At 42.7% G+C, this 56,531-nt stretch carries 58 protein-coding genes, 1 tRNA gene and 4 pseudogenes; 34 read left to right on the forward strand and 29 right to left on the reverse strand.

Features of this window, described 5'->3' with window-relative positions; all coding sequences use genetic code 11:
* Positions 1–90: pseudogene (locus ACYTXL_RS34270) on the forward strand (carbon-nitrogen hydrolase family protein); the annotation flags it as partial.
* Positions 91–334: 244 nt separating this feature from the next.
* Here ACYTXL_RS34270 and fba read toward each other — a convergent pair.
* The 6 genes from fba to pdhA all read right to left on the reverse strand — a co-directional run bounded on the left by fba (position 335) and on the right by pdhA (position 4,838).
* Complete coding sequence (fba, locus tag ACYTXL_RS34275) at positions 335–1,414, reverse strand: class II fructose-bisphosphate aldolase (protein WP_461928473.1); 1,080 nt, start codon at positions 1,412–1,414, stop codon at positions 335–337.
* A 266-nt stretch (positions 1,415–1,680) separates the two neighbouring features.
* Positions 1,681–1,836: a hypothetical protein gene (locus ACYTXL_RS34280; RefSeq protein WP_461928474.1), complete on the reverse strand. Its 156-nt coding sequence runs from the start codon at positions 1,834–1,836 to the stop codon at positions 1,681–1,683.
* 227 nt (positions 1,837–2,063) lie between these two features.
* Positions 2,064–2,558 (reverse strand): hypothetical protein, encoded by a 495-nt coding sequence (locus ACYTXL_RS34285; protein WP_461928475.1) that lies wholly within the window; start codon positions 2,556–2,558, stop codon positions 2,064–2,066.
* 167 nt (positions 2,559–2,725) lie between these two features.
* Positions 2,726–2,797 (reverse strand) — tRNA-Lys (locus ACYTXL_RS34290).
* A 62-nt stretch (positions 2,798–2,859) separates the two neighbouring features.
* Positions 2,860–3,729, reverse strand: a complete 870-nt coding sequence (locus ACYTXL_RS34295) for an aldose epimerase family protein (protein WP_461928476.1) — start codon at positions 3,727–3,729, stop codon at positions 2,860–2,862.
* A gap of 74 nt (positions 3,730–3,803) precedes the next feature.
* Positions 3,804–4,838 (reverse strand): pyruvate dehydrogenase (acetyl-transferring) E1 component subunit alpha, encoded by a 1,035-nt coding sequence (pdhA, locus tag ACYTXL_RS34300; protein ID WP_461928477.1) that lies wholly within the window; start codon positions 4,836–4,838, stop codon positions 3,804–3,806.
* A 1,038-nt stretch (positions 4,839–5,876) separates the two neighbouring features.
* Here pdhA and ACYTXL_RS34305 point away from each other — a divergent pair.
* Together ACYTXL_RS34305 and ACYTXL_RS34310 are read left to right on the forward strand one after the other, a co-directional pair.
* Positions 5,877–8,183, forward strand: a complete 2,307-nt coding sequence (locus ACYTXL_RS34305; RefSeq protein WP_461928478.1) for an IMS domain-containing protein — start codon at positions 5,877–5,879, stop codon at positions 8,181–8,183.
* Positions 8,184–8,391: 208 nt separating this feature from the next.
* Positions 8,392–8,997, forward strand: a complete 606-nt coding sequence (locus ACYTXL_RS34310; protein WP_461928479.1) for a hypothetical protein — start codon at positions 8,392–8,394, stop codon at positions 8,995–8,997.
* Positions 8,998–9,282: 285 nt separating this feature from the next.
* Here the strand turns inward: ACYTXL_RS34310 and ACYTXL_RS34315 are convergent, their stop codons facing one another.
* Positions 9,283–10,158: an MBL fold metallo-hydrolase gene (locus ACYTXL_RS34315; protein ID WP_461928480.1), complete on the reverse strand. Its 876-nt coding sequence runs from the start codon at positions 10,156–10,158 to the stop codon at positions 9,283–9,285.
* A 109-nt stretch (positions 10,159–10,267) separates the two neighbouring features.
* On the opposite strand from ACYTXL_RS34315, the pseudogene ACYTXL_RS34320 reads away from it, so the two are divergent.
* Positions 10,268–10,498, forward strand: a pseudogene (locus tag ACYTXL_RS34320) (GUN4 domain-containing protein); the annotation flags it as partial.
* On the opposite strand, the gene ACYTXL_RS34325 reads toward ACYTXL_RS34320, so the two are convergent.
* Genes ACYTXL_RS34325 through ACYTXL_RS34335 form a run of 3 tightly spaced genes read right to left on the reverse strand, consistent with a single transcriptional unit; the run spans position 10,495 to position 11,367 of the window.
* On the reverse strand, positions 10,495–10,959 hold the full coding sequence (locus tag ACYTXL_RS34325) for a hypothetical protein (RefSeq protein WP_461928481.1): 465 nt from the start codon (positions 10,957–10,959) through the stop codon (positions 10,495–10,497). The pseudogene ACYTXL_RS34320 and the gene ACYTXL_RS34325 overlap by 4 nt on opposite strands.
* Positions 10,960–11,002: 43 nt before the next feature.
* Positions 11,003–11,206 carry a hypothetical protein gene (locus tag ACYTXL_RS34330; protein ID WP_461928482.1) on the reverse strand — a complete coding sequence of 68 codons (204 nt, stop codon included), beginning with the start codon at positions 11,204–11,206 and terminating at the stop codon, positions 11,003–11,005.
* Between the two features lie 11 nt (positions 11,207–11,217).
* Positions 11,218–11,367 (reverse strand): hypothetical protein, encoded by a 150-nt coding sequence (locus ACYTXL_RS34335; protein ID WP_461928483.1) that lies wholly within the window; start codon positions 11,365–11,367, stop codon positions 11,218–11,220.
* Positions 11,368–11,374: 7 nt separating this feature from the next.
* On the opposite strand from ACYTXL_RS34335, the gene ACYTXL_RS34340 reads away from it, so the two are divergent.
* The gene (locus tag ACYTXL_RS34340) at positions 11,375–11,569 is read left to right on the forward strand and encodes a hypothetical protein (protein ID WP_461928484.1); all 195 of its coding nucleotides are present in this window, start codon (positions 11,375–11,377) and stop codon (positions 11,567–11,569) included.
* A gap of 183 nt (positions 11,570–11,752) precedes the next feature.
* Here the strand turns inward: ACYTXL_RS34340 and ACYTXL_RS34345 are convergent, their stop codons facing one another.
* Positions 11,753–12,709: a heme o synthase gene (locus ACYTXL_RS34345; protein WP_461928485.1), complete on the reverse strand. Its 957-nt coding sequence runs from the start codon at positions 12,707–12,709 to the stop codon at positions 11,753–11,755.
* Between the two features lie 241 nt (positions 12,710–12,950).
* Positions 12,951–13,865 (reverse strand): COX15/CtaA family protein, encoded by a 915-nt coding sequence (locus tag ACYTXL_RS34350; protein ID WP_461928486.1) that lies wholly within the window; start codon positions 13,863–13,865, stop codon positions 12,951–12,953.
* A gap of 405 nt (positions 13,866–14,270) precedes the next feature.
* Here ACYTXL_RS34350 and ACYTXL_RS34355 point away from each other — a divergent pair, with 405 nt between their 5' ends.
* From ACYTXL_RS34355 to ACYTXL_RS34375, 5 genes are all read left to right on the forward strand, one after another.
* Positions 14,271–15,353 carry a cytochrome c oxidase subunit II gene (locus ACYTXL_RS34355; RefSeq protein ID WP_461928487.1) on the forward strand — a complete coding sequence of 361 codons (1,083 nt, stop codon included), beginning with the start codon at positions 14,271–14,273 and terminating at the stop codon, positions 15,351–15,353.
* 164 nt (positions 15,354–15,517) lie between these two features.
* Positions 15,518–17,254, forward strand: a complete 1,737-nt coding sequence (gene ctaD / locus ACYTXL_RS34360; RefSeq protein ID WP_461928488.1) for a cytochrome c oxidase subunit I — start codon at positions 15,518–15,520, stop codon at positions 17,252–17,254.
* A 135-nt stretch (positions 17,255–17,389) separates the two neighbouring features.
* Positions 17,390–18,016: a cytochrome c oxidase subunit 3 gene (locus ACYTXL_RS34365; protein WP_461928489.1), complete on the forward strand. Its 627-nt coding sequence runs from the start codon at positions 17,390–17,392 to the stop codon at positions 18,014–18,016.
* Between the two features lie 789 nt (positions 18,017–18,805).
* On the forward strand, positions 18,806–20,077 hold the full coding sequence (locus tag ACYTXL_RS34370; RefSeq protein WP_461928490.1) for a protein kinase domain-containing protein: 1,272 nt from the start codon (positions 18,806–18,808) through the stop codon (positions 20,075–20,077).
* Positions 20,078–20,189: 112 nt separating this feature from the next.
* The gene (locus tag ACYTXL_RS34375; protein ID WP_461928491.1) at positions 20,190–21,263 is read left to right on the forward strand and encodes a PstS family phosphate ABC transporter substrate-binding protein; all 1,074 of its coding nucleotides are present in this window, start codon (positions 20,190–20,192) and stop codon (positions 21,261–21,263) included.
* A gap of 354 nt (positions 21,264–21,617) precedes the next feature.
* Here the strand turns inward: ACYTXL_RS34375 and ACYTXL_RS34380 are convergent, their stop codons facing one another.
* From ACYTXL_RS34380 to ACYTXL_RS34390, 3 genes are all read right to left on the reverse strand, one after another.
* Positions 21,618–21,848 (reverse strand): helix-turn-helix domain-containing protein, encoded by a 231-nt coding sequence (locus tag ACYTXL_RS34380; RefSeq protein WP_461928492.1) that lies wholly within the window; start codon positions 21,846–21,848, stop codon positions 21,618–21,620.
* Between the two features lie 209 nt (positions 21,849–22,057).
* The gene (locus ACYTXL_RS34385) at positions 22,058–23,887 is read right to left on the reverse strand and encodes a tetratricopeptide repeat protein (RefSeq protein ID WP_461928493.1); all 1,830 of its coding nucleotides are present in this window, start codon (positions 23,885–23,887) and stop codon (positions 22,058–22,060) included.
* The gene (locus tag ACYTXL_RS34390; protein ID WP_461928494.1) at positions 23,877–25,169 is read right to left on the reverse strand and encodes an ATP-binding protein; all 1,293 of its coding nucleotides are present in this window, start codon (positions 25,167–25,169) and stop codon (positions 23,877–23,879) included. Before ACYTXL_RS34390 ends, ACYTXL_RS34385 begins: the two co-directional genes overlap by 11 nt.
* Before the next feature lie 747 nt (positions 25,170–25,916).
* Between ACYTXL_RS34390 and ACYTXL_RS34395 the strand changes: the two genes are divergently transcribed.
* On the forward strand, positions 25,917–26,174 hold the full coding sequence (locus ACYTXL_RS34395) for a DUF6888 family protein (protein WP_461928495.1): 258 nt from the start codon (positions 25,917–25,919) through the stop codon (positions 26,172–26,174).
* A gap of 37 nt (positions 26,175–26,211) precedes the next feature.
* Complete coding sequence (locus tag ACYTXL_RS34400) at positions 26,212–26,424, forward strand: DUF6887 family protein (protein WP_461928496.1); 213 nt, start codon at positions 26,212–26,214, stop codon at positions 26,422–26,424.
* A 188-nt stretch (positions 26,425–26,612) separates the two neighbouring features.
* Here ACYTXL_RS34400 and ACYTXL_RS34405 read toward each other — a convergent pair whose 3' ends face one another.
* From ACYTXL_RS34405 to ndhC, 5 genes are all read right to left on the reverse strand, one after another.
* Complete coding sequence (locus ACYTXL_RS34405) at positions 26,613–28,415, reverse strand: SUMF1/EgtB/PvdO family nonheme iron enzyme (RefSeq protein WP_461928497.1); 1,803 nt, start codon at positions 28,413–28,415, stop codon at positions 26,613–26,615.
* A gap of 1 nt (position 28,416) precedes the next feature.
* Positions 28,417–28,812 carry a Pepco domain-containing protein gene (locus ACYTXL_RS34410; RefSeq protein WP_461928498.1) on the reverse strand — a complete coding sequence of 132 codons (396 nt, stop codon included), beginning with the start codon at positions 28,810–28,812 and terminating at the stop codon, positions 28,417–28,419.
* A gap of 430 nt (positions 28,813–29,242) precedes the next feature.
* Complete coding sequence (locus tag ACYTXL_RS34415) at positions 29,243–29,773, reverse strand: NAD(P)H-quinone oxidoreductase subunit J (RefSeq protein WP_461928499.1); 531 nt, start codon at positions 29,771–29,773, stop codon at positions 29,243–29,245.
* Entirely contained in the window at positions 29,766–30,503 is a 738-nt protein-coding gene (gene ndhK / locus ACYTXL_RS34420; RefSeq protein ID WP_461928500.1) for a photosynthetic/respiratory NAD(P)H-quinone oxidoreductase subunit K, read from the reverse strand. The genes ACYTXL_RS34415 and ndhK overlap by 8 nt, the downstream gene beginning before the upstream one ends.
* Positions 30,494–30,856, reverse strand: a complete 363-nt coding sequence (ndhC, locus tag ACYTXL_RS34425; protein ID WP_196526961.1) for a photosynthetic/respiratory NAD(P)H-quinone oxidoreductase subunit C — start codon at positions 30,854–30,856, stop codon at positions 30,494–30,496. Before ndhC ends, ndhK begins: the two co-directional genes overlap by 10 nt.
* Before the next feature lie 18 nt (positions 30,857–30,874).
* Here ndhC and ACYTXL_RS34430 point away from each other — a divergent pair, with 18 nt between their 5' ends.
* The 7 genes from ACYTXL_RS34430 (at position 30,875) to ACYTXL_RS34460 (ending at position 33,607) form a co-directional block, all read left to right on the forward strand.
* Positions 30,875–31,021, forward strand: a complete 147-nt coding sequence (locus ACYTXL_RS34430) for a hypothetical protein (RefSeq protein ID WP_461928501.1) — start codon at positions 30,875–30,877, stop codon at positions 31,019–31,021.
* A 130-nt stretch (positions 31,022–31,151) separates the two neighbouring features.
* Positions 31,152–31,487 (forward strand): rubredoxin, encoded by a 336-nt coding sequence (locus ACYTXL_RS34435; RefSeq protein WP_292798433.1) that lies wholly within the window; start codon positions 31,152–31,154, stop codon positions 31,485–31,487.
* 180 nt (positions 31,488–31,667) lie between these two features.
* Positions 31,668–32,687: a photosynthesis system II assembly factor Ycf48 gene (locus ACYTXL_RS34440; protein WP_461928502.1), complete on the forward strand. Its 1,020-nt coding sequence runs from the start codon at positions 31,668–31,670 to the stop codon at positions 32,685–32,687.
* Positions 32,688–32,890: 203 nt separating this feature from the next.
* On the forward strand, positions 32,891–33,139 hold the full coding sequence (gene psbE, locus ACYTXL_RS34445) for a cytochrome b559 subunit alpha (protein ID WP_273762113.1): 249 nt from the start codon (positions 32,891–32,893) through the stop codon (positions 33,137–33,139).
* A 9-nt stretch (positions 33,140–33,148) separates the two neighbouring features.
* Positions 33,149–33,286, forward strand: a complete 138-nt coding sequence (psbF, locus tag ACYTXL_RS34450; RefSeq protein ID WP_012411801.1) for a cytochrome b559 subunit beta — start codon at positions 33,149–33,151, stop codon at positions 33,284–33,286.
* A gap of 8 nt (positions 33,287–33,294) precedes the next feature.
* Entirely contained in the window at positions 33,295–33,417 is a 123-nt protein-coding gene (locus ACYTXL_RS34455) for a photosystem II reaction center protein L (RefSeq protein WP_012411802.1), read from the forward strand.
* Between the two features lie 70 nt (positions 33,418–33,487).
* Positions 33,488–33,607 (forward strand): photosystem II reaction center protein J, encoded by a 120-nt coding sequence (locus tag ACYTXL_RS34460; RefSeq protein ID WP_292798427.1) that lies wholly within the window; start codon positions 33,488–33,490, stop codon positions 33,605–33,607.
* Between the two features lie 502 nt (positions 33,608–34,109).
* On the opposite strand, the gene ACYTXL_RS34465 is transcribed toward ACYTXL_RS34460, so the two are convergent.
* Positions 34,110–34,274: a photosystem I reaction center subunit VIII gene (locus tag ACYTXL_RS34465; protein WP_375452940.1), complete on the reverse strand. Its 165-nt coding sequence runs from the start codon at positions 34,272–34,274 to the stop codon at positions 34,110–34,112.
* A gap of 170 nt (positions 34,275–34,444) precedes the next feature.
* Positions 34,445–37,600, reverse strand: coding sequence for a hypothetical protein (locus ACYTXL_RS34470; protein WP_461928503.1), 3,156 nt, complete (start codon positions 37,598–37,600; stop codon positions 34,445–34,447).
* Positions 37,601–38,196: 596 nt separating this feature from the next.
* On the opposite strand from ACYTXL_RS34470, the gene ACYTXL_RS34475 reads away from it, so the two are divergent.
* Positions 38,197–38,394: a hypothetical protein gene (locus ACYTXL_RS34475; RefSeq protein WP_334909001.1), complete on the forward strand. Its 198-nt coding sequence runs from the start codon at positions 38,197–38,199 to the stop codon at positions 38,392–38,394.
* Positions 38,395–38,475: 81 nt separating this feature from the next.
* Positions 38,476–38,952: a Tic20 family protein gene (locus ACYTXL_RS34480; RefSeq protein ID WP_335238743.1), complete on the forward strand. Its 477-nt coding sequence runs from the start codon at positions 38,476–38,478 to the stop codon at positions 38,950–38,952.
* Positions 38,953–38,955: 3 nt separating this feature from the next.
* Here ACYTXL_RS34480 and ACYTXL_RS34485 read toward each other — a convergent pair whose 3' ends face one another.
* Complete coding sequence (locus tag ACYTXL_RS34485) at positions 38,956–39,729, reverse strand: fumarylacetoacetate hydrolase family protein (RefSeq protein WP_461928504.1); 774 nt, start codon at positions 39,727–39,729, stop codon at positions 38,956–38,958.
* A gap of 415 nt (positions 39,730–40,144) precedes the next feature.
* Between ACYTXL_RS34485 and rpsF the strand changes: the two genes are divergently transcribed.
* From rpsF to ACYTXL_RS34500, 3 genes are all read left to right on the forward strand, one after another.
* On the forward strand, positions 40,145–40,495 hold the full coding sequence (gene rpsF / locus ACYTXL_RS34490) for a 30S ribosomal protein S6 (RefSeq protein ID WP_461928505.1): 351 nt from the start codon (positions 40,145–40,147) through the stop codon (positions 40,493–40,495).
* A 36-nt stretch (positions 40,496–40,531) separates the two neighbouring features.
* Positions 40,532–40,771: a hypothetical protein gene (locus tag ACYTXL_RS34495; RefSeq protein ID WP_461928506.1), complete on the forward strand. Its 240-nt coding sequence runs from the start codon at positions 40,532–40,534 to the stop codon at positions 40,769–40,771.
* A gap of 207 nt (positions 40,772–40,978) precedes the next feature.
* A complete protein-coding gene (locus ACYTXL_RS34500) occupies positions 40,979–41,539 on the forward strand; it encodes an Npun_F5560 family protein (RefSeq protein ID WP_334908897.1) in 561 nt (186 codons plus the stop codon).
* 479 nt (positions 41,540–42,018) lie between these two features.
* On the opposite strand, the gene ACYTXL_RS34505 is transcribed toward ACYTXL_RS34500, so the two are convergent.
* Positions 42,019–42,372 carry an STAS domain-containing protein gene (locus ACYTXL_RS34505; RefSeq protein WP_461928507.1) on the reverse strand — a complete coding sequence of 118 codons (354 nt, stop codon included), beginning with the start codon at positions 42,370–42,372 and terminating at the stop codon, positions 42,019–42,021.
* Between the two features lie 465 nt (positions 42,373–42,837).
* Here ACYTXL_RS34505 and ACYTXL_RS34510 point away from each other — a divergent pair, with 465 nt between their 5' ends.
* A complete protein-coding gene (locus ACYTXL_RS34510; protein WP_461928508.1) occupies positions 42,838–43,470 on the forward strand; it encodes a DedA family protein in 633 nt (210 codons plus the stop codon).
* 161 nt (positions 43,471–43,631) lie between these two features.
* Here the strand turns inward: ACYTXL_RS34510 and ACYTXL_RS34515 are convergent, their stop codons facing one another.
* Positions 43,632–44,834, reverse strand: a complete 1,203-nt coding sequence (locus ACYTXL_RS34515; protein WP_461928509.1) for an argininosuccinate synthase — start codon at positions 44,832–44,834, stop codon at positions 43,632–43,634.
* Positions 44,835–45,191: 357 nt separating this feature from the next.
* Between ACYTXL_RS34515 and ACYTXL_RS34520 the strand changes: the two are divergent.
* Positions 45,192–45,302, forward strand: a pseudogene (locus tag ACYTXL_RS34520) (hypothetical protein); the annotation flags it as partial.
* A gap of 48 nt (positions 45,303–45,350) precedes the next feature.
* On the opposite strand, the gene ACYTXL_RS34525 reads toward ACYTXL_RS34520, so the two are convergent.
* Entirely contained in the window at positions 45,351–45,821 is a 471-nt protein-coding gene (locus ACYTXL_RS34525; RefSeq protein ID WP_461928517.1) for a cation diffusion facilitator family transporter, read from the reverse strand.
* A 419-nt stretch (positions 45,822–46,240) separates the two neighbouring features.
* Positions 46,241–46,897, reverse strand: a complete 657-nt coding sequence (locus ACYTXL_RS34530) for a DsbA family protein (protein ID WP_461928510.1) — start codon at positions 46,895–46,897, stop codon at positions 46,241–46,243.
* Positions 46,898–47,143: 246 nt separating this feature from the next.
* Here ACYTXL_RS34530 and ffh point away from each other — a divergent pair, with 246 nt between their 5' ends.
* The 8 genes and pseudogenes from ffh to ACYTXL_RS34570 all read left to right on the forward strand — a co-directional run bounded on the left by ffh (position 47,144) and on the right by ACYTXL_RS34570 (position 54,856).
* Positions 47,144–48,607 carry a signal recognition particle protein gene (gene ffh / locus ACYTXL_RS34535; RefSeq protein ID WP_461928511.1) on the forward strand — a complete coding sequence of 488 codons (1,464 nt, stop codon included), beginning with the start codon at positions 47,144–47,146 and terminating at the stop codon, positions 48,605–48,607.
* A gap of 216 nt (positions 48,608–48,823) precedes the next feature.
* On the forward strand, positions 48,824–49,084 hold the full coding sequence (gene rpsP / locus ACYTXL_RS34540) for a 30S ribosomal protein S16 (protein ID WP_012409382.1): 261 nt from the start codon (positions 48,824–48,826) through the stop codon (positions 49,082–49,084).
* Entirely contained in the window at positions 49,047–49,481 is a 435-nt protein-coding gene (locus ACYTXL_RS34545; protein ID WP_461928512.1) for a KH domain-containing protein, read from the forward strand. The genes rpsP and ACYTXL_RS34545 overlap by 38 nt, the downstream gene beginning before the upstream one ends.
* 461 nt (positions 49,482–49,942) lie before the next feature.
* Positions 49,943–50,896, forward strand: a complete 954-nt coding sequence (locus ACYTXL_RS34550) for a PhoH family protein (protein WP_461928513.1) — start codon at positions 49,943–49,945, stop codon at positions 50,894–50,896.
* Positions 50,897–50,961: 65 nt separating this feature from the next.
* The gene (locus tag ACYTXL_RS34555; RefSeq protein WP_461928514.1) at positions 50,962–51,366 is read left to right on the forward strand and encodes a ChuX/HutX family heme-like substrate-binding protein; all 405 of its coding nucleotides are present in this window, start codon (positions 50,962–50,964) and stop codon (positions 51,364–51,366) included.
* A gap of 239 nt (positions 51,367–51,605) precedes the next feature.
* A pseudogene (locus ACYTXL_RS34560) lies at positions 51,606–52,124 on the forward strand (DUF6816 family protein); the annotation flags it as partial.
* A gap of 91 nt (positions 52,125–52,215) precedes the next feature.
* Entirely contained in the window at positions 52,216–54,024 is a 1,809-nt protein-coding gene (locus ACYTXL_RS34565) for an ABC transporter ATP-binding protein (protein ID WP_461928515.1), read from the forward strand.
* Positions 54,025–54,673: 649 nt separating this feature from the next.
* Positions 54,674–54,856, forward strand: coding sequence for a hypothetical protein (locus ACYTXL_RS34570; protein WP_292796802.1), 183 nt, complete (start codon positions 54,674–54,676; stop codon positions 54,854–54,856).
* A 320-nt stretch (positions 54,857–55,176) separates the two neighbouring features.
* On the opposite strand, the gene ACYTXL_RS34575 is transcribed toward ACYTXL_RS34570, so the two are convergent.
* Together ACYTXL_RS34575 and ACYTXL_RS34580 are read right to left on the reverse strand one after the other, a co-directional pair.
* A complete protein-coding gene (locus ACYTXL_RS34575) occupies positions 55,177–56,133 on the reverse strand; it encodes a hypothetical protein (protein WP_461922042.1) in 957 nt (318 codons plus the stop codon).
* Between the two features lie 162 nt (positions 56,134–56,295).
* On the reverse strand, positions 56,296–56,531 hold a 236-nt coding region (locus ACYTXL_RS34580), incomplete at its 5' end, for a hypothetical protein (RefSeq protein ID WP_461928516.1).

Here is a 56,531-nt window from a genome sequence, read left to right on the forward strand (position 1 = left end):
AAACCGGGAATTGCGATCGCCCAAATCAACCCCACTAGGCTCGAACAAGTCCGCCGTCAAATGCCTTCTTTACAACATCGGGTATTTTAGGCGCTCGGGATGAGGGAGATGAGGGAGTAAGAATTTTAGATTTTAGATTTTGGATTTTAGATTGAAATTTAATCCAAAAGACGCTCGGCTATCGTCAATCCAAAATCCAAAATTGAATTGCCCCATGCCTATTACCTGGGAATAAAACAAAAAACCGGGTAACCGCCCGGTTTATGCCAATATAAGAATCCTCAGTCTTTTAGAAGTATAGTAGCACAGTGCTACTATTTATTTGCTGTCAAAATTAAACTTTAGCAGCTGTCTTGGTAACAACGTTGAGTTCACCTTTCGCATACTTAGCAGCAAAATCTTCCAAAGAAACTTGCTTAATCTTGCTTGCATTGCCAGCCGTGCCAAATTGCTGATAGCGTTCAGCACAAACCCTCTGCATATATGTAATAGAAGGCTTGAGGAAGTGACGGGGGTCAAACTCCTCTGGTTTTTTAGCCAAAGCTTCACGTACAGCAGCCGTAATAGCTAAACGGTTATCGGTGTCAATATTTACCTTACGTACACCGCTCTTAATGCCTTTTTGGATTTCTTCTACAGGTACGCCGTAGGTTTCAGGAATTGCACCACCATACTGGTTAATCAGTGCCAGCAAATCTTCAGGTACAGAAGAAGAACCGTGCATTACCAAGTGGGTGTTGGGCAAACGGCGGTGAATTTCTTCAATGCGGCTGATGGCTAAAATTTCGCCAGTCGGTTTGCGGGTAAACTTGTAAGCACCGTGGCTTGTGCCAATGGCAACAGCCAAGGCATCTACTTGGGTTGCTTCTACGAAGTCAACAGCTTCATCAGGGTCAGTTAATAGTTGAGAGTGGTCAAGTGTACCTTCAAAGCCGTGACCATCTTCAGCTTCACCAGCACCAGTTTCTAGAGAACCCAAACAACCGAGTTCACCTTCAACGCTGACACCCAAAGCATGAGCTACATTTACAACTTCGCGGGTAACATTAACGTTGTACTCGAAGCTAGCGGGGGTTTTAGCATCAGCTTCTAAAGAACCATCCATCATCACGCTGGTGAAGTTGTTCTTAATTGCTGAGTAGCAAGTAGCAGGAGCATTCCCATGATCTTGGTGCATGACAATGGGAATGTGAGGATAGGTTTCTACGGCTGCCAAAATCAGGTGGCGGAGAAAGTTTTCTCCAGCATAAGCACGAGCGCCGCGTGAAGCTTGCAAAATTACGGGGCTATCTGTCTCGACAGCAGCTTTCAAGATCGCCTGAATCTGCTCCAAATTGTTAACGTTGAAAGCTGGGATGCCGTAACCGTTTTCAGCTGCGTGATCCAACAGCAGCCGCAGTGGTACAAGCGCCATAGATAGTCCTCCTAATGTGGTTGTTAGCTAGTTGGTATGAGAGAAGCGTTATAATCACGCTAAATCTTAAGAGTTTTTTCAACTTATAGGAAATTATAACTAGTGTCGTGTGTCTATGTTGAAAAACTTTACACCATAGTTACTATAAATATGACCTATACTCGCTCTCAACTGTTGTACTATGCCCCATACTTGCTCTGTATTGCTGTACATTTAGCTACCCTACAACTACTAGTTTTGGTAGCGCACTATCCAAAATGGTGATCTCAAAGCGATCGCTTCAACCTTAAGGCATTAAGTTTTGACAAATCCTCTGAATATTTTACCATCAAGTCGCGATGCCGATAGCGAAGCGTTCGCCCTTGGCGTCTCCCCTTGGGAGACGCCAAGGGCGAACGAGCGTCATAGCCCGTCGTAGACATCGCACTGACTGCAATTATAGCGTTTCTCAGGCTACTGAAGTACACACGAACCTTTTATATCAAAACAAGTAGCTTTAAAAACGTACCTCACTAGATTGAGAAACGCTATAAAAAGAGCATAGGCGTAGCCCATTGTAAACATTGCATAGATACTTAAGAAGGTGCGTTAGCTTTCTTCCTAACGCACTCTAAGAGATCAGCCGATTGTACTGATATTAATCAGTCCTCTAGGAACGGGTAATACGATAGGTAAGTGTGTAGTCCCAGGTAGACCAGCCTATACCGTCTTTTTTGGATATTACCCAGGCTCGCTCTTCACGGGAGGGTCCTGTGGAGGAAATTTCTAATTCGGTAGAACCGAGTAAGTCATCTTTATCAATAGTATGGAGAATGCCTACCCCGGTTGTAGCTGCTTTTAGTACCGTTCCCGCAATAGCTCCTTGTGGGCCTGTTGCTGCTATAGCACCTGAAATAGCCGTACTAATTTTTTGAACTGTGTTACCGTACTTAGCCCAGTCTTTTCCAGCATCTTCGTCGTAAGCTTTTAGTCCGCCTTTGACGCTTTGTCCTTGTGGGATTTCGCCCTCAAATAAAACGGCTTGGTCTGGTTTGAAAGATTTCTTTTGCTTATCATTGATTTTAATCGGAGTTGTCAGAATTGGCTTAGTGATTCCTCCTCCTACCAAACCACCGACGAGATAAAAATCGTCAGCACCGGTCACATCTTCGGTATCTCCGCAATAAACGTCAACTAATTCGACTTTTAGCTTCGCTCATCCGAAAATTTTTTATTCCCCAGAGCGATCGCATTCACAAATTTTCTTGATAGCAATATAGCTAGCCTCGCCTTTTATCCTCAAAGACTTTGCAAGAATTTTTTCCTTTTATATGGGTCGCCCGGGATTCGAACCCGGAACTAATCGGTTAAAAGCCGAGTACTCTACCGTTGAGTTAGCGACCCTTTCGCTGCATTTCGCAACTTTGCCATCATAGCATAAACATCTGTAGATTATGTAAAGCGATTTAGAAAAAATCTGCCGTCAACCCCACAGATGACGTGTAGCTGGCTCCTCGTTCTAACACAGTCAGGTTTTCACCAGTATTGAGAGAGTTACGGGTGGCACTCCACGGTTCTAGACAGTAGAATTCTTTGCCTTTGACTGTCCAAAATACCAGCCAGGTAGAGAAATGATCATAATCCAAAGTGAGTTTTAACTGACGGCTGCGATCGATCGCAGTAGCCGATTGACTCGTTAGCTGTCCAAAGGCAAAATCAATTTCATCACGGTTAAAGTCGAAATTGCCGTCAAAAGAGTGAATTTCCTTAGTTTGATTGTCTTGATACTGCTTAGAGGGAATTTCAAGCTCTAGCTGAGTTTTATCACCACACAGAAAGTAGGGATGGAAACCAGCCGAAAAGGGCATTGGTGTGGATGACAAGTTTTTATACTGCTGGCGGACTTTTAAGGTATTACCTTGAAGTTCGTAGGTGAAAGCCAGCTGAAAATCAAAAGGATAAACTGCCTTAGTTTGCTCGTTGCTATTAAGAACAACAGTCAGACTAGCTTTATCTCCAGTCTTTTGTTCTGTTACTGACCACGGTAATTCACGGGCAAAACCGTGTTGTTTGAGAGTATACTGTTGCCCATTATGAGTATAGGTATTATCTGGCAGATTGCCACAAATAGGAAACAAAATTGGATTCCCACCTCTGACGCTCAAATCAGGATGAGTAAAGCGTTCAGTGTCCAGGTAGAAAATTTCTTGCCCTTGAATGCGCCAACGGGTGATGATACCACCGCGTTCTGGTACGACTTCCAATTGAGAACCAGCGGCTTCGTCAGAAAGAATGTAGGTCTTGTATTGTTGCTGTTGAACTGCAATGCTAAACACAAATTTAGTCCTGGGTATAGGGATAGTTAGGAGTTAGGAGTTATGAATTGTTAACTCCTAACTCCTAACTTTAGTTATTCGTCTTCTGCAAACACGAAACGATATAATTCGCTGGGGTCTGGTTCTGGGCTGCTTTCGGCGAACTTAACGGCCTCATCGATTACATCCTGAATTTTACGGTCAATAGCTTTAATCTCTCCCTCATCCGCCAGATTTTGCTCCAGCAAATAAGCTGCTAACTTCTTAATTGGGTCACGGGCGAACCAAAATTCTTTCTCCGCCTTGCTTCGCATTTCATCAGGATCTGCCAAGGAGTGACCCCGGAAGCGGTAGGTAAGTGCTTCAATTAATGTTGGCCCTTCACCTGCACGGGCACGGGCTACAGCTTCTTGAGCCACGGCTCGTACTGCTAGAACATCCATGCCATCTACTTCCACGCCCACCATGTTAAATACACTGGCTTTTTTATAAATCTCTGGTTGGGAAGTCGCTCGCTCGTGAGACATACCAATGGCCCACTTATTATTTTCGACTACAAACAGAATTGGCAGTTTCCATAGGGCTGCCATATTTAGTGTCTCAAAAAACTGACCATTATTAGCTGCACCGTCGCCAAAAAAGCAAGCTGTCACTTGGTCAGCATTTTTATCTCCTAGCACTTCCCGGCGGTATTTGCTTTGAAAAGCCGCTCCAGCCGCCACAGGAATTCCCTCAGCCACAAAAGCATAGCCACCCAGCAAGCGATGTTTGGCAGAAAACATATGCATGGAACCACCACGCCCTTTGCTGCAACCTGTGGCTTTGCCAAATAATTCTGCCATTACCTCCTTTGCTGGTACACCCGCACTCAGAGCATGAACGTGGTCGCGGTAGGTACTACAAACGAAATCTTCACCCGGTCGCATTGACTGCACAACACCACTGCAAACGGCTTCTTGACCGTTGTACAAATGGACAAAACCAAACATTTTTCCCCTATAGTACATTTCAGCGCACTTGTCTTCAAACAAGCGCCCTAAAACCATGTCCTCATACAACCGTAAGGCTTCTTCCTTAGTAATGTGCGTAGTAGCAGGATTAAATGTGGGTAAAGTACGCTCTTGAACCATTATTTTTGAGTATTCGTGTTGTACAACTTAAAGTTATCGTCATCAAGTACCTACACTTTATACTTCGTATTAGTGTAGGCTTCTGTTTTAAAGACGCTACGCGTAGCGTCTGATTGGCCGTTGCTCTGCCCTTGTGTATTCATTGCTGAATACCCGGAACCAAATCCGGTCTGAGTCTTACACAGCGTCTCTGGTCTTGCGATCTTTATCTTCTCAAGGAAGAACCCGCGCAGCCGTCCACCTTCGGTAGGCAGTTTGATTTTATTCCTACAACACCGCTTGGATTTATTGCTTTTGTCTACCAGCGATCGCCTGTTCCTTAAATAAGTTGGTCTGATAACAACTCAGCTTTTAACAGGCTAGCGTTTGTAAGACTCAACAATCAAACTTTATTTATGCACCAAAAAAGGTCTTAGGGAATACCTAAATTTTTAATTTTTGATTTTTAACTTTTCAGCCCATGCCCCGTGAGAATTTGACGCAAAGAAGGCAATATCTGCCGCTTTGGGTTTTCTCTCTCACTATTCCCTTTCATAGACTAGCAATCAAGATAGACTACTTTCTGCATATCCATTAACAATTTAAAAAAAAGACCCAAATATCTATACCCAAATAGGTAATTGTAATTAAATGTTAATTATGATATGATTCTTTTCTCATGTTATCAGAGTCAACCCCCAATAGTGGTATTTTAGTGACTGCCTACTGGGAAAGTCCCGAAAAAATCAATCATCAATAGATTCTTGCAGCCACAACATTTATGCCGTCACTAAAAGCGGTGGTTGTGGTTTGTGCTATCGAAGGCTGATAATAGTTGTGTTAAACAAAAATACTAAGAATTAAGACAAAAGAGTGAGGCTTTCTAGGCGAAAGTAAAAAATTTGTACTAGAACATGACTCAAAATTTCGTAAAGGTACAAAACAAGTTGTTGCAATATACACTTAGAGAGTAAATTTTACACGGCATTATGGCACGGTTTTACAGTCCTGGAACGCTCTAGGTGAATTATGTTGATCACGGTGCAGGGGAAGTAGGCTGTGCGAATTCCGCTAGATTACTACCGAATTTTAGGACTACCGTTAGCGGCAAGTGATGAACAATTGCTACAGGCATATAGCGATCGCATTGTCCAATTGCCACGACGTGAGTATTCTCAGGCTGCAATTTCTTCTCGTAAACAACTAATAGAAGAAGCTTACGTGGTTTTATCAGATCCAAAACAACGCAGTACTTACGATCAGCTTTATCTTGCCCACGCCTATGATCCTGATAACCTTGCTGCTGCCGCAGTAGCACTGGAAAATCGCACAGAAAGTACCAAAAGGGGTACTGACACCCAGAGTCTGGGCATCGAAATTACCCAAGAGGAATTAGTTGGCGCTTTATTAATTTTGCAAGAGTTGGGTGAATACGAACTTGTACTCAAACTAGGTCGTCCCTATCTGGTAAATAAAAATAGTGCTACAAGTGCAAGAAAAGGCCATAATTTAGCAGACGAAGAAATACATCAAAGTGCTGAACATCCCGATGTTGTTCTCACTGTTGCCTTTGCCTGTCTAGAATTAGGTCGGGAACAGTGGCAGCAAGGCCACTATGAAAATGCTGCCATCTCCCTAGAAACTGGTCAAGAACTGCTAGCCCGCGAAGGGTTGTTCTCTAGTGTACAGGCGGAAATTCAGGCGGATCTTTACAAATTGCGACCATACCGAATTTTGGAGTTGCTGGCACTACCTCAAGAGAAGACTGCCGAACGACGCCAAGGCTTGGAATTATTGCAAAACCTCTTAGAAGATCGTGGTGGGATTGATGGCACGAACAATGATGACTCTGGTTTAAATATAGATGACTTTCTGCGATTTATCCAGCAGTTACGCAACCACTTAACAGTCGCAGAGCAGCATAAGTTATTTGAAGCCCAAAGCAAACGTCCTTCTGCTGTTGCCACTTACTTAGCTGTTTATGCCTTGATAGCACGGGGATTTGCTCAACGTCAACCTGCTTTAATTCGTCAAGCAAGGCAAATGCTCATGCGTCTGGGCAAGCGCCAAGATGTACATTTAGAACAGTCGCTATGTGCGTTACTCTTGGGACAGACTGAAGAAGCAACTCGTGTTTTAGAACTTAGTCAGGAGTACGAAGCTTTAGCTTTTATTCGGGAAAAATCTCAGGACTCTCCAGATTTGTTACCAGGGCTGTGTCTATATACAGAACAGTGGTTGCAACACGAAGTATTTCCACATTTTCGAGATTTAGCAAACCAGCAAGCTTTCCTAAAAGATTACTTTGCTAACCAACAGGTGCAAGCTTATTTAGAAGCACTGCCAACGGATGCAGAAACAACTAATGAATGGGCTATAATTAACCCCCAGTATTTTCCCCAGCCCCAGAGAAATAATCCCCCTTTCCCCAACAATTCAACTAGGAGTTCAGGGAAATTTAATCACAGCAGAACACCTGACTTAGATTTGCCAGAAACACCAACAAGAGAAACACCTGAATATTCAAACTTATCACCACTGAGATGGAATTCATCTGAGAGTGTAAAATCCGAGGTTCCTACTGCCGAACGCATGAGTAGAAGCACTAATCAGCATTTAAACGGTTCAGGTAAGACTGCTCCACCCGGTAATAATCAAAAGCGTAGGCGGAGAAAACCTACTCAATCTGCTAGCCGAGAGCGTGTACCAGATAATCGTCCTCGTCGTCCTCGGCGGCGGCGAACCTTTGCTAACACCATAGAAGGTAAAACACGGCTGGTATGGAGAGTGTTTATTTCTTTGGTGAGTATATTAGTTTTCTGCGTGTTAGCCACAACAACTTTTGGATGGTTAAAAAATCTGTTTTTCCCGACACCATCTATACGTGGTTCAGAGTTATTTATACAAATAAATCAACCACCAATATCTATTCCTGATCCAAACAGTAAACTACAATCACTAGAAGGTCCTTTAACAGATGCAATGGCAGAGGAAGTCATTCGGACTTGGCTATCTACCAAAGCCGAAGCTTTAGGGACGAATCATCAGATTAATAATTTAGATCAGATTTTAACTGGTTCAGCTTTGTCTCAATGGCGGCTGATTGCTCAACAGGATAGGTCAGACAACCGTTACCGCAAGTACGACCATAGCTTGAAGGTGGAATCTGTAGAGAAAATTGATTTATTTGCAGATCGTGGTGCAGTAGAAGCTACGGTGAAGGAAACGATGCAGTTATATGAAAATGGTCAATTTAAAAACTCTTCTAAAGAGAATTTGCGAGTTCGGTATGATTTGATTCGACAACTAGGTAAATGGCGTATTCAGAGTATATCTGTTGTCAACCAGATAAGTTTTAATTTTTAGGCAATGTTTACGACTTCCTCCTGCGCTGAACCGTTACCTTGGAAGGCTTTAACAATTCAGGAATTTGACAAGTCAACAATATAACAAGATAAATCTTGTATAGGTTTGGAAAGCCAACTTCAAAAAATCGTCGTCCGAACGTGATAATTCCAGCTAATTATACGGGAATACTTATAAATGGAAACCTAAATATTTCTCGCAGAGCATTATGTTTGGAAAAATTACAGCAACGTTTCAGAAGTCTAGAGAATTTCTAAAAAAAAGTCTAGAAGAATACATTATGTTTAGTTCAGGAGCTAAACAGTTGACTTTGACAAAAAAAATGGTTTTATTTCTCTGTCAACAAGCCGAATCTAGAGTTGAGCAATTAAAAAGCTTAGAACCACACTCTGAGGAAGGACTTCTTGCGACAATAGAGTACAATAAAATTCAAGTCAAATTACATTTTACTCCTGAGAAAATAACTCTTCATGAAGATTACCTTGAAGGAGAACTTCGCTTATTGAAACCCCCTCAGTTTGAGACTGAATCGATAGTTTACCGTTACCTGATTGCAGGTTGGACAACATTTTTGGGAGGTAAACTTCCCAATGGAACTTTACCAAAAGAGGTTAGAATTGAAAATAATCAGGTTTACTATACTCTTCCTCGAAATCAATTGCAGCTTTTAGATGACCTTTTCTATAGTCTTGAAAATGGTTCTGCTTTGATTACTAACCTTAAACAAGGAGATTTAACTATTGAAACTTCAGTAGTTTTGAGTTGGAATAATTTCAAACTTCAAAATCTGCTTCAACTTCTGAATCTCAAATAGGCTTATAGCAGTTATCGGTTGAGTGAGGTACAAGAACCCCACCCCCAACCCCCTAAGAGCAAGCGAGGAGGGGGCTATGATGTACCTTATGTAATTAGGAAACGCTATACCATTTCTTCAACTTTAAAATAACGCGATGTGCAAAGACAGTTTCAGAAGTGGAGAAGCGGCTAGAGACTGTTTTCAAACTCGAAGATCCCCCCTAACCCGACTTAAAAAAGGGGGGAAGCGGAATCAAAGTCCCCTTTTTAAGGAGGGTTGGGCGATCTTCAAAGACTAGGGTTGTCAATTCAAAGATTCCATGAACTCAATACATTTGTGCATCTGCTGGCGCATGGTTTCCCGATCAGCATGAAACCTTCGCCCATGACCTGGTAGTACCCACTCGAAAGAGTAGTTAGCCAAGTTACGCATTGATTTAGTCTGTTCTGACCAAGAATACCAGCAGGCACCGTGGAATGCAACCAGTTGGTGCAAGCTTTCTGACCAAGCGAGATGGTCGCCAGTGAACAGAAACTTATTTTTATAAACTAGAACAGTTTGTCCTTTGGTGTGACCAGGAACTGGGATAATTAATAAATCTGGAGTCAAAGGAAATGGTTCGGAACCAGTTGGCTGTATTTCCACATTGCGAGTATCGGCAGAAATATCATCAACGTGGAGGATGCGATCGCACTGAAAATGCTCGGCAAACTTTTGATGATCTGCTACATCATCCTTATGAGTTAGATACATATAACGAATTGACCCCAGTTCTTCTAAACGCTTGACTAAAGGCGGCGTATAGCGGGGAGAATCCACCAAAATGTTACCTTCTGGAAGTTGAATTAAATAGCTAGCAGCGCCGTAAGATTTTTCCGAATGATAGCCGCAATGATAAACATTTTCTGCTACTAATATTGGAAACTGTTGTTGAGCAACTTTGATATCTTTTGGTTTCTCAACTGTGCCAATAGAACTAGTAGGACAAGCTAAAAGTGCTTCAAGCGCTGCTAATCTTTGGGCCTGACTCGTTGGTTGATGATAAACCACCGATTGTTCATCAACACGAGAAAACACTTCAGGAGTCATCCAGCGACAGGTATCACAATCAATACAGGTACTATCTACATAAAAATCGCCGTTGACATTTTGCGATCGACGCTGATTTAAATGAGCCATATTAATCCTTTTGCTTCCAGGCGCTTACTGGGGAGCGATAAACTCTATATCACTACGCTAGCAAAAGTAATTTGAGACTGTACACTCCTGAAGGTTAGTAAAGTATAGCAACGGGCGTTTTGGCTTTAGTGTCCAAAGACAAATTTGGTTAAAATTAGGCTGTGATTGAATTAAAGTAGGCGATCGCATCGGTTGGCGTATCAACAATCACTGGAAACAATATTCTGAACTACTGTTTAGTATAAATGCTCCTTGTGGGGCATTTCCTACTTTTTGGGGTGGAGAGGCAAGAAAATTGATGTTTGGTTCTGGGGATATTGAACCGTTGTTTCGCCCTTAGAGTGAATCCACTCCAAATTCCTGCGGACGATGGCGAACCGCCGTGTACGCTTTCATTGGCGGCAATTCTGGTCGTCTTAAAAACCAGTATTCTGAAGCATCAGAACCGTAATTAAACCCCACAATTACCACATACTCTTCCTTGGGCTTATAGGTGTCAATCACATTAAAGAGTTGGACATATTCGATCGATTGTTCTTTCGCCGCTTGCGAGAGGGTCATCATCTTCCAGGGTTCACTTCTTTGCGCCACATAATGAACCTTGCTCCCAATCGCTGATGGACTTTCTGTGATTGAAAAGTCGTTGCCACCAGAATGCTGGATATTCACGACTTTGTGGAGATACAGGTAGCCCCGACCAGAGCGCTGATAGAACTTCCACGCCTGGGCGCTAAACAGGACTTCACATTCATCAATGATGTTTCTTGCGATTTCGACTCTCAGTTCGCGTTCAGGTGTCATGTCAGTTCACCCGTTCAATAGTCAGGCTTCTTGCTCTCATTTATCATGGTAACAGAAGACAAACTGTAAAAATTTGAGAACCATTTACGACACTTTGTTCTGGCAGATTAGCTTCTCCTAGTTCAGCCCATTGTCCGAAGCTTTCCATCCAGAAAGGGCCACCAATCATGCCGAACAGGTTAATAATGTCCTCTATCAGGGATTTTGATGGCTCAAGTTTTGGTGGATACCTCTGCTTTAGTGGCATTTTTTGTTCAATCAGAAAAACATCACCTTGCAGTCAATTTTCAGAGTGTCTGCGATCGCGGGAATTGAAACTCGCTCGACCCCTGGGATGATGTGACCAAACCTTTGTGCCAGCACAATGTGATCAATTTGGTGCCAGAAAACCAGCACACTGCCTGTCAATCCAGCGATGCAGAGTAGAGCGCCACCAATTAAACCGAGCCATGAACTAGGTTTTACGAGCGATCACCCGTTCGATAAAGACCCCGTATGCTTTAAGGTTTTACCAGGAGTTAAGGACAAACTAAAAGCCGTTCCTGATTGGCAAGAACGCCTTAGAGAGTTTGTTGATGAGCTAATTAAAGGTGTAGATGGTTGTCAATAGAAGTCTAGGTTTGTCTACGTTATTGGCGGCTTAGGACAAGCTCAATATGCTGTATTTATCAGTATAAAACTTTAGAAGTAGCAAAACAAGAACGATACCTAGGTTGGGTTACGCCTACGCATCTTTGAGAAACCGGGTTTTTCCCAAACCCGATTTCTTTTGGCTTAAATCCCCAGCTAAGAATTAGCCGATTATGAGATGCAGCTGATTGATCACCGCATTAATTAGATTATGGGTAACGGGAAGACTATCAACTACCATCCCCACACACAACAGCATCATGTAGGAGATGGAATAGAGAAACAACTCTTTAGCGACAGTGCGATCCTCTGGATTTTGCAACAATCGCCAAGATTTGTAGATAAATAATCCTCCCAAAATTAGGGCGATCGCAGCATAAAGAATTCCACTCGCGCCCAAGGGATAAACCAATAACCCGGTTGCAACTACGGTAAGCAGCGTATAGTACCAAATCTGCTTCACGGTTGCCGTATCACCTTCAACCACAGGTAGCATTGGTATCCCAACCTTTGCGTAATCATCCCGAATCATCAGAGCTAAAGCCCAGAAATGGGGTGGTGTCCACAAAAAGACGATAGCAAAAATTAACCACGCTGACCAGCTTAATGTACCTGTGACAGCAGCCCAACCCACTAACGCCGGAATTGCCCCAGCCGCCCCACCAACAACGATATTTTGGGTAGTGTGGCGTTTCAGCCAGTGGGTGTAGACCAAAATGTAAAAGACAATGCCAGAGAAGGCTAATAGGGCGGCTAACAGGTTGGCAAATACTGCTAGGAGTGTAAAAGAAATTGTTGCCAGTGCGATCGCAAAAATTAAAGCATCGCGTGGCTGCACCTTACCCGAAGGTATCGGTCGATGACGCGTCCGCTCCATGTCATAATCAATATCCCGGTCATAGACACAGTTAATCGTCTGGGCGCTTGCAGCCGCCAAGGTGCCACCAGTGAGAGTTACTAGCAACAGCAAGAGGTCTACTTCTCCTTTAGCCGCAATCCACATACTCCCAGCCGTAGTAATCAAAAGTAACGGAATAATCCGCGGCTTTGTTAGCTGGTAGTAACTTTGAATTACCTGTAAAAATGTTTCGTGGTGGCGAGAGACATTAGTCTCAATCATTTTGACTTTGGTTCCTTATTTTTCAACAACTTATATGCAGCCCCCGCTCAAGCTGGCTCTTTCAGTCGAACGAAAACACAGATTTTCTGCACCTGCGTGGCTCGCAATACTCGCCGTTGCGGCTTTCATTATTTAGTGGGGAGTGGGGAAGGTGGGGCCCCCCTCTGGGGATAAGGGGTAATGGGGAAGCAGGGGAAGATTAGGGAGAAGAACCAATGCCCAATGCCCAATGCCCCACTCCCTACTCAGCACTCACTGAGTCACGCAGTGCTAGAACTGTGAAAGCCACCAAAGTACCCAGCAAAGTAGCTCCTATAGCTTGGTGAGAGACGGTGAGAGGCTCGACTTGAAGATGTAATTTGTAAGTGGCGACTCCCAACAAGATTTGTAAGATCAACAACGCACCAGCCATATTTGCCAGTCGTCGCAAAGCTGCATGTAGTGCTGGTGTCCGCCAACAGATAAATACCATCGCCAAGGTTGCCATTGTTGGCGGCACTAAACCAGCAATATGGCTGTACATTACACTACAAAGTTGAGAACCGCCGAGGCATTGGTGTAGCGCCCAACGAGAGCCTACCAAAGCACCGAGCAGACTTTGCAAATAAACCAGAACAGCCGCAGTTAAACCTACCCAAGGTAACTTCCCAACGGTTCCAGTCCCCTTGTAGGGTGTGAGTGCCGTGCCGATAATCAGCAGGGTGGAAAAAAACAACAGTGCCGTTCCTAAGTGGGCGGTAACGATATCAAACCGCAACAGTTGGGTGACGGTGAGTCCCCCCAAAATGCCTTGGAAGACGATTAAAAATAGGGCGAATGTGGATGTCCAAGGTAGCCAAGAGGGTAAGAAACGACGATGCCACCAGGATAAACCGAAGAGTGCGATCGCGCTTACACCAATTAAAGCTGCATCCAATCTGTGAAACCATTCCAAAAACACTTGGAAATTCATTTGCTTGGCTGGCACGAGTTCGCCATAGCATAATGGCCAGTCTGGGCAAGCAAGTCCAGCATTCATGACGCGGGTGGCACTGCCTATTGCCATCAAAATTAAGGTGGCTATGCACATTTTCCACACCAAGCGCCGAATCATTTCCTTGGGCTTTTGCTGCTGAAGCGCCGCTTCATTTTGTTGTTGTAGGACAAATTCGCTCATCAACGATACCTTCTGCCCGCTCTTGGTGGATCTGTTAAAATTTTCAATTTTCTTTTAGCGTTCCATCTTCACCCTAGCGTATAGGCTAAAGGTTTATAGATTGGCACTCACTTATACTTTCAATCACTCCAGCTACGTTTTGCCTGAAGCTTTAAGTATTTTTCAAGATGTCAGAAATCGATTTATGAGAATTAATTTAAGCATCATAAATTTTTTCCTGAAATTTTTTCCCTGATTTACATCTATTTTTGGCGTTATATGATAGTAAACTCATACTCAAGATTAGGAAAATAGCCAAAAAAATTAATAAAAATTTCAGACCTTTCTCCCCCATGCCTTACAGCCTAGACTACCTTAGTAAGTGAGTAGCTTCGAGATAACATAGTAAATTAATTTAAGTAAGCCGTGAAGATTCCAAGTTCAATCTGGACATTACTCATTGGCATCGTGCTAACGCTAGTAAGCTTTTGGTACGGTCAAAATCACGGTCTGTTGCCAGCAGCCGCCACAGATGAAGCCGTCTTGGTGGATGGTCTGTTCAATACGATGATGGTCGTTTCTACAGGTATATTCCTGCTGGTTGAAGGTATTTTAATTTACTCTGCATTTAAATACCGTCGGCGTGCAGGTGACAATGAAGACGGGCCACCAGTTGAGGGCAATATACCTCTAGAAATTCTCTGGACGGCAATCCCAGCAATTATCGTTTTCGGCATTTCAGTTTACAGCTTTGATGTGTACAACGAAATCGGTGGCTTTGATCCCCATGCGATCCATGAAGCACCGATGAGTCAGGAATCGATGAAAATGCCAGGGGCAGCACTCGCAGCAACTTTAAGCGATACTCCTGGCAGCAGCGAACCGAACCTCAATCAAGAAAAATCTGATCAGGCAATGCAAGATCCAGCTACCGCAAAAGTCCGCAATGCTGACCAAATTCCCCAACTGCGGAATGCCCCAGGTGTAGGTAGTGTTGCTCCGACAATTGGGGGCAGCCCTGATCGAACAGGCAATCCAGCAGAATTACGGGTTAACGTCACTGGTCTACAATATGCCTGGATTTTCACTTATCCTGAAACTGGTATAACTACAGGTGAAATGCACGTCCCCATCGGGCGAGAAGTAAAAATCAATATGACAGCCAACGATGTCATTCACGCCTTCTGGGTGCCAGAGTTCCGCTTGAAACAAGATGCGATCCCCGGTAGACAAAGCGAGATTCGCTTCACACCCAAAAAAGCAGGCGATTATGTCCTAATCTGTGCTGAACTTTGTGGCCCCTATCACGGAGCGATGAGAGCGCCAGTAGTCGTTGAGACAGAAGAAGCCTTTGGCAAATGGCAGCAAGAACAGCTAGTTGCCAGCAAAGAAACCCTAAATCAAGCCATTGCTGTTAACCCTGCCGATCTATCCCCAAATGAATTTCTCGCTCATTACACCAAAGAGATGGGAATTCAGCCAGAAATCCTCGATCAAGTTCACCATTAATCAATTGTTATTTAGTCAAAATCCCATGACTAATAACTAATACTTCGGCTTCCCTACTTCGACCCTTCGGCAAAGCTCAGGGCAACGCGTCGCTCAGTACAAGTCAGTACAAGTGACTAATGACTAATACTTCGGTAACGCTCAGTACAAGTGACTAATGACTAATGACACAAACCCAGTTGCAAGAAACTGCCAATATCCCCGCCCTTGTTGATGAACCAGGGAGCAGAAAATGGCAAGATTACTTTGGTTTTCAAACTGACCATAAGGTGATTGGGATTCAATACCTAGTCACTTCGTTTATTTTCTACTGCATTGGTGGCGTAATGGCTGAATTGGTTCGCACAGAACTGCGAACCCCAGAGGTAGATTTTGTCACCCCAGAAGTCTACAATAGTCTGTTCACGCTGCACGCCACGATCATGATTTTCCTTTGGATCGTGCCAACAGGGGCAGGGTTTGCTAACTATCTAATTCCCCTAATGATTGGGGCAAAAGATATGGCATTTCCTCGGCTGAATGCTGTTGCCTTTTGGATGATTCCCCCTGCGGGTGTGTTGCTGATCGCCAGTTTAGCCGTGGGCGATGCACCGGATGCCGGTTGGACTTCCTACCCTCCCCTGAGTTTGGTAACAGGACAAGTGGGCGAAGGCATTTGGATTATGAGTGTCCTGCTGCTGGGTACATCCTCTATTTTGGGGGCGATAAATTTCCTGGTAACATTGATCAAGATGCGTATCCCCAGCATGGACATCCACAAAATGCCCTTGTTCTGTTGGGCGATGTTCGCCACTTCCTCACTGGTTTTGGTATCAACCCCAGTCTTAGCAGCAGGTCTGATTCTACTTTCCTTTGACTTAATTGCCGGGACAACATTTTTTAACCCAACTGGCGGTGGCGACCCAGTAGTATACCAGCACATGTTCTGGTTTTACTCCCATCCAGCCGTTTACATTATGATTTTGCCCTTCTTTGGGGGAATTTCAGAAATTATCCCCATTCATTCCCGCAAGCCGATTTTTGGCTATAAAGCGATCGCTTATTCCTCTCTCGCCATCAGCTTTTTAGGGCTAATTGTCTGGGCGCACCACATGTTTACCAGTGGTGTCCCCGGTTGGTTGCGGATGTTCTTTATGATCACCACCATGATCATTGCCGTACCCACGGGGATTAAAATTTTCAGTTGGTTAGCAACCATGTGGGGTGGAAAAATCCAGCTTAACAGCGCCATGCTATTTGCCATCGGCTTTGTCGGCACCTTTGTGATTGGCGGGATTAGTGGCGTGATGTTGGCAGCAGTGCCTTTTGATATTCACGTTCACGACACTTATTTTGTAGTTGCACACTTGCACTACGTCCTATTTGGCGGTAGCGTTTTAGGGATTTTTGCGGCGATTTACCACTGGTTCCCGAAAATGACGGGACGGATGCTGAACGAATTTTTGGGTAAGGTTCACTTTGCTTTGACTATTGTGGGTTTAAACATGACCTTCTTACCTATGCACAAACTAGGTTTAATGGGCATGAATCGCCGTATCGCTCAATATGACCCTAAATTCACCACATTGAACGAAATCTGCACGTATGGTTCTTATATACTGGCAGTCTCGACATTACCCTTCATTATCAATGCAATTTGGAGTTGGTTGTATGGCGAGAAAGCTGGTAATAATCCTTGGAGGGCGCTTACCTTAGAGTGGATGACAACCTCACCGCCTGCGATCGAGAATTTTGATCAAACCCCAGTACTGGCTACTGGTCCCTACGACTACGGTTTGGAAAGGGCTAAAGAAGGTGTACCTTTGTATGATCCCAATCCACTCTTATCTGGTGGTCCAAACTCAGTCTTAAGAGCAGAACCCGACCCAGAGGTTGCCGCCAATCCCGAAGACCGGAAATAGACAGGGTATGGGACATGGGGCATGGGGCATTGCTCAATAATTAATAGTTCTTCTTCCTAATCTCCCTCATCTCCCCCACTCCCTCACTCCCTTATCTCCCCACTCCCCACTCCCCAATTTATCCTTTAAAAATTCATGCAAAGTCAAACTATTGACCCAGCTAAAACCGAACTGAATCATCACCACGCAGAGTCAGCAGCAGTTGGTAATCATGAAGAACATCCAGACCATCGCCTGTTTGGGCTGTTTGTCTTTCTGATTGCTGAAGGGATGATTTTTATGGGACTGTTCGGAGCCTACTTAGCTTTCCGTGCTACCTTACCCGTATGGCCGCCAGCCGGTACTCCAGAATTAGAATTATTGCTACCGGGAATCAACACCATCAATCTAATTTCTAGTAGTTTTGTCATGCATAATGCTGACGCTGCGATTAAGAAGAACGATACGCGGGGTGCGCGAATCTGGTTAGCAATTACTGCTGCAATGGGTGCTACTTTCTTGATCGGTCAAGTATATGAATATACCCATTTAGAATTTGGTTTAACTACCAATTTATTTGCTAGTTCATTTTACGTTTTGACTGGTTTCCACGGATTGCACGTTACCATCGGCGTTTTGGCGATTGTTGCCGTGTTATGGCGATCGCGCGTCCCGGGTCATTACAGTAGCGAAAAGCACTTTGGCATTGAAGCAGCCGAAATCTACTGGCACTTCGTTGACGTGATTTGGATTATTTTATTCGGATTACTGTATCTACTGTAAGTATTAATTATTAGTTGTTGACTCCACGCAAACAACTTAATCGGCCCCCACTAGGGGGCTTTTTTAATTAAAATCCTGTCGTTGCAGCTCACTGCCCTGATGTCACATTATTTCATCTATCGGCTGGCAGCAAAACCTAAATTAACGTGAGTTCGACGGCTCATCTGCTCGTTAAATATCTGGGAAGCCATTGACAATTAACACCTATTTGCCTCAAGAACTTAACTGTTCTTTTTTAGTTTTGTCGAACTTACGTTGATAAGCTGAAAAACATCTAATTTGCATAACCGAATTAAACATAACTCTTGTAGGGTGGGCATCTTGCCCGCCCTAATTATGCAAGTTGAATATGGAACAACTTATTACTAATCGCGATCGCAGTTAGTCATGATTAAAATCTGGTAACAAAATTGTGGCGCACACTGGAAGCATATTTGTGCCTTTAAATTCCCCTGTTTAAGGTTTTGTCAGTAATCAGACTCAACACTGAAAAGAAATAAACCTCCTGACTCCTAAATGTTGTCTTCTGCCCACAGTTGTAAACAGTGGGGAATAGTGGTACATTTACTGAAGTGATCAAACTACAGAACTATTGCAGAAATAAATTTTAGATTAAAATACCTATAAAAGTATTAAATAAACGACTGAAGCGGTTAACGATAAAACTACTTTAACGCTAGGTTGCCTGAAAAGGTGACTGCCTCAAATACCAAGAACTCTAGCAGCAGGTGTTTAATAACCTCACCTTAGCTGTGAACGGTCAGCAAATTAACAAGTAGTAGATACCAGATGAGCCAAAACCCTCTAGTCAGAAAAACATTCCGAGGTCGCTTTGAGACTGTCAAACTGGTGAAAAGCGGAGGATATGGTAATACTTACTTGTTAGCAAATGCTAGAAGTAAAAAATATCAATCCTCGATCGCCATAAAAATACTTCGGAATCGCTTTGAAATTATCAAACACTTAGGAAGCGGAGGATCTGGTGATACCTACTTAGCCGTAGACCGGGATTTACCAGGACAACCCCATTGTGTCGTCAAACATTTGCAGCCAAAAGATCCCAATCCTGCGGTTGTAGCGATCGCTAAAAGGCTATTTGATCGAGAAGCGGAAGTTTTATATCAGCTAGGCAACGAGCACGATCAAATCCCTAGACTCTTTGCCCATTTTAATGAAGATGGGGATTTCTATTTAGTCCAGCAATTTATTGACGGTCATGCCTTGACTCAAGAAATTGTACCAGGTCAGCGTCTTAGCGAGAATGCAGTTTTAAATTTATTAAGAGAGATCCTGGAAGTGCTGGCCTTCGTCCACCAACATAATATTATTCACCGAGATATTAAGCCCCAAAATTTAATGCGGCGGCACACGGATCAGAAGATTGTGCTAATTGACTTTGGGAGTATTAAGAAAATTAGTGCTTTGGGAGCAGGCTTAACAATTGCTGTTGGGACTCCTGGCTATATGCCAAGCGAACAGGCTAAGGGAAAGCCAAAACTTTGCAGCGATATTTATGCAGTCGGGATGATTGGTATTCAAGCTTTGACAGGTTTAATACCTGAGGAACTACAAGAAGATCCCAATACTGGAGAAGTTATCTGGCGCGATAAAGCACAGGTAAGTGGCGCTCTTGCAAATGTTTTAGACACAATGGTTTGCGATCGCTATAACCAGCGTTATCAATCTGCCACAGAAGCTTTGCAAGCGCTTAATTCTGATCTGGTGTTGTCACAGTCCTCACAATCTGCTGACATCAACCAAAATAGTGATGATAGCTATTTGCTAACTTATAAAAACTTTCTTTTGCTGCTGGGAATAGGGCTTGGTGGGATCACTAGTTTGATAGTAATAGTTTTAATCTATATATTTATTAATACAAATACATCGCATCCAAACCAACCTACTCAATTAAATAATTTTATAGAAAAATTGATGGGTAGACAGTTGACTAATGTTAATCTGAATAGCCTAGTAGCCAAATCAGCAGCTAACAGAGGAGTCTATAAAAGTAATTCCCCCATTACAAAAACTACCAAAAAGCAAATTGAATCTCAACATTAGAAACAATTAATCATCTACCAGCAATCATCTAACTGGCCTATTCCAGATTTGCTTTCAACCTAAATATTTAGAGATTCCTGTAGTATAAACACAATAAACAAGATTTCAGGATATGGACAATACAAATCCCAAAAAATCTTTAGTTAATACGGAAATCGGCCTCTTTCTCAGAGGTTTGATTATTGGTAAAGTGCTGACACTTATGGTTATTGGCGGACTGCTTTGGTGGTTACTGAAGCCCAATTTATTGTCCCGTAGCAGCGTTAATTCTTCCGCTAATCAAAGTTCCAACATCGGTACTAGTACATCAACTTTTCAGACAGTTGCTGATGTCCCCACTGACTCATTCAACTACGGAGGCAGTACAGCTTGGGCATCTATCCGGCAATTGGTAGATTCTCAAATCCAGAGCGATCGCCCTGAACTACAATTACATTACCTAGACCCGGTGAATCGTAGCCCTGGTTCTAGCTCAGGCATTCGGATGTTGCTTGATGGCAAATTAGACTTTGCCCAGTCCTCGCGTTCCCTCACAGATCAAGAACAAGCGATCGCCAAAGAGCGAGGCTTCACGCTTGAGCAACGTCAGGTGGGCATGGATGGAATAGCAGTGGTAGTCAACCCATCGCTCAATGTGTCAGGTTTAACCGTTGAACAATTGCAGCAAATTTATTTGGGGCAAATTACTAACTGGAATCAGGTAGGTGGGCCAAACCTACCCATCACACCTTTATCTCAACGACCAGAGGACGCAGATACAGTTATATTTCCGAGCAACAGCGACTTCAAGGGGCAAGCATTTGGCTCTAGTGTGCAGTATGTCTACTCTACTACAGACGCAGTGCGCCAACTCACTAAAACCCCTGGTGGTGTGTATTACGCTTCTGCCCGTTCAGTAGTATTTCAATGTAGTGTGAAGGCTTTGCCATTGGGTCGCACTTCTGGTCAGCTAATTCCCCCCTATCGGGAACCGATGGTATCGCCTGAGCAATGCCCACGTCAGCGCAACCAGCTAAATACTCAGGCGCTCAAAAATGGCAGCTATCCGATGATTGCTAATTTATTTGTGGTTATTAAGCAAAATAAAGGTCGCGAACAGCAGATTGGCGATGCCTACGCCAAACTTTTATTAACTGATCAGGGGCAAAAAGCAATTCAACAAGCTGGTTTTGTTGGGGTTCGCTAGTAGATTTAGAGGACAATTAAGGAACGTAGATTAAAAAAAATAGAAAACTTCATTCTGTCTGTCTCTAGCTTCCCTCTCCTTTATAAGGAGAGGGATTGAGGGTGAGGTAAGCCAGGGACATAAATTTTCTGTTATTTAATTCTTATTAGGACTTACGCAAACAATAGCCGAAAAGAGTGATTTTCTTCTTAGGGGCAATACCCTGCGGTCAGCTAAAGCTACATGAATTGCCCCTACCGTGTGTAGCATTGCGTAAGTCCTACTTATTCCTAAGCCCCCTTCCTACAGTTCCCCGACTTCTTTCTTTAATAAGTTGGGGAGCTAGGGTAAGCCGCCCTCTCGGTCATAAGTGATTCAAATTGCTACTTCCTCTGATTCTTCGATTTCGGAAATACCTACTAGGGTAATGGGTGGAAGATTGGGAAATTCAACAATAAGCCGTAACTCGCCTCCCATCGCAGCAATGTACTTCCGTAAAGTTGAGAGCATCAAATCAGTATGCTGTTCCAGACGAGAAACATTCCCTTGGTCAATTTGGAGAAGTTGCGCCATCTGTTCCTGAGTAAGTTTGAGTGCGAGTCTCAATTGCTATCGCGTCATTTCCTGGGCGATCAGCAAGTTAGATTCTTCTTGAATCTTTTTGCGTCGTTCAGGTGACAACTGTTCTAGTTTTTCCTTTAAAGTTTTCCCCATCGATTACCCTCACTTTTCCTCTTGCTGAATCTTGAGTTGAGCTAAGTGTGCGTCAAATCTATCTAAACTAGAGTCAGCTTAACCCCAAATCATATTTTGCTCTATGTAATGCGTTCCCCGAAGGGGTTGTCGTTCGCGCAGGGTGTCGTAGACAAGACATCGCACTCTCCATTATTCTGCATTGCTGCGGCAAGTTTTTCTAAATTTTGACGAACATTAACACTACGGAGATGATTTATCCCCCAGACTCGTTCACAAATATCTAAAGCTTGCAAATAAAGGGGTTTTGCTTCGCTGTAACGTTCTGTTGCCCGATAGATTTCTGCCAAATTGTTGAGACTTTCAGCAACATTGGGATGATTTTCTCCCAACAGGTGCTTATCAAGTTCTAAGGCTTTTATACATAAGGGTTCTGCTTCATTGTAACGCCCCTGCTCCCTGTACATATAACCAAGAGCGTAGATAGTATCTGCTAAAAGCGGATGGGCCTTTTGTAATAGACGCTGCTTGAGTTCCAATGATTGCAAAAACAAAGACTCGGCTTGATCGTAACGTCCTTGAGCGCGGTATATTAAACCTAAATTGTGCAAATCTGTTGCAACATCGGGATTGTCTTCTCCCAAAAATCGCTTATCTAATTCTATTGCTTGTTGCGACAACGGTTCAGCTTCACTGTAACGTCCTTGATGATAATAAAGTAGCGCTAAATTATTCAGTATAAGAGCGAAAGAAGGATGATTTTCGCCAAGCAAATGTTTTTCGAGTTCTAACGATTGCAGATACAAAGGTTCTGCTTGGTCATAATGTCCTTGTTCATCATATAGTAATGCCAAATTGTTCAGGCTGGCGGCAACATCGGCATGGTTTTCTCCCCACAGGCGTTTCCTGAGTTCCAAAGCTTGTTGATATAGGAGTTCCGCTTTACTATATTGTCCAGTAGATTTGTAGAGTCCCGCCAAATTATTCAGGCTAGTCCCAAAAGAAGGATGATTGTCTCCCAAAAGACGTTTCCTCAGTTCTAAAGCTTGTTTATATAAGGGTTCGGCTTCACTGTAGTTTCCGATTGCACGATATATTCCTGCTAAATTGTTGAGGCTAGTAGCTAAATCTATCTGCAAACCTAATTCATTTTGTAGCTCACTAGCCTGACGCCAATATTTGATTGCTAATTCCTGTTCTTCTTGATAATTTTGAGATTCACCCCGATCTAATCTGCTGCGGTAAATATCGCCTAAGCTTGAATATAAGGTAGCCAAGGTAGGATCTTTCGTTCCCTGTTCCTGTTCTACTTTCTCGATTAGCCTTTGTAAATCTTGAATGGGCAAGAAAAAGTGATTACTTTCATTAGTGTCTGTGCTGGCTAATTCTGTATCTCTAAAAACAAAGCGGATATTTTCTAGTTCTTTACCAGGAATAGCATTTGTCTTTTTAGATTCAAACCGGAATACGCCGTTGCGCCAACTCCAAAAGTCAGGAGCTTTTTTAATCAGGTTGACTAAAATTTGGTTAGTTACCCAAAGCACGATCGCAAAAGGAAACTCACGCAATCCTTCCCTAGTCCACTGTAAGTAACCAAAAAATTTCTCCTGTTCCGATTGCTCATTTCCAAGTCTGAGAAAATAAAGTTGTTCAGCACCCGTCACAGTGATTACCGCCCGGCTTTGCTGAACAAGATATTCTTCTTGTTGTACCAATTGGTTAAGAGCAGCTTTTAGGCTTGGTTCTTGACGTGCTAAAGTTACCTGATATGAATGAAACTTAGGTTGTAGTTCGGCTTCATATTGGGCAATAATCTCATCCCGAAAGCTCGCATCATCGCCAACCGCAATCAGTATATTTAATCCCCGCTTTTGAGCTTCAATAGAAACAATTAAATCATCATACGCATCTTGATTTTCTCGCTGATCATTTAAGAATTCTTCATTTAACATTAATAGCTCCCTTTATTTTCAATGTTTCTATAATAATTGGATGAAGATCGTACCAAGTTTCATCAGTGCGATATTCTAGAATATACAGCCCGTGTAGCAAATCCAAAAACTCTGTTTGTTTCGGATCATTGGGCATAAATTGTTCATAAACACTCTGCAAAATATCTATATCAAGTTTTCCTAAACGTATGGAAAAATCATTGCGGATTTTATTAATTGCTTCCAGGAGAATTTTATCATCAATAATAACTTCTGCCGAGGGATTTCGGCGGATAATCCGCAAACAAATACGGCAACATTCCTTAGAAATCCGAATTAACTCTCGCAATACGCCACCACTGTAAATCACAATCTTTTCAGCAGTTTCATCCGCGATTAATTTACTGGGTATCCGCTTTTGTAAAACTTCACCGAGAATTTTTGTTGCTTCCGGGCGAGGTTGGGCGTTAGGGAAACGATTTTTACCTTTCTCAAAGATTTTTAAAACAGGCATTGCCACAACCTGATCGTTGGTTTCAGTGGCAATTATTGTGCTAATAAATGTTTCCCGAAGTACTGAGATCGGGATAGTGTAGATAATTTGAAAGTTAGGTTGACAAAGAGCTTTAATGTTATCTCTATAAATTTCGTTAACTCTTCCTAAGTCAAGCTTATCTAAATCATCAATAATTACTAAAACGTTTTGTTTAGTTGCAACTTGAATTAAAGCAGCAATTTCATTAATTCTGGCAACTAAATCTGATAACTTGCGTTCAAATTCTTGTTTAATTTCATCCCGAACGCTCGCATCAACTTTTAATTTAGAGCTAATCAATTTTAGGAGGTCAAAACCTATGCTAGCTTCTGCTTGCGAATTTAATTCTTCAGTGCGAGTGCGGGTAGCAAACCACTTATAAAGAGCTTCTTTAGTAGATTGAGGAATATCAACTTGGCGTGCTTCTGCCTCTGCCATTAAATTAACTGCGATCGCAAACAATATATTAATATGATTAACCGCCGACATTTCAATTTTTTCAGCAATAGAGAATAGAACTACAAAATATTTATTTTGAATTTGTCTGCTAAATTCAGCTAACAAAGTAGACTTACCACATCCCCGATGTCCTGTAAAGACAATTTTGCCATCTCGATTGGGACTATCTTCCACTAATTGGTTAAGGTCTGCAATCAAATCATCACCATATTCGACTTTAAATCTTTCCATTTCGTTCTGTTCCATCAACGGAAATAGTTCGAGATTACTGTATGCTTCTTGAAAGGAGTTTAATAAATCTTCAGACATTGGATAGTGCCATAAACATGGGGACTATTCATATAATGGCTCATGATTTTTGAAGTAGAAGTTCAGCTAATGTCTAGGATAGAGTATGCCTACAGAACTTCTCAAATTCCGTCAATAAATAACTACTAGGTGAGTGGTATGTTATGTCTTAAAAAGAGATGCTTTAATCCCCAATTTTCAACCTATCAATAAGTAACAGAGGTCAATAATCAATAAGATTGAATGATAGATTATACATTCGATAAATCAGACTGAATGATAGATTATACAGATAACATAGTGAAAGCTACTTAACATATAAATAAAATAAAATTTTCAGTTATAAAAATAAATTTTTAGTGTGCTTCGTCTCATCCCTCTCTAGGCGAAACAGCTACGGTGTACACACAAGTCGGAAATAGCTGATTAACCAGGGTTTTACCCCACCCTAACCCGGACCTTATAAACTACCGTGTACACATAAGTCGGAAAACCTGATCGAAATTGACTCTATAACCCACAGATTAAAACCTCACCCTTGCTTTACCCAAGGATAAATCTTTCCCTCTCCTTAGTAAGGAGAGGGACAGGTTTTGCGTAGCATAACCAGGGTGAGGTTTTTCAAGATTTTTGGGTAGTTCGATGACTTGTGTGTACACCGTAGCCCTTATAAAGGGGAGAGGGAACAGATTGAAAAACACTGCCTTATCAATTTACAACATAGATGGTTTGATATTTTCCCCTTACCTGCTATTCTGATTCCAAGCTATGCGGTTATCAGGTATACAAATCTTGCCAACTGCTGAACAAGGCATCAGGTGTGTCATACTATGTCAATCTTTAACCAATACATTCACTCCTATTTACATTGTCCGCCTCGATGAACAAACAGGTAATGTATTTATTTTGGCAGGAGATATAGCAGTAGACAGACAGCTTAGGACATTCGCAAACCCTAAGAGAGCGGCTGTCAGAGCTATCCATAGCAGACTTGTCCTAACCATTATGGCAGCCGCCATAACATAGAGGTAGAAATCTATCGCAATGGTTTTTGGAGGTTCTTGTGATTGAGCCAGAATTTAGCAGCATAAGCAAAACCAAGTTAAGAGCCTTCGTCATTGCTCACCCCCACAACAAAGCAGCGTTTCGTGCTTTTGTTGACCGCTTTACATCTGAAGCGTCTCCAGAGACTTTTGACATCCCAAAATCGAATGCTGAGATTGAAGAAGTTGAAATTTTGATTAAACAAAAATTAGAACAATTAAAAATGAGCTAAAATTTTAGAAGTTTCTTTTAAATATCGCAAAACTAATTGAGTCGAACAACTGTTCGGTTTTGCAACCTACCAAGCTATCCGACTCGGTTTTATATTCGGAGGTTGTCGTCTTCCTCGCTGGTTCAGGTTTGGACTCCCTGATGTACGCTCGATAAATTCCACTTATCAACTCTGACTTTGGGGAGTACTCACGTCACAGCCACCGCCACCACGCGAAAACCAACATCGTTGTAACGACCCTCGCGCGCGTACCAACAGCGATTGGCAGAACGGGAATTCCCGGCAAGGTGGATACAACATCCGCCACGCAGTAGCATTATGTTATTATTACTACCAATTAACCACGGTCTACTATCTATTGGTGCGTCTATGTAATTACCGTTATACACATCTTTACACCATTCCCATACATTACCATGCATATCGTATAAACCGAAAGAGTTAGGCGGAAATTTTCCTACATCTATTGTTTGTTTACGATATTCGCCCTTTGGTGCAAAACCGTAAGGATAGTTACCGTTGTAGTTAACTAAATCTGTGGTAATCGTTTCACCAAAATAAAACGGTGTAGTTGTTCCTGCACGACAAGCATATTCCCATTCGGCTTCACTGGGTAGCCTGTAGGTGTGTTCTGTTTTCTGACTCAACTTTTCACAAAACTCTACCGCCTCATCCCAACTAACTGTTTCTACAGGCCGTTTCTCACCTTTGAAGCTAGAAGGATTACTGCCCATAATTGCTTGATACTGTGCCTGGGTAACTGCATATTTCCCCATAAAGAAATTAGGAACTGTTACTTGATGCAGTGGACTCTCATCTTCATATCTCTGTGCTTCTCTTTCGGGTGAACCCATCATAAAGGTTCCCCCTGGTATCTGCACCATTTCCAAGGTGACACCATTCCCTAAATTTTCTTCAAAATATTTAGCTTCCTCATTACGGCGGTTGGTAATATTTCCTTGTGCATTTACCGTAACCACTTCAAATTGAAAGGTTTTTAAAGGATTTTTTTCAACTGTAAATATTCCCTTAGTGGAATTTTCAGCACTAGGATGAGGTTGTGGTGAAGATGGTTCTTGACGTTCCCACGGCAACTGAGCAATTCTTTGTAAACTTCTCACCGCTTGCATATCTTGTCCTGAAGCCGCAGCTAATACCCGAATCCATAATTTCTCTGCTAAATCTAAATTCCTGTTTACTTCTGCTTGGTAAGCATCATTTCTCAATGTGTCGATATCCCCTAGAGTTGCGTATCGTGGAACAAGTATTAGGTGGGATTTATTCAGAGGTTCAGCAATCACATAAGGCGTTTGCCTTGTATTCTTATGCTGGCGAACCAATTCAGGCACACGAAACTTGAGATATTGCTCCAATCGTTCAACAGTAGCGCATCGACCTTGAATTCCTAACCCTTCCAGTAACGCAGTGGTAAAAGCACCTTGTTGTAAAGCCTCAATTTCATAAGAATACTCCTGGGGAATACAAGAAAAAATGCTGATAACTCCTTGTTGACGTGCTTCTTCTGCGGTTTGTCGCCCAATTCCTTCACCTGTTTTTTTGCCTTCATTGCGACAAGCATCCAGAATCAAGACAACATTATCAGCACCGCAGCGACGCAGACGTTCACTCACAAAGTTAATCGCAATTGCCGTGTTTTCAATATCCTCTGGATCGCCATCACAGGGCATGAGATAATCACGGTCAGCGTATCTTATCCCATGACCACTCAAGAAAAACCAGAAATTATCCCCTGCTCCCATAAAGGGATTTTCAAATAACTGTCGCAAGACTCGCAGCAAGTTAGTGCGAGTTGGGCGAGTAGATTTTCCGTCAACAGGAGGAGAGTCATCAGAGAAAAAGAATATCCGCTCAAATCCGGCTTCATTGGCCAGAAACTCTTGCATTAATAGTGCATCCCGCTTGGCATAGTTTAGCGGTTGCAGATAATCATACTGGTTAATTCCGATCGCGATCGCCCAATTTTTTGCCATCTCACTCTGATTCTTGGCGCTTGAACTTCAGCTTAATCGCTCCTTTAGTCCCAGCTTTGGCACCATTGCCAATTAATTTAACTTCTCCTTCCCCACTAATTTCTACCGATAGCTCAATTTCATCTAGCTGCATCCGGGAGTTGACTTTTGCTTGCTGTTCGGCTTGACTAAACAAACTTCCCACGACTTTGAGAAAGTGAGTCATATTTTGCTCTAATGTTTGAGCGCTAACCTTAACAGCATCTACTACCCCTTTGCTACCAATACCTTCCCTGAGAGTTTCCTCTCCCCAACCGCGTGTATTACTATTCCCCCCTTTAGCACCGTCAGGAATCGATATTTGCGGCATTTCATCCGTCACAATCCAAATGCCGTCATCTTGGGGTATTTCTGACATATTACATTAAATATTTACATTAAATCTTCCCACATTATAGATACAACGGTAGAGATAGCGATTGCGATTACCAGGAAATCTCACTGAACATCTTAGCGATCGCATAGTCTCAAATTATCTCAGATTAGGTGCGATCGCCTTCTCTAAGTAGTCCAATGAAAAATCTGAATATTTGTAATCCAGTCTTAGAGGATGATTGAAAAGTCATGATTGCCGATAATCTCTCGAATTACCGACTTGCAGAAATTAAAAGCAATTCAGCAGGCAATTAAAACTGTAAATACAGTCAATAAATTACAGCAAATTTTGTCAACAAACTTGACATGAAACACCAAAAATATAACCCCTCTCCGCCACCGGAAAGGGGTTAATCACTATCGAAACTCAGCACTTGTACAGACGCGATGAATCGCGTCTCATTCAGCACTATCTAATAAGCGTCTTGCAACTCATAGAAATCAGGCGAGATATAATCCTTCCGCAAAGGCCAACCTACCCAATCTTCCGGCATCAAAATCCGCTTGAGATTTGGGTGTCCTTCGTAGACAATGCCTAACATATCGTAAGACTCGCGCTCTTGCCAATCTGCCGTCTTCCAAATCCAGTACACAGAAGGGACTACAGGGTTTTCCCGTGGTAAGAACACCTTTAAGCGTACTTCTTCCGGGCGATCGCTATTATCATCGACTTTAATCAAATGATACACACTCACTAATTCCTGTCCTGGCCCAAGGTCAACACCACCTTGAAACTGGAGATAATTAAACCCATAGGCATAAAGGGCTGTAGCGGTGGGAAGCAAGAAATCTGGCTCCACCTTAATTATCTCTACACCATTCTTGTCTGGCGCTAAAAACTCATGGTCAAAGCCATTTTCCGTCAACCACTGGGAAACTTTACCGGCTTGTACCAATGACTCTTCTTTGGCTGCTGCAACTGGTTGAGATTCTTCTTCAGCCACGGCTTTGTTCCTCCTTTTGCGCCTTTGCTGTTAGCAGTGCAGGTGGTACTGATAAACCGATCGCTTCTGTCAATTCCTTCGGTGGTACAGAGCGAGTTTCTGACTGCAAATACTTACCAGTTAAGATTTCCTCCACTGGCTTCAAATTATGAGTAGTGCTGTAGTAGCGGTGAGTTTGCTTAATTTTATCCCGCTCTTGCATCGATTCATTGGCGATTTTCTTCCGCAGCTTAATAATCGCGTCAATAATTGCTTCTGGACGCGGAGGACAACCAGGCAAATAGACATCCACAGGAATCAGTTTATCGACTCCGCGCACTGCCGTAGGGGAATCAACGCTGAACATCCCGCCCGTAATTGTGCAAGCTCCCATTGCAATTACATACTTCGGCTCTGGCATTTGTTCATAAAGACGCACCAGTTGGGGAGCCATCTTCATCGTAATCGTCCCTGCGGTAATAATTAAATCGGCTTGGCGGGGGCTAGAACGGGGAATTAGTCCAAAACGGTCAAAATCAAATCGGGAACCAATTAAAGCTGCAAACTCAATAAAACAGCAAGCAGTACCAAACAGCAACGGCCACAGACTAGAAAGCCGCGCCCAATCGTAGAGATCATCAACCGTAGTCAAAATGATGTTTTCTGAAAGGTCTTGAGTGATTGTGGAACGCTCAATAGGGTTGATGATTCGCTCTTTGCCCTGAGTTGTTAAGTTAGAATTCAAGACCATTCCAAAGCTCCTTTACGCCATGCGTAAACTAAGGCGACTACAAGAATTGCAATAAAGACTAGCGCTTCAATAAATGCTAATAGCCCCAAACGGTGGAAAGCTACCGCCCAAGGATACAAGAATACAGTCTCCACATCAAAGACGACGAAGACCAGAGCAAACATGTAGTAGCGGATGTTGAACTGAATCCAGGCTCCCCCGATGGGTTCCATGCCAGATTCATAGGTGGTGTGCCGTTCTGGGCTGTAACCACTGGGTCGTAAGAGCTTGGATGCTGAGAGCGCTAAGGCAGGCACTAGGCTACAGATTATAAAGAAGCCTAGAAGGTACTCGTAACCGCTGAGGACAAACACAATGAGTATCTACCGCTTATGGAATATTTTAAGTGGGGAGTCGGGAGTGGGGAGTGGGGGGATGAGGGGGATGAGGGAGAAGAATTAATGCCCAATGCCCAATGCCCAATGCCCAATGCCCAATCCCTTAACCGCATAACTTTCTTTTACATTATATCTGTTTGATTTTTCTGAAATCTGGGAAACAGACGCACTTCACGTATTTGATTAGTTTTTGGTAGTAATAGAAAAGTCTAACAGTTATGTCATAATTTTTAACGTATATTTAAGATTTCTCCTCTGCGAGTCCTTAGCCATGAGCGAACCAGCTGTTGAGACTACGGTATTAGATCGCTACGAGTGTCGCGCCTGCGGTTATGTTTACGAACCTGAGAAGGGAGACGACAAGGATGATATTCCTTCCGGGACGCCTTTTGCAGAACTGCCCATAACTTGGCGTTGTCCAGTTTGTACTGCTAAGAAGACTGCTTTTGCTAATATCGGACCTGCGGGTACTGCATCCGGCTTCAAAGAAAATCTCGGTTACGGTTTTGGTGTCAACAACCTAACGCCAGGACAAAAGAATATCCTAATTTTTGGCGCTTTGGCTCTTGGCTTCTTGTTTTTTATCAGTCTCTACGGCTTACAGTGACATCCGTTAAGCAATTCAAAATTCAACAGGACTTATGCAAACAATAGCTGAAATGCTGATTCTTAGGTAGGGGCAATACCCTGCGGTCAGCTAAAGCTACATGAATTGCCCCGGAGGGCGTGTAATTTTGTGTAAGTCCTATTCAAAATGAAAAACTTTAGAAACAAATAAGAGATACTGATGCATTCAATTGTAAAAAGTTGGCAACGAATAGCTGCCTTGTTGATAGTAGTCCTGATGTGCATAAGTTGTAGCACAATTCCCTCTGTTAGCTACAACCCCTGGAAAATCATTTCTGTGCCAACAGACTCGAACCTATTGGATATTGCTTTTACTGATAACCCTGAACATGGCTACTTAGTCGGTAGCAATGCCACCTTGTTGGAAACCAATGACAGTGGTAATACCTGGAAACAAATAACACTGCAACTGGATGAGCAAAAGTATCGCTTTGACTCAGTAAGTTTTGCAGGTAAAGAAGGCTGGATTGCTGGAGAGCCTGGACTGTTGCTGCACACTACCGATGAAGGTGGTTCTTGGTCGCGTATTCCTCTCAGCGAAAAGCTACCAGGTAGCCCGATCGCAATTAAGGCACTGGCAGACAAGACAGCTGAAATGGCTACTAATGTCGGAGCCATCTATAAGACCACAGACGGCGGCAAAAACTGGAAAGCCCAGGTAGAATCAGCAGTCGGTGTAGTGCGTAACTTGGAACGTTCTACTGATGGTAAATATATTGCCGTTTCCGCTAAGGGTAGTTTCTACTCGACTTGGGAACCAGGGCAAGATACTTGGGTACCCCATAACCGCAATAGTTCTCGGCGAGTAGAAAACATGGGCTTTGCTGAGAATGGGCAATTGTGGTTGCTAGCCAGGGGCGGTCAAATTCAGTTTAGTGACCCAACTAAACCTGAAGAGTGGCAAGAAACAAAATATCCAGAGTTATCCACCAGTTGGGGTTTACTGGATTTGGCATATCGCACACCCAATGAAATTTGGATAGGTGGCGGTAGCGGTAATTTGCTACGGAGTGGCGACGGTGGCAAAACCTGGGAAAAAGATCGTGCAGTGGAAGAAGTTGCTGCTAATTTGTATAAGATTGTGTTTTTAGAGCCAGATCGGGGATTTATAATTGGCGATCGCGGCGTTTTGCTTAAATATCTACCAAACCCGGAAACAACTTCTCCAGAAGCCGCTTAGTGGGGGAGTGGGGGGATGAGGGAGAGTGAGAATTTTAGATTTTGGATTTTAGATTGAAATTTAATCCAAAATCTAAAATCCAAAATCCAAAATTGAATTGCCCAATGCCCTATTTCTGAGAAGAACGTTGCAACTTGTAACTCTTTCTTAACTTTGTAGGATAATAAACTCTATAACACTCTATGTAATAGGTAGGGATCTAAATGTCAGGTACCACTGGAGAACGTCCGTTTTCGGACATCATTACTAGCGTTCGTTACTGGGTAATTCACAGCATCACCATCCCAGCATTGTTTATTGCGGGTTGGTTATTTGTACAAACTGGTTTGGCTTATGATGCCTTTGGTACACCTCGTCCCAATGAGTATTTCACACCAACGCGCCAAGAAGTGCCAATTGTGAAGAACCGTTTTGAAGCTAAAAAACAAGTTGAACAATTTATTGGAAAGTAGTTTGAGATCATGACTAGCGGCAATAACATCAATCAACCAGTTACCTATCCAATTTTTACCGTTAGATGGCTGGCAGTTCACACTTTAGGTGTACCAACTGTATTCTTTTTAGGCGCGATCGCCGCAATGCAATTTATTCACCGTTAGGAGCAATTATGGTAGAAAGATCGCCTAACCCCAATAATCAACCGGTTGAACTAAACCGGACTTCGTTATACCTGGGACTACTACTAGTTTTCGTTCTGGGGATTTTGTTTTCCAGTTACTTCTTTAACTAACTGGAACTACGGTTGTTAATCTTTGTTTATTGAATATGTGTTGAGTTGTTGTTAACAGAGGAGAAAAGCTGTGTCTGAAAGTGGGAGAATTCCCCTGTGGGTCGTTGCTACGATCGTAGGATTAGGTGTAATCACAGTCCTGGGCATTTTCTTTTATGGTGCCTACGCCGGACTTGGTTCTTCGATTTAACATGAGTTTGAACCTGAACCGAACACTATAAGTTAGAATTTTCTAGCATTTGTTGAGAAATCAACGTTAAAAAAACCGCCTGTCTCTATGAGACGGGCGGTATTAATTTTGGTCATTAGTCTAAAAAACGTATGTAACGAAATTGATAACTTTCCCTTGTCCAAAAAGTTGACTAATGAACGCCACTCGCTTCAACTCTGAGAAAATACGAAGTTCTGCTGCGGTCTGCACCAACGAATAGCGCAACGTTAGCGAGTCAGATGCTACGCACAATCTTTAAGGAACTTCCAAATAATAAAAACATCCCAAATTTTCTTGTGGGATGGGTGTCCGCACCCGTCCCATATTCAGGGCGGGCTTTCCTGCCCACCCCACAAGATGGATAATTTATTTCTTGTCAGTCCCTAACGCTTCTCTACCAGACGCGCAAGGGACGCTCTATAGCGTCGGAAGCCTGGGCTCAGAGAACTCTGGGCAAACGCAGTGGCTTCTAATGACTAGATCACTTAATATCGCTGATATCGTCGCTCTCAATGTATAGAAGTAGAAACGCGAAGGTTGCAGCTGGCAAAATCCAACCAATTATGTAAATGAAGATAGGAGACAAGAACGAAGTAGTAGCCAACATAGAAGGCAAAAAAGAAGCTGCCATAGTAAAAGTTCCCATTAAATCACACTACAATTCAAAATGAGCTTACTGCAAATTCTGCCAGATTTTTTAAATTCTAAAGATTTTTAACACAGAGTGGGGAGAGACGCGATTAACCGCGTCTGTACTAGGGAGTGATTTGTTGAATAATTCTTCCTTGTCCCCTCTTTTTCATTCGCTACTCAAAATCACATACTGAGGAGTTCATCTAGCTGCAAGCTTGGCAAGTCTGGAGGAATCACAGTTCGGAGTATTGTGACTTTGTGACTCTCTTGCTGGGTTGTCAGATCAAGTGCGATCGCTTCTAAGCGAATTTCCAAACAGCCAAAGGGAATGTTTAATTGCGTCATCACTTCCAACCCTCCTAAACCATTAGGTAGTAAATTTGTCAATAAATGAGGCCCATCTACCAACCAGCGAGTTTGATAATCTTCAAGCCATAACTTGACAACAACTTGCGGAGATACTTCAGGCAGTACTACGCGCACTATAATAAACTTGCCAGCGATTAGTTCACCTTCTGGCATATGCAATTGTGGAATTGGTAAAGGCTCAGTGGATGCCGCAATTATAGGGAAGGAAGGGGATAAATCTAACAGTGGTTGCTCCTCTTCTTCAAAGGGGTAACTCCTGGTTGCCTCGGCTTCTAGTTCACTATATGTATCATCTACAACGATTTCTTGCGCTAACCAAGCTGACGCTATATTTATATTTATTGGAGGAGGGGGGGGCGGTAGTTGCGTTAACAGACCTGATGAGAGCGTTGGTTCTAATACTTTTTCTAGTTCCGTATTTTCTCCTATCCCCAGATCCGCTTCCTTGGCTGTGTCTACATCTTTCTCAAAGTTCCCCAGTTCGGAAGCCAACCCTTGGACTTCTTCCCATGTCCCCTGTCCCTTGCGCGTCTCTGTCAGAACAAGTTCTGAGTGATCCAAATGTTCGCTCAGATTCTTCTCCGTCTTGGCATCTAGGTTTAACGGCAAGTTGACATCAACATTCGTATTTTCTGCACTTAGAGAAAGCGGCGTCTGCTGCACTAGAACATACTTATCGTAGTCTTGAGGTTGCAGATCATTGATCGATTCAGGCAAAGAGTATCCTTGGCTCTGCATCCACTTCCTGAGTAAAGGAGATGAGTCAAAGTTGCCTGTTGTAATGACTTGTCTCTTTGGTTGGACTTCTAGTTCAGCAACAGATTCCTCCTGGAATTGTGCATTTGTTTGGGCTTCTAGTTCAGCAACAGATTTCTCCTGGAATTGTACATTTGTTTGGACTTCTAGTTCAGCAACAGATTCTTCCTGGAATTGTCCATCACCTACTAATTCTGGTGTATTTGCATTTTCAGCTAGAGTTACGTCCAACTGCGGGAAGTCTTCAGGATCTAAAACTTGTAATGCATCTGGGGGGACATTGCTTTTTACTTCCTCTGCATCATCTGGCAAAGCTTGTAACCGTCTCAAGTATGGAAAAGTAGCGTCGAGTCTTGGCATTCGACGTTGCCTGATCACCAACTGCTCTAAGTTGATAGTAGATATAGTAGTATCCTTTTCTAGAAGTTCCTCCTGTATAGAGGATTCTGCAACAACATCTGTCAGAGTGTTGGCATCGGTTGGAACCCGGGGAAGTTTCGGCAATTGAGGCGAAGTGCCTGAATTGTTGAACTTAGATATCCGCAGGCTACCTTCTCGCAGAACTTGCAGGTTAATTTGCGGTGGTAGGGGTGTGTTTGGGGATATATTGAATATCTGAAACTGGCCTGTTTTTGGAATCTTAACCAGATTGAATAGTTTCAAATCGAGCCTTACAGCTGCCTCTGTTTCTGTGAAAGTAGCAGATGAGTCCGATGCTGCTATGAGGCCATTTCCATTTAAGGATTTACTAAGCTTTCCTACGGCTGTGATTGCCAGTAATTCTTTTACATCTGCTGTAATGGTGAATGACTGGCTGGCTAACTGGATGATTTCATTGACATCGGCGAATCTACCATACAAACTGATATCTGCCAAAATTAACTTGGATTCACAGTCAGCAGGAATATCAATTGAGGTATTGATGGTGAACGGCAACTCCTGATCTGGTAAGGGTTGCCGTAGCTGGGTCAAGATTTTCGAGTTCTTGGGCGATCGCAGTTCAATTCCTAGTTCAAGCGCCCGCAAGCTTTTTGGGGATAATGTTTCAGCCTGATCTAGATTTGTCTTTTCTTTGAGTTCTATGTGTCCATTGATTTTCAGAGCTTCTCCCCAACGAGCAATGTAAGAACCCTGATCTAAAGTTAACAGTAATGGTGGTGGTTGTGTTGCTGGAGAATCTGTAACCTTTTCATCTTCTGACAGAGGTTCAGAATCGGGTAAAGCTAAATCTATTAAATTTTGTAAAATCTGCTCTGCCGTCTCACCTTTGAGCCATACAGGACTCACCGGCTGATCGATAACTATATTTTCTTCGGTTTCATCTGGTACAACAATGCTAGCGGGGTTGCTGTCTGTAGCAATTGCCAATTCTGGAGACAGAGCGATCGCTTGATCTAACTTAACTGCCGATTCTGCTAGGGCAGTAGATTCCAAGTTCCCTTCATCTGGCACAACAATGCTAGCGGGGTTGCTGTTTGTAGTAATTGCCAGTTCTGGAGACAGAGCGATCGCTTGATCTAACTTAATTGCCGATTCTGCTAGAGCAGTAGATTCCAAGTTCCCTTCATCTGGCACAACAATGCTAGCGGGGTTGCTGTCTGTAGTAATTGCCAGTTCTGGAGACAGAGCAATCGCTTTATCTAAGGTAATTGCCGATTCTGCTGGGGCAGTAAATTCTAACTTCCCTTCATCACGCACAACAATGCTAGCGGGGTTACTGTCTGTAGCAATTGCCAGTTCTGCAAAGACAGCGATCGCTTTATCTAAGGTAATTGTCGATTCTGCTGGGGCAGTAGATTCCAAGTTTTCAGAAAAAGTATCTGAGTGATCAGGTGAATTTGATTCTAGATTCTCCCCCTCTCTTTTTTGGGGCAATACTTGAAGTTGGACACTGTACTGCCAAGATTTCCCGAACAGATCCGACATTAAATCGCCGCAACAGCGCAACTCCCAAAGTCCCGACTGCAAGTAGGTAAAAGGAATTACCGCCATTAAGCCTTCTGAGTTAGTGCGACGCGATCGCTTTAAAATTCGCCGCATTGGTTGAACTTCCTGGGTTGAAGAGTGAGTTACCCGCACTTCCACGTCTGTATTCGGAAGTTGAGAAAGAGCCAAAACTCTATACTCCCCTTCCAAAATTTCCAAATTTGGCGATTCTAGGATATGCCACGAGCGAGCGCCTTGTTTCTGTATCAGAAATTGCCAGTGTTCCATTATGAGTGATGCCCAGACCGACGAGCCGCCCAGTAATAGTGTCTATTACCTTGCTTGCCAGTTTACCTCAGTATTTTATAAATGCATCACTTAAATGGCTATCAAGTTAACTCAGTTTTACTTACTTGAATTCTCACACTTTAACTAGTCGCGTCAAGGAAATTTTAATCGGTCGCCGTGTTGCTTGTGGATAAAGCTTTTGTTGTTTCCCAAATATGAAGTTTGACCTCTCCAATCCTAAATTAACGGGGATGCAATGAATACCGTTGACTGTCTCTGCTAAACTTAGTGCGAATAATTTTCTATTATTTTTTAGTAAAATTACAATTTGTAATAGAGACAACATACAATAAATTCAGATTCACTTGACAATTTTTATTGAATTGTGATTGCCCACATTTTCGCTACAAAGAGTTAGGATTTGGCTCTTAAGTGTCCTCTGCGATCGCCCACGCTGGGCGCAAAGCGCGATCGCAAATCATCACAAACTACTTTGCAAAACGCGCCCAACCTACGTGAAGCAGTTCAAAGAGCCTCTGCGTGTCCTCACCTAAGTGAAATATAGATGACAATGAAGATTTAACAGGAGGGATTCGATGCTAGTCATTTTAATGGACGAGCAAATCCTTGCCCCTGAGCAAGTTTGCCAGTCTTGTTTACTCGCCGACGGTCGCGGTCAACCCCGTTGGCGTGGGGGTCAACTGCGCTGTGGTCAAGCAATTCGCAAACTTACTCAACAGCAGCCAGACCAGTATGAATGTATGATGGGCTTTCGCATCGCCCATATAGAATAGTTGAATTTGTCAGCAAGACCAAGCAACTGCGTTATCCTAAGCTCAAGTAACTATATAAATTTCACCACAGGAGAACGCATAATGTCTTGGCGTGGGTCTACAACGGTTTCAGATCGAATTTTTGCTTCCTTGCCTTATTTGCTTCCGATGGTTGAGGTTTTTGTCTTTGGTAGATATTTGCTCTCAGAGTTTCCACCACTACAACTGCTATTTCTGCCGCTTCTGCCATTGTTGAATATTTATTACGGTGTGCGTTATGCGGGAATGATTATTTTCTTTGCTTTATTTTTGCTGGTAGTGAAAAACGAAAAAATTAGCCACTTTATTCGTTTTAATACCATGCAAGCAATCCTTTTGGACATCATTATCTTTTTGTTTGGCATCCTGACTGATGTTGTCAGACTAATTCCCTCTAGTGGTTTTGCAATCCAAACCCTATCCACAACCATTTTTATCGGCATAGTAGGAGCAGTTGCATATTCAGTCATCCAGTCTGTGAGCGGACGTTATGCGGAAATTCCGGCGATTTCCGATGCAGTGTATATGCAAGTGCGTTAGAAATTAACGGGCTACTATGGTGTTTTCCAGGCGACCAATACCTTCAATTTCTACACGGACGCGATCGCCTGGATGTAATGCACTTACACCCTCTGGCGTACCTGTAAGCACCAAATCACCGGGTAATAGCGTCATCACCTGACTGATATAGGAAACTAAAACATCGGGCGAAAACACCATCTGATCGATACAAGCAGATTGGACTGGATTGGTATCGTCATTCAAAAAAGTCTGCAATCTCGCTCCGGGATTTAATTCTCGCACAATCCAAGGTCCCAAGGGACAGAAAGTATCAAAACCTTTGGCACGCGTCCATTGACCATCTAGTTTTTGTAAATCCCGCGCGGTTACGTCATTGGCGATAGTGTAGCCCCAAATTTTTGTTTGGGCTACCTTTGGTGTACATTCAAAGGCGTAATCGCCAATCACTAATGCTAACTCTCCTTCGTAGTCAACTCTTTGTGACTGGGGAGGATATTTAATTTCCCTCTCAGACGGAATTATAGACGTGGGTGGCTTGAGAAAAATTAGTGGTTCAGAAGGTACTGGAGTTCCCATTTCGGCTGCATGCTCTGCATAATTTTTCCCTACCGCCACAATTTTTGAGGGAGCGCAGGGAGCCAGAATTTGGTAATTTCCTGGTGTCAAAGTTAAATCAGTGGGTTGTCCTTCTAACCAGGGCGGAGCATCTAGCACCTGGACATTGAGGGATAGTTGGAGTAACCCATAAAAAATCTGTCCTTCTGGATTTTGAATTCGCACATAGCGCTGTGCCATAACTTTAATGAATATCCTTTTATCTACGATTAGAACTTGTAAGCGGGTAGCAATCCTCAGTTAGCTTTTTAGTGAACCGATTCAGCCTTGAGCAAAAAAGCGATCGCTATAGATGAGATGCCCTTAGGCAAAGATACCCCTTAGCGAAGCTAATAGCTTGATCAATTTGCTGACCAGCACCAAAAACTGGATTCTTACTTGCTAAAGAAATATCGGGGTAAGCTCCCGACCTAGTTTTGATTAGGGACATCGAAAAAATCCAAACTTCGGCGATTTGGCTAATGATTCAAATAGAAAACTGGTAAGATTATAGTTCCTTGTTGCTTCAGATGTTGATTAATACTGAAATTTAAATTTTAAATTAAGTGTAAATTAATACTAGCAGCCACTTTTGTCCATGAGGAGACTGAAAAATATGACTACAAGTTACGAAACAATGTACATCCTGCGTCCTGACCTCGGAGACGAACAGGCAGAGCAAGCAATTGCTAAATATCAGAATTTGCTTCGCGATCAAGGGGCTGAGGATATGCAAATTCAAAATCGTGGTAAGCGTCGTCTGGCTTATGAAATCAAAAAACACCGCGATGGAATCTACATCCAATTAAACTACACTGCGCCTGCAACTGCGATCGCCCCCTTTGAACGCGCCATGCGTTTGAGTGAAGAAGTGATTCGCTATTTGACAATTAAGCAGGAACTCGAAGAGGAAAAACCCCCTAAAGAGGAAAAAGAAAAACCCGCTAAAGTAGCTGCAACGATCTAAGGGATAGGGAGTAGGGGGATGAGGGAGTAAAGAATAATGAATAAATTCTTCCCAATGCCCAATACTTCTCTTCTTAGGCTGCGCCAACGACTTCTCTACGAGACGCTACGCGAAGGCTACTTCGACCCTTCTCTACAAGACCCTTCTCTACGAGACGCTACGCGTAGCTTGCTTCCACGAAGTGGTAGGGCAAAGCTCAGGGCAACGCGCCGCTCAGTACCCTTCTCTACGAGACGCTACGCGAACGGCAAGCTCAGGGCATCGTGCTACGCGTAGCTTGCTTCCACGAAGTGGTACGGCAAGCTCAGGGCAGGTAAAGTCAGTACAAGTGCCCAATTCCCAATTTCATTCAATAAAATTTTGTCTCTTTCTTTTTTCGTGACTTGCCTGGGAATGCTAAATTAACAAATACTTGCCAAAGGTAGTACTCCCGCAGTTATACCTAAGAGTGGACAAGATTCTGAATGGGAGCTGTAAGCTACTGTGATCCAATCTGATACACCCAACATTCAAGTTCTCTCTACGGAAGTATCGCAACTACGCCAAGAGTTGCAACTCCGCGATCAATTAGTGCAACAACTATCTCAAGAACTCTTCCGGCTGGTAAAGGGTAATACTAGTTTTATGCCCCAGCAGCCGGATCTTGAGCGTGATCTGACTCAGTTACAGGCTTTGCAAGAACAACTCCAAGCTGTAGAGCAGCAGGTGGGGTTCTACCAAGAGCAAATTACAACTCGTGACTCCGAAATTTACCAATTGCGACAGTCAGTTCAAGAACTCACTGATCGCAGTCGAATGTTGGAGCAAGTAGTACAAGAGTTACCTCAAATTTATCGTCGGAAGTTTGAGGAGCGGATGACACCAGTCAGAGAAAAGGTAGCAATGCTACAACGGGAAAACCGCCAAATACAAGCAGAACTGCAAAGTGTGAGTTATCGTTTAGCACTCAAAACTCGCAATGCTAGTCACAGCGGCATTGATTTGCCAAATTTTCCCCATCCAGCATCCGAACAAAGTAACATTTCAACTCCCCAGAATGCCTAAAGTTACTATTATGGTGGAATCAAAGAGGTAAGGAATTAGTCCAGCAAAGCATCTTGGAGACTCCAAGTAGTATATCAAGGCAAAAATAACTTATAGAGTTATAAATAATCCCAAAGCTGAGATTCTAACCTTTCTTACCTCCTGCTTCCTTGCACTAGTTGCGTCGCACATAGAACAAGTAGCTTAGAGTAATTTGAAAAGCCCTCTCTTTAAGAGGTTGGGGAGTGTCACAAACAATTGCATTGCTTTGACCAATTTTTGGTCATTCCCTACTTTACTGGTTTAGGTAGATTGGCTTTCAACAAGCAGATAGACTCATCTGCAATTTATACCTAGCTGAAAGCCATGAGTTTTATTCAACATACTTCTCCAGATATCAAAGAAAATCAGCCTGCTAGCATCAGACTGTAATCTTTAAGAATGTGAAAAAATGCAAATATTGCTTGACTCCACCATCCTTCTATAGGTAGATTTATTAGTTAGCCTACTAGCATCAGACTCTTATCTTTGACGGCAGTAAAAATATCATCGTAAGTGGGAAAAATTTCAAAGACTGTATCTAATTGGGTAAGTTCCAAAATTAACCGTACAGGAGCTTGCACGTTGCATAAAACTAAGCGGCAACCACTCTGACGTGCAGCTTTCAATCCTTTTACTAAAGGGACTAACCCCGAACTGTCCATGAAATTAACTTTTGTTAGGTCGATAACCCAGAGTTGATGAGCTTGGGGGACTACTGCGAACATCTGTTCACTCAAAGCCTTACCGCCTTGCAAATCTATGCTTCCTTGGGGTTTAAACAAAATCACTTGAAGTTCTTGTGTGAGAGTCATGAGTTTAATAGGGTAGTTGGAACACTTGACAAAAAATTGAAAAAAGATATCAATACTTCTTCTCTTTCAACGGCAAAACGACTGTTTTACCCCGATATTTGGGTAATTGCAGTCGTGCAATTGAGAGCGATTATTTCAGTATTCATACCGTATAATTTGTGATAACTTTCATCAATATAGGCATAAGGGCCTAACAATTTCGGTATCAACCGTATCTTTTACAAGATTTTCATAATTATAGTGGATATTTATAAATTTCTTATAAATTTTTTAACTTTTAAAAAAAACGTATTAAATTGTGGTAGGAATTTCTAAAAATTTACATAGTTAATAGTGAAAAATTAATAGTTACCATAGACTATAAGTTATGAATTAAGGACTGAAAGTAGTAGTTTGATTGACACACCACCCAAAAACAAGCAAAAATATAATAAAAGTAAAAATTTGTAAAGGCGGCGGTGCGGGATGTCTTTAGAGTTGATTTCACTAGAAAATATCCAGAAAGTCGCCCATAATTACGGGTATTGGGCAATTTTTTTGGGAATTTTGCTAGAAAATTTAGGCATTCCCCTTCCTGGTGAAACCGTGACCTTAGTGGGCGGGTTTTTAGCTGGCAGCGATGAACTAAATTTCTGGCTGGTTCTCGGTGATGCAATTATGGGTGCTGTAATTGGTGGCACTTGTGGCTATTGGATTGGTAGAGTTAGCGGTTGGGCTTTTTTAGTAAAAGTTGGTAGCATATTTCGGATTTCGGAAGTGCGGCTGCTGAATATTAAAGATAAATTTAGTCAAAATGCTGCTAAAGCGGTATTTTTTGGACGTTTTCTGGCGTTGTTACGAGTTTTTGCGGCACCACTAGCTGGTATAGCCGAAATGCCCTTTGGAAAATTCTTTTTATACAACTTGTTAGGAGCAGTTTCTTGGGCTAGTTTGATGGTGACATTGGCTTTCTTTGCTGGCAAAATTATCTCTTTAGAACAATTGGTTGCTTGGGTGGGTCAATTTGCGTTCGCAGCTTTACTGATCCTTGCTGCCTTAATTGTTGTCCCTCTGTGGCTAGAGTCTCGTGAGGTCAAGGAAGTGAGTAATGAGGAGTGAATAGTGAAGAGTGAGGAGTGAGGAGTGAAGTAAAAAGTTATTTTTTTAACTTTCACTTCTTGTTATTTTGCATTTTTAACTCCAAACTCCTGTACAGAGGCGATTAATGGTGTCTCTCCAAACTCCTGTACAGACGCGATTAATGGCGTCTCTCCAAACTCCTAACTTTTAGTTAGCCGCGACCAAATGCGAGTTGGTAGTCCCCAAACGTAGATAAAGCCTTCAGCAGCTTTGTGGTCAAATTGGTCTTTGGCTCCGTAGGTTGCCAAATCGGGAGTATAAAGGGAATTATCGCTCGAACGCCCAACTATCGTAGAGTTGCCCTTGAATAACTTCACTCGCACAGTTCCAGAGACTCGCTCTTGTGTCTTTTGAATAAAAGCATCAAGTGCAACTTTGAGTGGACTGTACCATAAACCGTTGTAAACGATTTGGCTGTAAGTTTCTTCAATCCCACGCTTGTAATGGGTAACATCTGCGGTTAAAGTCAAGCTTTCCAAATCTCTATGTGCCTGAATTAAGACTAACATCGCGGGTGATTCGTAGATTTCCCGTGATTTGATACCCACGAGACGGTTTTCGATCATGTCTATCCGCCCAATGCCGTGATTTCCTACCACCTGATTGAGTTCTTCAAGTAGCTCAACGGGCTTTTTGGCTATACCGTTCAAGGTTGTGGGAATACCACCAAAGAAACCAATTTCGATGTACTCTGGCTGATTGGGAGTGTCAGCGATCGCTTTGGTCATCTCATAGATTTCTTCTGGTGGCTCAAAGGAGGGATCTTCGAGTAAACCAGCTTCAATACTACGACCCAGCAAATTCTTGTCAATGCTGTAGGGAGACGATTTTTTGACTGGTGAGGGGATACCAAAGTTTTCACCATAGGCGATCGTTTCTTCACGACTCATCCCCCATTCTCTGGCTGGTGCGAGGATCTTTAGGCTGGGGTTTAGGGCGGTTACAGAGACATCAAAGCGAACCTGATCGTTACCTTTACCGGTGCAACCGTGAGCGATCGCATCAGCACCATATTTTTCAGCCGTTTCTACTAATATCTTAGCAATCAGTGGACGCGCAAGGGCAGTTCCTAGAGGATAACGATTTTCATAGAGGGCGTTAGCTTGAATCGCTCCAAAGGCGTAATCTTTAACGAAACTATCTTTGACATCCGCCACTAGGGATTCACTTGCACCCGATTTCAGAGCTTTTTCTCGAATTGACTCTAATTCATCTCCCTGACCTAAATCTGCTGCTAGAGTAATCACCTCTTCCACACCCCACTCCTGTTTAAGATAGGGGATGCAAACTGAGGTATCCACTCCGCCAGAATATGCCAGGACAACCTTTTTGGCGCGACCCATTAATTTCTCCAGTTAGGAAAACAAAGAATGAGTCATTATTATATCTAAACTAATCCATGTATATCTTCTTCATGCAACAACCTATAGGTAGATTGTCAGCAAACTCAGATAGGATAATCTATATAATCTACAATACCTTTGCCACAATAAGAGCCTAAGTATTAAGTATTAACACCGAACAATCATTGGTTATTTATGGTTAATATTTAACCACCATTGGCGAAATGTTGGAAATCTTCGTGTATTACAAGATGAAGTGCAGAATGTGGGTTGAAAGCATCATCAACTCACCCTCGTAAATTGGCGAAGGTATTGAAGAAAAGGACGTAATTTATGCTGGAATGGTTTCAAGAACAGATGCAATGGAATTGTATTCAAACATTTACAGGACATCAAGGGGCATTTGCAGGTGTTAATTCTGTAGCATTTAGTCCCGACGAGAAAATACTTGCTAGTGGTGGATGGGATAAAGATTTAAATATAGTGAAAAGTGGAGTGAAATATTTAACGATTATTTTAGATAATAACTCGACACACAAACAAAACAGCAGTGGAATCATTCAGATAGATAAAACTATTACGGTAGACATTAAAAGTGCTAGGTGTAAAATTCAAGCCCAACCCCACTTGGTTCAAAATTGTTCCCGAAAAGTCGGTTAAAATAGTTGCTGGATGTTGCCAGCGCCCAATAGCTTCCCATGAGATAAAAGTTGCGATCGCTACTAAACCTAATCCATTCAATAAAGCTGCGAAAACTTCGATACGCTGATGTCCGAATGTTGCCTGACTCTTAACTGGTTGCTGTGCTAAGAAACTTGCAAATAGTGATATTAGCAAGGCTGTAATATCAGATAAGATATGTCCTGCATCTGCTTGTAGAGATAAACTTTGACTCCACAAACCCACACTCCACTCAGCAACAAAAAAACAAGCAAGTAAACCTAATGTTATCCACAATATTTTGGCTTTCTGCCGACTTTTAAGCACTTTTATCGAAGTATTTTCGCACTTACATTTGTCCCCTTGAAGTGAAAGCATTACCCAAAAAAACCTTTAAATCTAAAGTATTGTCCTGAAAAATTTCCACCTCAATATTTGTGATGGGTCTGTTCTAAATTTAGAATGCTACGTTATCAAAGATTATCCTTAGATAGGAACTATATATTTATGGAAATTACTCATTAACTTTTTATTCTAGAGATACATAATTTTAAATGCACTAATTTACTAAGACTAAGAATATATAAAAATTATCTTGGTTAATTTAAGGGATGATAATGGTTACGTTAAAAATGATAATTTAAGTAGGTAGGCGTAATTAAACATAAGATCAAACCTCACCCTCAATCCCTCTCCGTGAGTTCGGAGAGGGAAGCCGGAGGCAGAGTTTTTCCAAAAAGAATTCGCTACGAATTACGAATTACTAATTGTTTTACCTTTTCTGTTACCCAATCGACACGATCCTTTCCCCAGAATCTTTCGCCTTCCACTATCCAGGTTGGGACTCCAGGACAGCCAAACTGCTCGTATTCTGCCAAAGCTGCCACTGCTGCTTGTTGAGCTGCTTCGCCGTATACTAATTCCAGAATGCGATCGCCATTCAGCCCAACATCATTTGCAACTTTCTTAATCACAGACTCATCGTTGACATCAAGCTGGTCAATGTAAGTTGCTCGAAAGAAAGCGGCATCAAGCAGATGCTCCTTTCCAGTTCCACAAGCAGCGTAATACGCTCTGGCGGTCAGTTCTTCTCGACCAAATTTCATTTTCTCCCAGCGCTTAACCCACCTACCAAATTCTTCATACTCCTTGAGCCGAATTTCAATGCCGTACTTTTTCGCCCACCGCAGACAATCTTCTTTGTGATACGAAGATAATAGGGCGTTTTCAGTTCGTCCTTGCAGGTCAGCTACCTTTATACCTCGCTCCTTCGGTATGTAGATTGGTCGTCGTTCAATATCAACTGGCAATCCCTGCAAAGATTTTTCGGCAAGAGCAATACCAATATATGAATTTGACGAGTGGTATATCGAGTAGGAGTAAACTTTGATTCGCTGCGACATCTTGGCTCGCGTAGACACCTAACTCATAATATTACAAATTAGCGATCGCGGCGATCGCGTTGCATTAGCGAGTATTCAAGCATCGGAGTCCCCATGCCGCATACCCCATACTCAGTATCTGGTTGCTACAGTCACGGTGAAAAATATTAAGCTGGTAGATAGCACGTTAAAACTTTAGCGGAAATTCGGAATCGCATTCATCGGCGGTTTAGAATTCCCCATTGGCGAATTACCTGTAATTACATTATGTTTGATGCATTATCTGACCGTTTAGAATCCGCCTGGAAGAAACTGCGGGGACAGGACAAAATTTCTCAATCCAACATCCAAGATGCTTTGCGCGAAGTCCGCCGCGCCTTGTTGGAGGCAGATGTCAATCTCCAGGTAGTCAAAGATTTTATTAGCGAAGTCGAAGCCAAAGCACAGGGAGCCGAGGTGATTACCGGCGTGCGACCTGACCAACAGTTTATCAAAATTGTTCACGATGAACTGGTGCAGGTGATGGGAGAGGAAAATGTTCCCATAGTAGAAGCCCAGGAAAAGCCGACTATTGTGCTAATGGCTGGGTTGCAAGGTACTGGTAAAACCACAGCTACCGCTAAGTTAGCCTTACATCTGCGAAAATTAGATCGTAGCTGTTTATTGGTGGCGACAGACGTATATCGCCCAGCCGCGATCGACCAGTTGGTAACGTTGGGTAAGCAAATTGACGTACCAGTATTTGAACTAGGAAGCGACGCCGATCCCGTAGAAATTGCTCGACAAGGTGTAGAACGCGCTAGGGCAGAAGGTGTAAACACAGTAATTATTGATACTGCTGGACGCCTGCAAATTGACGAAGAAATGATGGCGGAATTAGCCCGTATCAAAGCAACAGTCCAACCCCATGAAACTCTGTTGGTGGTGGACGCGATGACTGGTCAAGAGGCAGCTAATCTTACCCGCACCTTCCATGAGCAGATCGGAATTACTGGGGCGATTCTCACCAAGTTGGATGGTGATAGCCGTGGCGGTGCAGCGCTTTCGGTGCGAAAGATTTCGGGAGCGCCGATTAAGTTTGTCGGCGTAGGTGAGAAAGTCGAGGCACTGCAACCGTTTTATCCCGATCGCATGGCATCGCGGATTCTAGGAATGGGCGATGTTCTCACCTTGGTAGAAAAAGCCCAAGAAGAGTTTGACTTAGCAGATGCGGAGAAAATGCAGGAGAAAATCTTGTCAGCAAAGTTTGACTTTACTGACTTTCTCAAGCAGTTGCGGATGCTGAAGAATATGGGATCTCTGGGAGGCTTGATCAAGATGATTCCAGGGATGAACAAGCTCTCAGATGATCAGCTCAAGCATGGAGAAACCCAACTCAAGCGCTGTGAGGCGATGATTAACTCCATGACTCGCCAAGAACGCCATGATCCCGATTTATTAGCGAGTTCTCCCAGTCGGCGGCGGCGGATTGCTTCTGGCTGCGGCTATAGAGAGTCCGATGTAAGTAAACTGGTGGGTGATTTCCAAAAAATGCGATCGCTCATGCAGCAAATGGGTCAAGGTGGCTTCCCTGGAATGCCGGGAATGTTCGGCGGCGGCGGTATGGGTAATGCCTTTGCAGGTGCAGGCGAGCGTCCCGCAGCCCCTGGATGGCGAGGTTATGGTGGTGACACCCCAGGTACGAAAAAGAAAAAGAAAGAAAAAAAGAAAAAAGGCTTCGGCAATCTTTAGTCGTTAGTCATTAACTAATGACCAATGACCAATGACTAAATAACTAATGACTAATAGCAGCAAATGCTAGGCAGTGCTAAAATTAGCATTTCGACCTCAGAATTTATCAGCAGAGGAAACTGACCCGCTATTTCTCGGCAGCAGCCAGATTTGGGTTACTTCCTCGCCAACTAGTTGCTAACTAATATCTAACAATAGGAGAATGATTCTTCAACCATGATCAAACTGCGCTTGAAGCGATTCGGTAAAAAGCGGGAAGCAAGTTACCGCATTGTCGCCATTAACAACCTCGCTCGCCGTGATGGCCGTCCCCTAGAAGAGTTGGGATTCTACAACCCCAGAACCGATGAAGTGCGACTAGACGTTCCCGGCATCGTCAAGCGACTACAACAAGGCGCTCAACCCACCGATACCGTCCGTCGCATTTTAGTAAAAGCCAATGTTTTTGAACAGGTCAGTGCCACAGCCGCATCATAATTCTGGAATAATATCCCCAACAGCTAATCCCAACTATCTTGGGCTGGTTCAGTTTTTGGTGCAGCCGTTTTTGGAATCTCCAGAGACTTTAAGCGTCGATTGTGAAATTTCTCAAGCCCTCAACCGGGTTTGGATTCGCATCGCCTTTGAAAGCACAGATAAAGGGAAAGTGTTTGGTCGAGGGGGACGCAATATTGAGGCGATTCGTACAGTAATTGCCGCAGCCGCAGCCGCAGCTGGGCAATCAACATACCTGGATATCTACGGCAGCACCACTCCCGGCCGCGAGGGTATGTCTTTTGATGAAGACACAGAAGAGCGATCGCCACCACCGACTAGGAGAGAACCGCGTGGAAATGATGGGTCTAGACCCATTGTTAAACCCCGCCTCCGCTAGGTTGAAACTAGAGAGCAAGTCTGAGCGGTTGTAGTTACCTCCGCTCAGAATTTTTATAAAAATGGAAAGTAGCAAAAAGATTTTTGGCTCTTTTTTTGGAATCTTCACTAGTAGGGGCGTACACCGGTAATTGGTGTTAACTTAAGAAAAAATCTGCTTTGAGAAGACGTTTTGCCCTCATCCCCTAACCCCGAATCCCAACTTAGGAGAAGGGGAACTAGAAAATTTGCTCCCCTCTACCAAAATTGGTCGAGGGGCTGGGGGTGAGGGTCAAACCTCGAAAGCATGCCTTGCCTAACTTCTAGGTTAAGTTGACACCAATGTATATCGGTACGCCCCTACAGCCGATTAATTTGTTGCAAAGATTCTTCTAAAATGTAAGTAATAAAAGTGTAATTTCGCCCTTAGCGAGAAAATATTTACCTTTGTCAAAAACAGATCCTCACGAATTAAGAAATACTATGGCAGGTGCCTTAACAATTCAGCTGCCGAATATTGCTAGCGCGATCGCTTTAGCCGGGGATGGAGAAGAAAATCTCAAAATCCTATCTCGGCAAACAGGAGCTATTTTAGTGCTACGTGGACAGGAATTACTGATTTCTGGTACCGAAGGGCAAATTGATCTGGCTTCTCGATTAGTGCGATCGCTTGAAGACCTCTGGATTAAAGGCAATACTATTTCCAGTGCCGATATTTTAACAGCCCGTCAAGCCATAGATAGCGATCGGCAAGGGGAACTGCAAGATTTACAGCGAGATGTCCTCGCCAAAAGTCGCCGAGGTGAAGAAGTCCGCGCTAAAACCTTCCGCCAGCGTCAATATATCGACGCACTCCGTAAACGTGATCTCACCTTTGGTGTTGGTCCTGCTGGTACTGGTAAGACTTATCTCGCTGTGGTTGTCGCCGTGCAAGCACTCCTTGCTAACCAGTTTGAAAAGTTAATTTTAACTCGCCCTGCCGTCGAAGCTGGTGAAAAACTCGGTTTTTTGCCTGGAGACTTGCAGCAAAAAGTTAATCCCTATCTTCGCCCACTTTATGATGCTATTTATGAATTCATCGACCCAGAAAAAGTACCCAGTTTAATGGAACGCGGTGTGATTGAAGTCGCACCACTCGCCTATATGCGGGGACGCACCCTCAATAACGCCTTTGTAATTGTGGATGAAGCTCAAAATACTACACCCGCTCAGATGAAAATGGTTTTAACTCGTTTGGGTTTCCGTTCGCGGATGGTGATTACAGGCGACATGACACAAACTGATTTACCACTTCACCAACAATCGGGTTTAGGAGTGGCTTTACAAATTTTAAAACACGTAGAAGGTATTGCCTTTTGCGAATTTTCCCAAAAAGATGTCGTGCGCCATCCTCTAGTTCAGCGCATTGTTGCTGCTTATGAACAATACGAAAAATAGGTATTGGGCATTGGGCATTAGGCATTGGGCATCGGGCATGAACAAATAACAAAGGATAATAATTTATGAGTACTACTTTGAAAGAATTTTTAGCAGCTTGCGAGACTTTGGGAACTTTGCGTCTAATTGTTACTAGCAGTGCTGCTGTATTAGAAGCACGAGGCAAAATAGAAAAGTTATTTTATGCAGAATTGCCTAAAGGTAAATATGCGAATATGCACACAGAAGGCTTTGAGTTTCATTTGAATATGGACAAAATTATTCAGGTAAAATTTGAAACTGGTGAAGCGAAGAGAGGCAATTTTACAACCTATGCCATCCGCTTTTTAGATGAGAAACAAGAGCCTGCTTTAAGCCTATTTTTGCAATGGGGTAAACCGGGAGAATATGAACTAGGACAGGTGGAAGCTTGGCAGACTCTAAAAGAGAAGTATGGCGAACTTTGGCAACCTTTACCCTCAGAGATTTAGTATAGATAATTGGTAATTGGGAAAACCGTCAATCAGCAATTATTTAGATAATACGATGTCACGAAACTGAATATCTTTAGGTGATTTAAGTAATTCAAATCCTTCTAGTTTAATGTTAGAGGATGTTTTAAAAGTGGTAGGCTGTGATTTTAGGCACTGATTAATCCCCCCTAGCCCCCCTTAAAAAGGCTACGGTGTACACACAAGTCCTAAAAACCTAACTTGATGAGGTTTTCCTCGTTCCGATTGTAGTAAGATTTGTGAAAGAGCAACCACATATTCCTGGGTTAAAAATATTTCCTCAGATAGATTATAAATCCGCAACTTTAGTAGCAGATAGAGCGTTTAATAGCTTAAATTTGGCACGGGCCTATTTAGGGAATGAAGCAGTATTATTAGTCAAAGTAGATCCAGATTCACCTAATCGTCAAATTACGTTCTTGCGTAGCAGTCGTCAACTAGTTTCTATTGTGACTGCACGCGCCACAGAAACTACCTCTGATGGCAAGTTCATCACCACAGAAGTATTTCAACAACTATTTAAAGGCGGTTCACGCCCCTACTTAAACTCTGTAGAATCTACCACCGCTTATCATAAACTTTCACCAGCTAATCCGGCGATTGAGGCAGATCAAGTTACTGCTGTCTATCTTTGACCCCAAGAGCGAGATTATTTTAAAGCTGGTTCTCAACCAGTTGCTCTCTATCGCTATCGCTTAGAATTTGTCTTTGTACAAATACCTACTACTTCAAAGTAGTGATTTAAACGTATAACCCTTGACTAGCTTGTATTACGTCTGTAATATAGAAATTCCAAGTTTCCGATCGCGCCCTTGGGCAGTGTGCATTATGGCAAAATTTAGAGATATTCTCAAATACTACGATCGCTATCGAGCGCTGATGATTTTCAGTATTGGCGCAGCGAGCCTTTTTGAAATAATTGATTTGGCTGTGCCTTATACCACAGGGCAAATTTTAAACGTACTTTCGGGACAACCCCTAGATCGTCCTATAGAGAATGCGATCGCTGCAATTAGCAACCTCACGCAACTACCACCAAATCGATTACTATCGCTAGGGGTGCTAATGAGTATAATCTTCTTAGTAACTGTTGCCAGAGCGCCGATTCAAATCTGGTCAACTTGGTGGTTTCATTGGGATATTGCTTTACGTACCCGACGAGACAACTTCACAAAGGCGATAATAAAAATACTCACTCTACCTATAGAATTTTACGATGAAAATAACCCAGGACGTATTGCCGGGAAAATTTCTAGAGGTTTAGAAAATCATACTTGGGCTTATCCAGAAATTGCTGGACAATTGATTCCCAAGCTATTCCGAATCTTAGGAATTTTTATAGTTATCTTGTTGATTGAGTGGCGCATTGCCATATTATTTCTGATTTCGTTCGTAGTCATTCTCAGCTTCACCCTCAGAGATTTAAAGCAGCTGATGGAACAAGAACGACGGCTAGATAAATACATGGAAAATACCCAAAGCCGCAATTCAGAAATTATCACCAACATCAAAACAGTTAAAGCATTTGCAACAGAAGCTTTAGAACTGAAACGGCAAAAACAAAGGCTTAACCGAGAGTTTAAAGTAGTAGATTACCGCATCCATCTTGGTTATGTGAAGCTCGGTAGTTTCAGAACGACAATCATTCAATTTTGTGTGTTTACAGTGTTAGGTTTGACCCTTGCAGCTACGCTAAAAGGTCAGATTTCTTTGGGACACTTTATTACCACTTTAACAGTTTCCAGTATGGCTTATGCCGAGTTGGAACCCATTAGCAACCTCTCTGAGATTTTTGCTCGTCGTTATGCCTCAATGTTGGGGTATCACGAATTTATGCAGCAACCAACCGGGGTAGATGCAGTCAGTTTAGAAGAAAGTACATCAGCCTATAGTTTCACTGGGAAAGTTGAGTTGTCGCATCTCAGTTTTGGATATGATGCCAGCCGTCAAGTTTTGCAAGATATTAACTTGTTGATTGAGCCATACCAAACAGTGGCATTAGTGGGGCGTTCCGGTTCTGGTAAGTCTACTTTAGTGAAGTTGCTGTTGCGATATTTTGAACCTCAAGAAGGTCAAATTCTGATTGATGGTCAAGATATTCGCACTTTGGATGTGAGTAAGTATAGACGAAGGTTAGCGATCGTTCACCAAGAAGTAGACGTTTTCAACGGTACCATATTGGATAACCTCACCTATGGGAGGACGAATGCCAGTTTGGAGGAGGTTCAGCAAGCCTGTAAGATTGCCAGAGTCGATGAAGTAGTGCAGCAATTACCCCAAGGTTATTACACCGTCGTCGGGGAACGAGGTGTCAGATTATCTGGAGGACAAAGACAACGCTTGGGAATTGCTAGGGCGTTGCTAGTAGAACCAGACGTACTAATTTTTGACGAAGCCACCTCTAGTTTAGATTATGAGTCTGAGCGTTCAATTCAGCTAGCGATGCGATCGATTCAGGGCACTTGCACCACCATTGTCATTGCCCATCGCCTAAGTACAGTGCGAGAAGCTGATAAAATTGTGGTGCTGGAGCAAGGAAAGATTGTAGAAGTGGGTAGCCACGATGAACTCTTGCGTCACGAGGGTATTTACCGCCGCCTGCATTCCCTGCAAGAAACAGGAGAACTCCTGAGTTAGGCGACATAAACATTTTAGATTTTGGACTTTCCTGCGGAACGCTACGCGTAGCTTGCTTCTCCGCAGGAGTACGGCTACGGTTCCATTGAGCGAAGTCGAGATGCTCAGTCGAACGATTTTAAATTTTAGATTGACCCCATGAATGAATCCGCTTGATTAAATCGACTTTATTGAAAATAAGGTCGATTTTTTTCCAATTGTCCCCAACAGTATGGGGTACGGGGGGCTACGCCTACGCCAATTATACTCTCCGTACAATCTGGTTTTAAATAATACTTATTTTAATCAATAATAAAATTGGCTCTTCAGTACTTACTATGCTAAACTCCTTTGATAAAACCCTGAAAGCCTTATTTATCAACATAATTAGCATTATTTGCTAACATTTTAGGATTTTAGCAATAATTTTGGCTTTTAACCCTATTTTTTAAGCCAAATTTTGATGTTTAACTAATAATTTGGCATAACAGGTACTGAAGAACCATAAAATTTGACATATTAATAACACAAAATTGACATAAATTAAATTAAACCTTTTGAATAAAGCAGCAGTCTAAATTTATAAATCAGTCCAGTTAAATTGCTGAAAATCAACTCCCAAAAAATTTAACTGACTAATCCCAGATAGTTGAACAAAGGAAAATTAGTTATGAAACGGATGCTTGCAGGTGTATTAGTTGCTTTACCACTGTTCATTGCTGCCATGCCAAAACAGGCATCAGCATTAGTAATCGATCTTGGTGGGCATCATCATCATCAAAGGTGGATTCCTGGGCATTGGGACAGAATACATCACCATAAGGTATGGATTCGCGGTCACTATGAACGTTAGTAATGAATTTAGCTAAATTCAGAACCACCTCTATCCAATAATTTTTTTATTAGATATAGGTGGTGAATTAGCATAGTTTAAATCAAGGTAACTTTGCTGGATAAATAAGTTAGTAATAAGGACTTTAGTCTTTATCTTAAGTACTGAAATGCTTACTACTAGGCAAAGTTACTGTGACAATTCACAATCCTTAACCTTTAAACGTTAACACCCTTTTATTTATTGTTTAGACTCCATAAAGGGAGCGGTAGAGCCGTAAATAATCCATTTTTCACTACTAGAATACTAATCGGTAATCGAAGTCTTCCAATCAGAAAAAACTAAGATTTACTCTTATCGGCTTCTTTCTGCGCCGCCTCACTATATTTCTTATATAGTTGAGTCCGAATTTTAGCTTCCTGATAACGGCTGTGATTTTGTGGCACTGTCCCCATTAAATCTGAAGCCCGTTGCCACTTAGCAGCTATATCTAACCACTGAGTTGAGGTTGTGGCTGTTTTACCAGATGCAGAAGCTTGATTGGCAATTCGCACAGATATTGGAAATGGGTCATCAGATGGCTCAGAAAGACTATTGTTAGCAGCATGGGATGCTGTTTGGACTTTCTGATCGCTAGTATTTTCTGTAGTTAAAGATTTGGAAGTTTCTAGTTGCATTAGGTTTTTCAGTTTATTACCTAACTGGGCATAAACAACCCAAGCAAGCAACAAAAGTGAGCATAAACCAGCTGCTGCTAATATCCTTTTTTTAGGTTTATTTTTGTGTTTTTCTTTGTTAATGAGTACTAAAGGACGAGAGACTTGAGTTTTAGGAAAATTTGGTTTTCCTAGTTCAGCTTGAGCTTCTGTGAAATCTTTAATTAGTTGCTTTAGAATATTAGGCTGAATTAATGTAATTTCGTGTGACCAAAGCAATTGGTTTTCGCGATCGCTATTTATTTCCTTTAGCCAAAGTAATTGTTGTTCCCGAACAATCCGACTATTGATATTGACTCGGCGAATTTGGCGCGGGGCGATGGACTCAAGAATTTGCTGGATTTGTTCGACGACGGGAGATTGCTCAAGTTGCTCTACCCTAGCGGCTTCGCACAGAAGTTGTAAGACACCATCAGAAAAAATGGCTCTAGTTCTGACACCAGACTTCGCTAGCTTTTCGTTCAATAGCTGAATAATCGCAGCAACACTACCTTGGTGAGCTTGCCAAGCGATATCGTTTATCCGGTCTACCACATGAAATTTAGTGATAGCTCTTCCACCCTGAGTGATTAACGTACTCATTAATTTAGGGACTCTTTTCTACTGACCTTGATCTTGTCTTCGATTTTAGGAGTAAAAAGATGAGTTGCCAAATAAAATCATAAATATAGAGCTTTGCTTTTCGATTCGGCAAAAACGCTCGATCGCGCTTAGTTAATTTGACATAGTACATTATGATCTGTTTTAGCGATCGCCTTTAGTCAGGTTAAGCTCGGTGAATGGATTCTGCGATGGTGCAAAGCACCCGCCAAAGGCGATCGCATTCTCTATGGCTAATAGTATCAGGGTCAATACCAAGCGATGGCTAACGACAAGCCGCTTCTCTATAGCGATTATCAGTCTTCTGAAGTACAGTAGCAGCAGTGAGTAAACCAACCCACTAAATTTTCTCTCGTCACTTCTGCGAATGCCGCATCTAA

This window comes from Nostoc sp., from assembly GCF_054880495.1.

Coding starts and splice junctions, on each gene's coding strand:
- fba (WP_461928473.1), bottom strand. CDS start 1,414: ATGGCGCTTGTACCACTGCGGCTGCTGTTGGATCACGCAGCTGAAAAC.
- ACYTXL_RS34280 (WP_461928474.1), bottom strand. CDS start 1,836: ATGTCTACGACGGGCTATGACGCTCGTTCGCCCTTGGCGTCTCCCAAG.
- pdhA (WP_461928477.1), bottom strand. CDS start 4,838: ATGGTTCAAGAGCGTACTTTACCCACATTTAATCCTGCTACTACGCAC.
- ACYTXL_RS34310 (WP_461928479.1), top strand. CDS start 8,392: ATGTTTGGAAAAATTACAGCAACGTTTCAGAAGTCTAGAGAATTTCTA.
- ACYTXL_RS34315 (WP_461928480.1), bottom strand. CDS start 10,158: ATGGCTCATTTAAATCAGCGTCGATCGCAAAATGTCAACGGCGATTTT.
- ACYTXL_RS34325 (WP_461928481.1), bottom strand. CDS start 10,959: ATGACACCTGAACGCGAACTGAGAGTCGAAATCGCAAGAAACATCATT.
- ACYTXL_RS34330 (WP_461928482.1), bottom strand. CDS start 11,206: ATGCCACTAAAGCAGAGGTATCCACCAAAACTTGAGCCATCAAAATCC.
- ACYTXL_RS34340 (WP_461928484.1), top strand. CDS start 11,375: ATGCAGAGTAGAGCGCCACCAATTAAACCGAGCCATGAACTAGGTTTT.
- ACYTXL_RS34345 (WP_461928485.1), bottom strand. CDS start 12,709: ATGATTGAGACTAATGTCTCTCGCCACCACGAAACATTTTTACAGGTA.
- ACYTXL_RS34350 (WP_461928486.1), bottom strand. CDS start 13,865: ATGAGCGAATTTGTCCTACAACAACAAAATGAAGCGGCGCTTCAGCAG.
- ctaD (WP_461928488.1), top strand. CDS start 15,518: ATGACACAAACCCAGTTGCAAGAAACTGCCAATATCCCCGCCCTTGTT.
- ACYTXL_RS34365 (WP_461928489.1), top strand. CDS start 17,390: ATGCAAAGTCAAACTATTGACCCAGCTAAAACCGAACTGAATCATCAC.
- ACYTXL_RS34370 (WP_461928490.1), top strand. CDS start 18,806: ATGAGCCAAAACCCTCTAGTCAGAAAAACATTCCGAGGTCGCTTTGAG.
- ACYTXL_RS34375 (WP_461928491.1), top strand. CDS start 20,190: ATGGACAATACAAATCCCAAAAAATCTTTAGTTAATACGGAAATCGGC.
- ACYTXL_RS34385 (WP_461928493.1), bottom strand. CDS start 23,887: ATGTTAAATGAAGAATTCTTAAATGATCAGCGAGAAAATCAAGATGCG.
- ACYTXL_RS34390 (WP_461928494.1), bottom strand. CDS start 25,169: ATGTCTGAAGATTTATTAAACTCCTTTCAAGAAGCATACAGTAATCTC.
- ACYTXL_RS34395 (WP_461928495.1), top strand. CDS start 25,917: ATGCGGTTATCAGGTATACAAATCTTGCCAACTGCTGAACAAGGCATC.
- ACYTXL_RS34405 (WP_461928497.1), bottom strand. CDS start 28,415: ATGGCAAAAAATTGGGCGATCGCGATCGGAATTAACCAGTATGATTAT.
- ACYTXL_RS34410 (WP_461928498.1), bottom strand. CDS start 28,812: ATGTCAGAAATACCCCAAGATGACGGCATTTGGATTGTGACGGATGAA.
- ndhK (WP_461928500.1), bottom strand. CDS start 30,503: ATGGTCTTGAATTCTAACTTAACAACTCAGGGCAAAGAGCGAATCATC.
- ACYTXL_RS34430 (WP_461928501.1), top strand. CDS start 30,875: ATGGAATATTTTAAGTGGGGAGTCGGGAGTGGGGAGTGGGGGGATGAG.
- ACYTXL_RS34435 (WP_292798433.1), top strand. CDS start 31,152: ATGAGCGAACCAGCTGTTGAGACTACGGTATTAGATCGCTACGAGTGT.
- ACYTXL_RS34440 (WP_461928502.1), top strand. CDS start 31,668: ATGCATTCAATTGTAAAAAGTTGGCAACGAATAGCTGCCTTGTTGATA.
- psbE (WP_273762113.1), top strand. CDS start 32,891: ATGTCAGGTACCACTGGAGAACGTCCGTTTTCGGACATCATTACTAGC.
- psbF (WP_012411801.1), top strand. CDS start 33,149: ATGACTAGCGGCAATAACATCAATCAACCAGTTACCTATCCAATTTTT.
- ACYTXL_RS34455 (WP_012411802.1), top strand. CDS start 33,295: ATGGTAGAAAGATCGCCTAACCCCAATAATCAACCGGTTGAACTAAAC.
- ACYTXL_RS34465 (WP_375452940.1), bottom strand. CDS start 34,274: ATGGGAACTTTTACTATGGCAGCTTCTTTTTTGCCTTCTATGTTGGCT.
- ACYTXL_RS34470 (WP_461928503.1), bottom strand. CDS start 37,600: ATGGAACACTGGCAATTTCTGATACAGAAACAAGGCGCTCGCTCGTGG.
- ACYTXL_RS34475 (WP_334909001.1), top strand. CDS start 38,197: ATGCTAGTCATTTTAATGGACGAGCAAATCCTTGCCCCTGAGCAAGTT.
- ACYTXL_RS34480 (WP_335238743.1), top strand. CDS start 38,476: ATGTCTTGGCGTGGGTCTACAACGGTTTCAGATCGAATTTTTGCTTCC.
- ACYTXL_RS34485 (WP_461928504.1), bottom strand. CDS start 39,729: ATGGCACAGCGCTATGTGCGAATTCAAAATCCAGAAGGACAGATTTTT.
- rpsF (WP_461928505.1), top strand. CDS start 40,145: ATGACTACAAGTTACGAAACAATGTACATCCTGCGTCCTGACCTCGGA.
- ACYTXL_RS34495 (WP_461928506.1), top strand. CDS start 40,532: ATGAATAAATTCTTCCCAATGCCCAATACTTCTCTTCTTAGGCTGCGC.
- ACYTXL_RS34505 (WP_461928507.1), bottom strand. CDS start 42,372: ATGACTCTCACACAAGAACTTCAAGTGATTTTGTTTAAACCCCAAGGA.
- ACYTXL_RS34510 (WP_461928508.1), top strand. CDS start 42,838: ATGTCTTTAGAGTTGATTTCACTAGAAAATATCCAGAAAGTCGCCCAT.
- ACYTXL_RS34515 (WP_461928509.1), bottom strand. CDS start 44,834: ATGGGTCGCGCCAAAAAGGTTGTCCTGGCATATTCTGGCGGAGTGGAT.
- ACYTXL_RS34530 (WP_461928510.1), bottom strand. CDS start 46,897: ATGTCGCAGCGAATCAAAGTTTACTCCTACTCGATATACCACTCGTCA.
- ffh (WP_461928511.1), top strand. CDS start 47,144: ATGTTTGATGCATTATCTGACCGTTTAGAATCCGCCTGGAAGAAACTG.
- rpsP (WP_012409382.1), top strand. CDS start 48,824: ATGATCAAACTGCGCTTGAAGCGATTCGGTAAAAAGCGGGAAGCAAGT.
- ACYTXL_RS34545 (WP_461928512.1), top strand. CDS start 49,047: ATGTTTTTGAACAGGTCAGTGCCACAGCCGCATCATAATTCTGGAATA.
- ACYTXL_RS34550 (WP_461928513.1), top strand. CDS start 49,943: ATGGCAGGTGCCTTAACAATTCAGCTGCCGAATATTGCTAGCGCGATC.
- ACYTXL_RS34555 (WP_461928514.1), top strand. CDS start 50,962: ATGAGTACTACTTTGAAAGAATTTTTAGCAGCTTGCGAGACTTTGGGA.
- ACYTXL_RS34565 (WP_461928515.1), top strand. CDS start 52,216: ATGGCAAAATTTAGAGATATTCTCAAATACTACGATCGCTATCGAGCG.
- ACYTXL_RS34570 (WP_292796802.1), top strand. CDS start 54,674: ATGAAACGGATGCTTGCAGGTGTATTAGTTGCTTTACCACTGTTCATT.
- ACYTXL_RS34575 (WP_461922042.1), bottom strand. CDS start 56,133: ATGAGTACGTTAATCACTCAGGGTGGAAGAGCTATCACTAAATTTCAT.